At 35.0% G+C, this 57,671-nt stretch carries 50 protein-coding genes (1 of these 50 running past the window's edge); 20 read left to right on the forward strand and 30 right to left on the reverse strand.

Annotated elements, in window-relative coordinates; genetic code table 11:
• Positions 1–147 precede the first annotated feature (147 nt).
• The 4 genes from HNP25_RS16965 to HNP25_RS16980 all read right to left on the reverse strand — a co-directional run bounded on the left by HNP25_RS16965 (position 148) and on the right by HNP25_RS16980 (position 5,833).
• Positions 148–987 (reverse strand): SDR family NAD(P)-dependent oxidoreductase, encoded by an 840-nt coding sequence (locus HNP25_RS16965; RefSeq protein ID WP_184136072.1) that lies wholly within the window; start codon positions 985–987, stop codon positions 148–150.
• A 102-nt stretch (positions 988–1,089) separates the two neighbouring features.
• Complete coding sequence (locus tag HNP25_RS16970; protein WP_184136074.1) at positions 1,090–2,046, reverse strand: hypothetical protein; 957 nt, start codon at positions 2,044–2,046, stop codon at positions 1,090–1,092.
• 646 nt (positions 2,047–2,692) lie between these two features.
• A complete protein-coding gene (locus HNP25_RS16975; RefSeq protein ID WP_184136076.1) occupies positions 2,693–3,340 on the reverse strand; it encodes a Uma2 family endonuclease in 648 nt (215 codons plus the stop codon).
• Positions 3,341–3,406: 66 nt separating this feature from the next.
• Complete coding sequence (locus HNP25_RS16980) at positions 3,407–5,833, reverse strand: zinc-dependent metalloprotease (RefSeq protein ID WP_184136078.1); 2,427 nt, start codon at positions 5,831–5,833, stop codon at positions 3,407–3,409.
• Between the two features lie 244 nt (positions 5,834–6,077).
• On the opposite strand from HNP25_RS16980, the gene HNP25_RS16985 reads away from it, so the two are divergent.
• Genes HNP25_RS16985 through HNP25_RS16995 form a run of 3 tightly spaced genes read left to right on the forward strand, consistent with a single transcriptional unit; the run spans position 6,078 to position 7,955 of the window.
• Positions 6,078–6,479, forward strand: coding sequence for an EamA family transporter (locus HNP25_RS16985; RefSeq protein WP_184136080.1), 402 nt, complete (start codon positions 6,078–6,080; stop codon positions 6,477–6,479).
• Between the two features lie 21 nt (positions 6,480–6,500).
• Positions 6,501–7,004: an EamA family transporter gene (locus tag HNP25_RS16990; protein WP_184136081.1), complete on the forward strand. Its 504-nt coding sequence runs from the start codon at positions 6,501–6,503 to the stop codon at positions 7,002–7,004.
• Positions 7,005–7,040: 36 nt separating this feature from the next.
• On the forward strand, positions 7,041–7,955 hold the full coding sequence (locus HNP25_RS16995; protein WP_184136083.1) for an alpha/beta hydrolase: 915 nt from the start codon (positions 7,041–7,043) through the stop codon (positions 7,953–7,955).
• A gap of 349 nt (positions 7,956–8,304) precedes the next feature.
• Here HNP25_RS16995 and HNP25_RS17000 read toward each other — a convergent pair whose 3' ends face one another.
• From HNP25_RS17000 to HNP25_RS17015, 4 genes are all read right to left on the reverse strand, one after another.
• Entirely contained in the window at positions 8,305–9,300 is a 996-nt protein-coding gene (locus tag HNP25_RS17000) for a glycosyltransferase family 2 protein (protein ID WP_184136085.1), read from the reverse strand.
• 385 nt (positions 9,301–9,685) lie between these two features.
• Entirely contained in the window at positions 9,686–10,372 is a 687-nt protein-coding gene (gene trmD, locus HNP25_RS17005) for a tRNA (guanosine(37)-N1)-methyltransferase TrmD (RefSeq protein ID WP_184136087.1), read from the reverse strand.
• A 15-nt stretch (positions 10,373–10,387) separates the two neighbouring features.
• Positions 10,388–10,993, reverse strand: a complete 606-nt coding sequence (gene rimM / locus HNP25_RS17010; RefSeq protein WP_310587176.1) for a ribosome maturation factor RimM — start codon at positions 10,991–10,993, stop codon at positions 10,388–10,390.
• Positions 10,994–11,047: 54 nt separating this feature from the next.
• Complete coding sequence (locus HNP25_RS17015; RefSeq protein WP_184136088.1) at positions 11,048–11,584, reverse strand: 30S ribosomal protein S16; 537 nt, start codon at positions 11,582–11,584, stop codon at positions 11,048–11,050.
• A 322-nt stretch (positions 11,585–11,906) separates the two neighbouring features.
• Between HNP25_RS17015 and HNP25_RS17020 the strand changes: the two genes are divergently transcribed.
• The 3 genes from HNP25_RS17020 (at position 11,907) to HNP25_RS17030 (ending at position 15,879) form a co-directional block, all read left to right on the forward strand.
• Positions 11,907–12,455, forward strand: a complete 549-nt coding sequence (locus HNP25_RS17020) for a gluconate 2-dehydrogenase subunit 3 family protein (RefSeq protein WP_184136090.1) — start codon at positions 11,907–11,909, stop codon at positions 12,453–12,455.
• Positions 12,456–12,510: 55 nt separating this feature from the next.
• A complete protein-coding gene (locus tag HNP25_RS17025) occupies positions 12,511–14,235 on the forward strand; it encodes a GMC oxidoreductase (RefSeq protein WP_310587177.1) in 1,725 nt (574 codons plus the stop codon).
• A gap of 321 nt (positions 14,236–14,556) precedes the next feature.
• A complete protein-coding gene (locus HNP25_RS17030; RefSeq protein ID WP_184136091.1) occupies positions 14,557–15,879 on the forward strand; it encodes a DEAD/DEAH box helicase in 1,323 nt (440 codons plus the stop codon).
• Between the two features lie 349 nt (positions 15,880–16,228).
• Here the strand turns inward: HNP25_RS17030 and HNP25_RS17035 are convergent, their stop codons facing one another.
• A complete protein-coding gene (locus HNP25_RS17035) occupies positions 16,229–17,650 on the reverse strand; it encodes a glycoside hydrolase family 125 protein (protein ID WP_184136093.1) in 1,422 nt (473 codons plus the stop codon).
• Positions 17,651–17,791: 141 nt separating this feature from the next.
• Positions 17,792–18,292: a hypothetical protein gene (locus tag HNP25_RS17040; protein ID WP_184136095.1), complete on the reverse strand. Its 501-nt coding sequence runs from the start codon at positions 18,290–18,292 to the stop codon at positions 17,792–17,794.
• A gap of 226 nt (positions 18,293–18,518) precedes the next feature.
• Between HNP25_RS17040 and HNP25_RS17045 the strand changes: the two genes are divergently transcribed.
• Positions 18,519–18,980 (forward strand): hypothetical protein, encoded by a 462-nt coding sequence (locus tag HNP25_RS17045; RefSeq protein ID WP_184136097.1) that lies wholly within the window; start codon positions 18,519–18,521, stop codon positions 18,978–18,980.
• A gap of 145 nt (positions 18,981–19,125) precedes the next feature.
• On the opposite strand, the gene HNP25_RS17050 is transcribed toward HNP25_RS17045, so the two are convergent.
• The 5 genes from HNP25_RS17050 to HNP25_RS17070 all read right to left on the reverse strand — a co-directional run bounded on the left by HNP25_RS17050 (position 19,126) and on the right by HNP25_RS17070 (position 26,217).
• Positions 19,126–20,196 carry a hypothetical protein gene (locus tag HNP25_RS17050; protein WP_184136099.1) on the reverse strand — a complete coding sequence of 357 codons (1,071 nt, stop codon included), beginning with the start codon at positions 20,194–20,196 and terminating at the stop codon, positions 19,126–19,128.
• A gap of 3 nt (positions 20,197–20,199) precedes the next feature.
• Positions 20,200–21,342 (reverse strand): hypothetical protein, encoded by a 1,143-nt coding sequence (locus HNP25_RS17055; protein ID WP_184136101.1) that lies wholly within the window; start codon positions 21,340–21,342, stop codon positions 20,200–20,202.
• Between the two features lie 4 nt (positions 21,343–21,346).
• Entirely contained in the window at positions 21,347–23,569 is a 2,223-nt protein-coding gene (locus HNP25_RS17060; protein ID WP_184136103.1) for a DNA (cytosine-5-)-methyltransferase, read from the reverse strand.
• A 501-nt stretch (positions 23,570–24,070) separates the two neighbouring features.
• Complete coding sequence (locus HNP25_RS17065; RefSeq protein WP_310587178.1) at positions 24,071–25,435, reverse strand: cellulose synthase family protein; 1,365 nt, start codon at positions 25,433–25,435, stop codon at positions 24,071–24,073.
• 95 nt (positions 25,436–25,530) lie between these two features.
• Complete coding sequence (locus HNP25_RS17070) at positions 25,531–26,217, reverse strand: glycosyltransferase family 2 protein (RefSeq protein ID WP_184136107.1); 687 nt, start codon at positions 26,215–26,217, stop codon at positions 25,531–25,533.
• Positions 26,218–26,352: 135 nt separating this feature from the next.
• Between HNP25_RS17070 and HNP25_RS17075 the strand changes: the two genes are divergently transcribed.
• Positions 26,353–27,150 (forward strand): Rossmann-like and DUF2520 domain-containing protein, encoded by a 798-nt coding sequence (locus HNP25_RS17075; protein WP_184136109.1) that lies wholly within the window; start codon positions 26,353–26,355, stop codon positions 27,148–27,150.
• Positions 27,147–27,656 (forward strand): KdsC family phosphatase, encoded by a 510-nt coding sequence (locus HNP25_RS17080; protein ID WP_184136111.1) that lies wholly within the window; start codon positions 27,147–27,149, stop codon positions 27,654–27,656. The genes HNP25_RS17075 and HNP25_RS17080 overlap by 4 nt, the downstream gene beginning before the upstream one ends.
• Positions 27,657–27,734: 78 nt before the next feature.
• On the opposite strand, the gene trpB is transcribed toward HNP25_RS17080, so the two are convergent.
• The 4 genes from trpB to HNP25_RS17100 form a co-directional block, all read right to left on the reverse strand.
• Positions 27,735–28,925 (reverse strand): tryptophan synthase subunit beta, encoded by a 1,191-nt coding sequence (trpB, locus tag HNP25_RS17085; RefSeq protein WP_184136113.1) that lies wholly within the window; start codon positions 28,923–28,925, stop codon positions 27,735–27,737.
• Positions 28,922–29,569: a phosphoribosylanthranilate isomerase gene (locus HNP25_RS17090; protein WP_184136114.1), complete on the reverse strand. Its 648-nt coding sequence runs from the start codon at positions 29,567–29,569 to the stop codon at positions 28,922–28,924. The genes trpB and HNP25_RS17090 overlap by 4 nt, the downstream gene beginning before the upstream one ends.
• A 235-nt stretch (positions 29,570–29,804) precedes the next feature.
• Positions 29,805–30,263, reverse strand: a complete 459-nt coding sequence (locus tag HNP25_RS17095) for a MaoC family dehydratase (RefSeq protein WP_184136116.1) — start codon at positions 30,261–30,263, stop codon at positions 29,805–29,807.
• 319 nt (positions 30,264–30,582) lie between these two features.
• On the reverse strand, positions 30,583–30,966 hold the full coding sequence (locus HNP25_RS17100) for a DUF6249 domain-containing protein (RefSeq protein ID WP_184136118.1): 384 nt from the start codon (positions 30,964–30,966) through the stop codon (positions 30,583–30,585).
• Positions 30,967–31,110: 144 nt separating this feature from the next.
• Between HNP25_RS17100 and HNP25_RS17105 the strand changes: the two genes are divergently transcribed.
• Both HNP25_RS17105 and HNP25_RS17110 read left to right on the forward strand, forming a co-directional pair.
• Positions 31,111–31,680 carry an RNA polymerase sigma factor gene (locus HNP25_RS17105; RefSeq protein ID WP_184136120.1) on the forward strand — a complete coding sequence of 190 codons (570 nt, stop codon included), beginning with the start codon at positions 31,111–31,113 and terminating at the stop codon, positions 31,678–31,680.
• Between the two features lie 26 nt (positions 31,681–31,706).
• On the forward strand, positions 31,707–32,186 hold the full coding sequence (locus tag HNP25_RS17110) for a hypothetical protein (protein WP_184136122.1): 480 nt from the start codon (positions 31,707–31,709) through the stop codon (positions 32,184–32,186).
• 290 nt (positions 32,187–32,476) lie between these two features.
• On the opposite strand, the gene HNP25_RS17115 is transcribed toward HNP25_RS17110, so the two are convergent.
• The gene (locus HNP25_RS17115) at positions 32,477–33,928 is read right to left on the reverse strand and encodes a rubredoxin (RefSeq protein ID WP_184136123.1); all 1,452 of its coding nucleotides are present in this window, start codon (positions 33,926–33,928) and stop codon (positions 32,477–32,479) included.
• A 458-nt stretch (positions 33,929–34,386) separates the two neighbouring features.
• On the opposite strand from HNP25_RS17115, the gene HNP25_RS17120 reads away from it, so the two are divergent.
• Positions 34,387–34,785 carry a hypothetical protein gene (locus tag HNP25_RS17120; RefSeq protein ID WP_184136125.1) on the forward strand — a complete coding sequence of 133 codons (399 nt, stop codon included), beginning with the start codon at positions 34,387–34,389 and terminating at the stop codon, positions 34,783–34,785.
• 112 nt (positions 34,786–34,897) lie between these two features.
• On the opposite strand, the gene HNP25_RS17125 is transcribed toward HNP25_RS17120, so the two are convergent.
• From HNP25_RS17125 to cobA, 6 genes are all read right to left on the reverse strand, one after another.
• Positions 34,898–38,449 (reverse strand): nitrate reductase, encoded by a 3,552-nt coding sequence (locus HNP25_RS17125; protein WP_184136127.1) that lies wholly within the window; start codon positions 38,447–38,449, stop codon positions 34,898–34,900.
• Positions 38,450–38,869: 420 nt separating this feature from the next.
• On the reverse strand, positions 38,870–39,727 hold the full coding sequence (locus tag HNP25_RS17130; RefSeq protein ID WP_184136129.1) for an ABC transporter ATP-binding protein: 858 nt from the start codon (positions 39,725–39,727) through the stop codon (positions 38,870–38,872).
• Positions 39,728–39,750: 23 nt separating this feature from the next.
• Positions 39,751–40,539 (reverse strand): nitrate ABC transporter permease, encoded by a 789-nt coding sequence (ntrB, locus tag HNP25_RS17135; RefSeq protein ID WP_184136131.1) that lies wholly within the window; start codon positions 40,537–40,539, stop codon positions 39,751–39,753.
• A 69-nt stretch (positions 40,540–40,608) separates the two neighbouring features.
• Positions 40,609–41,814: a CmpA/NrtA family ABC transporter substrate-binding protein gene (locus HNP25_RS17140; protein WP_184136133.1), complete on the reverse strand. Its 1,206-nt coding sequence runs from the start codon at positions 41,812–41,814 to the stop codon at positions 40,609–40,611.
• 183 nt (positions 41,815–41,997) lie between these two features.
• Complete coding sequence (locus HNP25_RS17145) at positions 41,998–43,617, reverse strand: alginate export family protein (protein WP_184136135.1); 1,620 nt, start codon at positions 43,615–43,617, stop codon at positions 41,998–42,000.
• Between the two features lie 268 nt (positions 43,618–43,885).
• Complete coding sequence (gene cobA / locus HNP25_RS17150; protein WP_184136137.1) at positions 43,886–44,653, reverse strand: uroporphyrinogen-III C-methyltransferase; 768 nt, start codon at positions 44,651–44,653, stop codon at positions 43,886–43,888.
• Between the two features lie 397 nt (positions 44,654–45,050).
• Here cobA and nirB point away from each other — a divergent pair, with 397 nt between their 5' ends.
• From nirB to HNP25_RS17170, 4 genes are all read left to right on the forward strand, one after another.
• Positions 45,051–47,555, forward strand: coding sequence for a nitrite reductase large subunit NirB (nirB, locus tag HNP25_RS17155; RefSeq protein WP_184136139.1), 2,505 nt, complete (start codon positions 45,051–45,053; stop codon positions 47,553–47,555).
• 23 nt (positions 47,556–47,578) lie between these two features.
• Complete coding sequence (gene nirD, locus HNP25_RS17160; protein WP_184136141.1) at positions 47,579–47,926, forward strand: nitrite reductase small subunit NirD; 348 nt, start codon at positions 47,579–47,581, stop codon at positions 47,924–47,926.
• Positions 47,927–48,088: 162 nt separating this feature from the next.
• The gene (locus tag HNP25_RS17165; protein ID WP_184136143.1) at positions 48,089–49,567 is read left to right on the forward strand and encodes an ATP-binding protein; all 1,479 of its coding nucleotides are present in this window, start codon (positions 48,089–48,091) and stop codon (positions 49,565–49,567) included.
• A 111-nt stretch (positions 49,568–49,678) separates the two neighbouring features.
• Entirely contained in the window at positions 49,679–50,323 is a 645-nt protein-coding gene (locus HNP25_RS17170) for a response regulator transcription factor (RefSeq protein WP_184136145.1), read from the forward strand.
• Here HNP25_RS17170 and HNP25_RS17175 read toward each other — a convergent pair whose 3' ends face one another.
• The 4 genes from HNP25_RS17175 to HNP25_RS17190 form a co-directional block, all read right to left on the reverse strand.
• Positions 50,324–51,025, reverse strand: a complete 702-nt coding sequence (locus HNP25_RS17175) for a DNA alkylation repair protein (protein ID WP_184136146.1) — start codon at positions 51,023–51,025, stop codon at positions 50,324–50,326.
• 105 nt (positions 51,026–51,130) lie between these two features.
• Positions 51,131–52,501 (reverse strand): DEAD/DEAH box helicase, encoded by a 1,371-nt coding sequence (locus tag HNP25_RS17180; RefSeq protein WP_184136148.1) that lies wholly within the window; start codon positions 52,499–52,501, stop codon positions 51,131–51,133.
• Positions 52,502–52,649: 148 nt separating this feature from the next.
• Positions 52,650–53,651 carry a hypothetical protein gene (locus tag HNP25_RS17185; protein ID WP_184136150.1) on the reverse strand — a complete coding sequence of 334 codons (1,002 nt, stop codon included), beginning with the start codon at positions 53,649–53,651 and terminating at the stop codon, positions 52,650–52,652.
• A 43-nt stretch (positions 53,652–53,694) separates the two neighbouring features.
• Positions 53,695–54,369, reverse strand: a complete 675-nt coding sequence (locus HNP25_RS17190; protein ID WP_184136152.1) for a hypothetical protein — start codon at positions 54,367–54,369, stop codon at positions 53,695–53,697.
• Positions 54,370–54,963: 594 nt separating this feature from the next.
• On the opposite strand from HNP25_RS17190, the gene HNP25_RS17195 reads away from it, so the two are divergent.
• The 4 genes from HNP25_RS17195 to HNP25_RS17210 all read left to right on the forward strand — a co-directional run.
• Positions 54,964–55,362, forward strand: a complete 399-nt coding sequence (locus tag HNP25_RS17195; protein WP_184136154.1) for a hypothetical protein — start codon at positions 54,964–54,966, stop codon at positions 55,360–55,362.
• A 247-nt stretch (positions 55,363–55,609) separates the two neighbouring features.
• Positions 55,610–56,206: a hypothetical protein gene (locus tag HNP25_RS17200; RefSeq protein ID WP_184136156.1), complete on the forward strand. Its 597-nt coding sequence runs from the start codon at positions 55,610–55,612 to the stop codon at positions 56,204–56,206.
• A 173-nt stretch (positions 56,207–56,379) separates the two neighbouring features.
• Positions 56,380–57,210 carry a 5-dehydro-4-deoxy-D-glucuronate isomerase gene (gene kduI, locus HNP25_RS17205; RefSeq protein ID WP_184136158.1) on the forward strand — a complete coding sequence of 277 codons (831 nt, stop codon included), beginning with the start codon at positions 56,380–56,382 and terminating at the stop codon, positions 57,208–57,210.
• 378 nt (positions 57,211–57,588) lie between these two features.
• Positions 57,589–57,671, forward strand: the start of a protein-coding gene (locus HNP25_RS17210; RefSeq protein WP_184136160.1) for a ThuA domain-containing protein. It continues 3,307 nt past the right edge of the window; 83 of the gene's 3,390 nt are visible here — the first part of the coding sequence; its start codon is at positions 57,589–57,591; the stop codon falls past the right edge of the window.

Consider the following 57,671-nt stretch of genomic DNA (forward strand, 5'->3'; position numbering starts at 1 on the left):
GATATGACAGATTACTTTTTTATCCCATTTTGAAGTAAATACAAAATTGTACTTTTTTAAGCAAATAAAAATCTTTTGCAAGATATGAGCTATGAATTTTGATAATCGTGCTAACAAAACTAAAGCTCAAAGCTCACGGCTCATAGCTTATAGCTCACTCACAGCTTCCAAACTTTTCTGCCAGCACCATTCTACACTTTCTGGTGTAATACCACTATTCATTGTTGAAGCAGGTTTCGATTTGGTGAAGTAATATCCATTTCTAAATCTTAAATCTTGAATATCAGTCGTTGCCAAATAAATAGAAGTAGCCGCTCCTTTTTCTACAGAAATCATAAACGGACGAGCTAATGCAAAACCAATTTTCAAGAACCCATTCATATCACTTCCAAAATTGGATTTAACAACGCCTGGATGCACACTGTAAGCTGTAATAGAAGAATCCTTATAATATTTCGCCAATCCTTTTGTAAATAGAATATTGGCTAGTTTTCCATCGCCATAAGCTCCCATGTCAGATAGTTTTGTATTATTTTTCTCGAAAAGGCGATTTACTTTTCCTAAAGCATGAGCCGCTGAGGAAAGATTGATTATTCTACTTTCGGGAGATTTCTTGAGTAAATCAATGAGGTTCATCGTTAAAATAAAATGCCCTAAATGATTTGCCGCAAATGATTTCTCGTAGCCATCCTTCGTAAAAGAAATTCCTACAGGCGAATATCCAGCGTTATTAATCAATCGGTCTATTTTACTGTATTTCGATTTTACTTCTTCCGCCGCTTTTTTCATTGAAGAAAAATCCGCCAAATCTGCAATGATAAAATCCATTTTTGCCGTCGGAGCAACTTTCAGAATTTCTGATTCAGTTGCTTTTGCTTTTTCTTCACTTCTAACTAACAAAATCAACTCAAATTTTTCAATTGCCAAAGCCTTTGCTGTAGCCAAACCAATCCCAGAGTTTGCACCTGTAATCAATGCTGTTTGCATAATGAATTTATTTTTAGGTTTCTATGGATAAAAAATAGGCATGACCTCTAAAAAGCCATGCCATAAAATTTTAGTATTTACAAAAATGATAGATTACGCTGTTTAATTGTAAACGAATTCAAGCTGATAAAGTTGCTTTTGTTTTTTCTTTACTGGCGGAATCATGTTGATTTTCAAGGTAATAAAATCGGTATCTGTCGAAGAACTATAGTTGGTGTCGGTATTACTTTGTTCCGTCCAATTTCTGGTAAGTACTTGTAATTGCTTTTTCAATTGCTCGAAATTGGCTTTTACTTCTTCTTCACTTTCGCTTTCAAATAATACGCTTTTGTAATTGGCAGTTTGTCCATTATTATCTTTAAAAATAAGAGCATTTTTACCACTTACTAATTCAAAATTAGTCTTAAAACTCTCTAAACCAGCCGTTTTATCTTTCTTTTCTTCTTTTTTATCCTTCTTGATTTTCTCGCCAGTAATATTTTTAAAGTTCTCTTTTTTCGATTTCTCTAAAGCCTTAAACTGATTCGCAAAAGTTTGGTCAAGCCCAGATTCTATGGCTGTAGCCGTGGTAATGGTTTTTGCAATTTTATATTTTCCTAATTGCCCAGCATCCATAGAAGTCGCCAACAAAGTATAAGTCCCCGTTACTGGAGCAACATAGTGAAATTTATTGATGCTATTGCCTTTGAAAGGCTGAGAATCGTAGCTAAGTTCTTGCTTGTCTTTGGCAGGTGTTTTCAAACTCAACATTACTCTAAAACTAGCAGAAGAATGTTCTAAAAAAAGTTCTTCACCAGCGTGTAAAAGCAATTTATAAGAATCATAATATCGTTTTTCGCCGTTTTGATTAGCCGTTAAATCTTTTGGGCTAAGACTCGCCTCCACAAAATCCTTCGCTTGTTGCACACCAGCTTTCAGCGGATTTTTATTGAGTAATTCAGTAGAATCAATCTTTGAAACTTTAACCGCTGGAGCTTTTTTAGCAGGCTTTTTCTTTTGAGCAAAAGTATTAAAACAGAAAGTAAGAGCAAGTAAAATAAATAACAACTTTGTTTTCATTGTATGGGAAATTTTGGGATTTCACGCAAGAAGGCACAGAAAAATAAAACATGCAAATTTTGAAGTGATTTTGAGCGAATTTAATATCGAATAAATAATGTGAAAGCTAACATTTGTGGATAGCGTTTCAATGTGTCGATTTGCTCCTGCACGATGCAGGAAGGAATTTCAACGTGTCGATTGTCTCCTGCACGTTGCAGGAAAGAATTTCAGCGTGCCGATTGTCTCCTGCACGTTGCAGGAAGGAATTTCAATGTGCCGATTGCCCCCTGCATGATGCAGGAAGGAATTTCAACATGTCGATTTGCTCCTGCACATTGCAGGAAAGAATTTCAGCGTGTCGATTTGTTGCTCCGAGTTGGAGGGAGGGATTTCAATATGTCGATTTGTTGCTCCGAGTTGGAGGGAAGAATTTCAGTATGTCGATTTGTTGCTCCGAGTTGGAGGGAAGGATTTCAGTAAGTCGATTTGTTGCTCCAAGTTGGAGGGAAGAATTTCAGCTTGCCGATTTGTTCCTTCGAGTTGGAGGGAAGAGTTTATATTGGAAAGGAGTATTGTCAACTTTCTGAAAGTTAACAATACTGAAAAACAAAAAGCCCAATTATTCAAAGGAACAACTGGGCTTTTTGTTTAATAAAAAAGATGTTTATTCCTCAAACTTAATTTTATGGTAAATATCTGCTAAAGAAATACTGCTGTTTGCTACGCTAAGTGCATCTTCAAGGCTATAAAAATCTTGATTAATCCAAGTATTGGGGTTTTCGGAACGGATAAAAGTTGAAACACTTACTTTTTCTGGATTAATGTAAATCACTTGTTGAAGGCTACTCATTAATTTGTATTCTGATAGTTTTTCTGATAAATCAAAGGCTTTGGTGGCTGGCGAAAGTACTTCTACGATAATGTATGGATTAATAATGATGGCACGAGACTTTTCTTTAAAAGCTGGATTTCCTTTTACTACCATTACGTCGGGCATATAATAGCCACCTTCAAACTTGGGAATTTGTACACCTGAATTACTGCCCAGAATATCAAAATCCTCTTTTTGTAAATTAAATAATTGGAAAAGTAATCCTATAAAAGTAGCAGTGATTTTTTCATGCCAATATGATGCTAATCCCATAGTAACAATCTCGTTTTGGTGATATTCTATTTTAAAAGGCAATTCCTCAGCCACAGCGAAAAATTCTTCCTCTGAGGCAGGAATGCGTACCAATTGCTGAGTATTTAACTCTGTTAAAATGGTTTCTTTCAAGTTTTTAGCAATCACCATAGCCTTGTTTTTTATCAAATTTAAACAATTTTGTTTTAGCTTTGACAAATGTTGAAATTTGTCAAAGCTAAAACATCAGTCAATTTAAAATTCATCTTCGCAACCAATCGGAGCCCCCGGAGGTAACTCTTTATGAGCCGTTACTTTGGCTGCCGAAGGATTTTTCATTCTTTCTAAAGCATAATCCAAATGTGCTTGGTAGCTGGCATCTTTTACGCTTTTCTTGGTTTCTTCGATATAGGCTTTTAATTCTTTCAAACTTTTGCCCATCAATGCTTTTACTTGGTAATTCGCTTTTTCATTTACGCTCAAAGCCAACAAATGTGTCAGTAAAATTTGTTCAGTTTGATATTGTACTTCTAATGCCAAACCTGTTTTGCGTGGAGTTTTCCAAGTATTTTCAATTAATTGCGTATTGAGTTCGTCTAAAGTAATGCCTTCGCCACGAGCTGCATATTCTATCATTCTTGAAGCACGTTCTGGTTGTAATAAAAATTGTAAAGGAAAATCTGCCGCAGATTCCGCTGCTGAAAGTGCATCAAAGGCTAAACCTGTTCTTTTCTTAAATAATTCTCTTGAAGTATTATAACCAGCAGGACGAGGAGGAATTAATTTAATAATGTTTTCTGGAAGCGTTAAAACTTCGGGACTCAAACATTGAATTGCCGCTTTTAAGGCTTTTTGTTGCGTTTCTTTTGAAACTAAAACCGTTGGAATTTGTCCGTCACCACGCACTGCATAGCGATAATCAACGCTACCCACAATTTTGGCAACGGCTTCAATTTGGTAACGATGTAAATTATACACTGGCACTAAAGCATCTTCCAAAAATGCCATTGGTACGCCTTCACGAATGGTTTTCTCGCCAAAGTTTGCCAATGCTTTTTCTCTTACTTTCAACAAAGCATTTAAGTTTTCGATTGGGTCTTTGCCTTCATCCCAAAGATGAGCATTTGGACTTGCTGAACCAGCAGGACGAGCATCTTGGTCGGTCAAAAATAATAGACCTTTGTTGCGTGCATCTTGTAAAATTTTATTCAAACCAGCTTTTTCATCTGTTCCTTTCGGGAAATCTTGGTAGCCAAAAGTAATAGAAGCTTTGTCCCATTCGCCAATGCCAACAGCATAAGCATCTGATAAATCTACTTCACCTTTTGCATTCAGACTTACTCTTGGATGCGGATAATCCATCACCGAAGCACGGTTATTAGTACTTGCCGAATAGTTGTGCATAATGCCCAAAGTATGACCAACTTCGTGAGCAGCTAATTGTCTTAGACGTGCCAAAGCCATTTTTAACATTGGGTCTTTTTCTGGGTCTAATTTCTTGCCATTTTCAAAAGGAGAAAGTAAACCTTGGGCAATTAGATAATCCTGACGAACACGCAATGAACCTAAAGTAACATGACCTTTCAAGATTTCGCCAGTGCGTGGGTCAATCACCGAAGCACCATAAGACCAACCACGAGTAGAACGATGTACCCAGTTAATCACATTGTAGCGAACATCCATCGGGTCGGCATCGTCGGGCAATAATTTTACTTGGAAAGCATTTTTATAACCAGCAGCCTCAAAAGCCTGATTCCACCAAGCCGTTCCTTCCATTAATGCCGAACGAATAGGTTCTGGCGTACCATTATCTAAATAATAAATGATGGGTTTTACCGCTTCCGAAACTTTAGCATTCGGGTCTTTTTTCTTTAAACGGTGTCTGACAGTATAATACTTCTCAACAGGTTCGCTCACTGGGGTTGAATAATCGAAATAAGAAATCGCATTGAAACTTGAACGTGGGTCAAATTCTCTTTTTTCAAATTGATTATCGGGCAATTGCACAAAACTGTGGTGCATTCTCAATGTAATTGCCTCAGCACTTGGCGTAACAGATTTGACAAATCTACCTGCATCGCTTCCGCCTGTAAAAGTGAGGCTTACTTCAAATTCTGAGTTTAAAGGAAAATTTTTGGTACGTTCAAAATACATGGCTGAACGAGATTTATCCAAAGAGTAAGAACCTTCGCCCATGCCTTTGATACGGTCGGTAACGCCCATCGCATCTTGCATTAATAAATCTGTAATTTCTATCAAGTACTTGCCATTTTCTTCGGCTTCAATTGTGAAACCTGCTAAGGTCGATTGAGCGAAAGATTGCATCACAGCACGCTTTTCGTTGGCATCGTTTGTAATGGCACGGTATTTTAAATTAGGTTGAATCAATAAAATTTTTCTACCAACTTTATTGAAAAATACTACTTTTTCATCGCCCAATAAACCACGGTCGAGACCGATGTCGTTTGAGCCTAAACCAGCAGGTAACGAAGAAATATATAAAAATTCTTGGTTAAGATTTGATACTTCTAGCCAAACTTTTCCATTGTCTTCATCCCACCAATAATTCATAAAGCCTTCATATTTTTTGAAGGAAGCAGTCTTTTCAGTAATACTTGGGAGTTTGTCAGCAAAGGTTTGAAAGCAAAAAAAGAGTAGGATTAATAAAGGTAATTTTTTCATGTTGAATGAATTAATAATTGTTTGTTGAAAATATAGAGGACTGTATAGAGTGCTGAATTTCGAGTGTGGAGTGTTGAGTACAAACTATTGAAAATTAATTTATTGAAATTAAAAATTCTAAGACAAATTTGAATTTAAATAATTCTCTATAAATCAACTACTTAAATTCAAAACTCCGCACTCATAATTCCGTACTCTTATTTAAGCCTTCTTAAATTTCGTGAAAAAATCTCAAATTTGGGGTATGAATCAACAAAATCATCAATTAAAAATCTGGGCGGGCTTAATTACTTTGTATTTAGTTTGGGGTTCAACCTATTTGGCTTTACGTTTTGTCGTAGAAACAGTTCCATCAATGATGGCTTCTGGCTTTAGAAACCTTATCGCAGGAATAATCCTTTTTACATTTTCTATCATCAGTAAAAAGTATCAGAAACCTACTCGTAAAATGTTGGTTACAAGTATTTTTACTGGTTTTTTGATGCTTACTTTTGGCAATGGATTGTTTACTATTGCCGCAAAATGGATGCCTTCAAGTTATTCTGCCTTATTCTCCGCACTAGGGTCAGTGATTTTAGTTTCTTTGCTTTGGATAATCAATCATGAAAAACCAAAACCCAAAGTACTTGCAGGTGCTTTTCTTTGAATTGTTGGCGTAGGTATTTTGATGAGTCTAAAAACATTGGCTTTGAAGGGCTTTGAGCAGTATTATATGCTTGGCGTATTATTCTTGTTTTTAGCTACTTTTGCTTGGAATTTAGGCGTTGTAATTGTTAAAAGAGCGATGATTTTTGATTTTCATGCTTCGCAGATTTCAGGGATGCAAATGATTACTGGAGGCGTTTTTTCGTTGATGATTAGCTTAGGTTTAGGGGAATTCAATCACTTTGATATTTCAACCATTCAGCCTAAAGCATATTTATCTTTTATTTATTTAGTAGTTTTTGGTTCTAGTTTGGCTTTTCTAGTTTTTAACTGGTTATCTAAAGTAACTTCACCAACTTTGGTGGCTACTTATACGTATGTAAATCCATTGGTGGCAATGATTTTGGGTTCGTTATTTGCTGGCGAAAGCCTTCATCCATTAATGCTTTTGGCAGGAGCAATTATCATTACCGCAGTAATTTTAATTACAACAGCAAGAAGTAAACCCAACACGGAAAACATTTAAACAGCATTATTATTTTTACCTTTCAAAACCAATCTTATGAAAAAAATCATTTTAACATTTACTTTTTTATTAAGCATGAAGTACGCACAAGCGCAACAAGAATCACCTTTGTACCCAAATGGCGTTCCAAATGCTAAACAAGTACCTAATACACAAAAATCTGTTACTGATAAAAATGGCGTACTCCGCATTTCAGAAGTGACAGTACCAACATTAACAGTTTATCCAGCTGATGCTGATAAAGCTAATGGAACTGCAGTGATTATTTGTCCGGGTGGGGGATATGCTATTTTGGCAGCTAGTCACGAAGGTTCAGATGTGGCAAGTGTTTTTAATAAAATGGGCGTTACTGCTTTCGTTTTGAAGTATCGTTTGCCGAACGATAATGCCCAAATTGATAAATCAATTGCACCTTTACAAGATGCACAACAGGCATTAAGAACTGTGCGTAAAGATGCGAGTAAGTACGGAATCAATCCGAATAAAATTGGCATTATGGGTTTTTCAGCAGGTGGACATTTGGCTTCAACGGCAGGAACACATTTTGATAAACAAGTAGGAGAGGTAACGAGCGAAGTTTCTGTTCGCCCTGATTTTATGATTTTGGGTTATCCTGTAATTACTTTCAAAGATTTTGGTCATGCGGGATCAAGAATTAATTTAATTGGTAAAACAGCAGACCAAGCCTTAATTGATGAGTATTCAAATGAATTGCATGTTACGAAAGATACTCCACCAACATTTTTAGTTCATGCAGGTGATGATACAGCTGTGCCTGTGAAAAATTCATTGGTTTTTTATGAAGGATTACAAAAAAATGGGGTGTTGGCTGAATTGGTGATTTATCCAAAAGGCGGACATGGTTTTGGTTTAAACAATAAAACTACCAATGAAAAATGGATGGATAACGTGAGGAATTGGATGGATTCTTTGGGATTATTGAGTAAATAGCTTTTTAGTATTGAGCCGTGAGCTTTGAGATTTTTCTTAAAATCACGGCTTTTTGTTTTAGATATGTTTAATTTTTTTAATGACTATTATTCAAAACTTTACACTATTTAAGCGTCAGCATTTAACGAATTTATACTGTTTGAGCGATAGCGAGTTTATAAATTCTTGACTTTCTTTTGCGGCCGCCGCTGCGGTTACTTTTCTTGTGTCAAGACAAGAAAAGTAAGGTCTTGCGAAAGGAGATATTGTATTTTTGGTATCAATAAAATATGGTTTTAAACATATTTTCCAACGTAGGCACGTTTTCGAGTGAAAGCGATAACAGCATTCGATTAACCCATAACTTCAACTAACGAAATCTTACATCAATATTATCATTCGCTTCAATTTTGTAAAAACCTTTTATTTTGAAAACCATTTTCCAAAAGAATTTCAAAAAAACTAATGTTTTCAAGGCAAATATTTTCTGACTTCTTAGCTCAAAAAACGGATTTCTGAGTTTAGAAATATTCACAGAAATTTTCCATAAGTAAAAGAAAATGGCTAGTGAAGTATAATGAAAAATCAATAAAAGGTAAAACGCCAAACCATACTCTTTACGAATCCAGAGTAAGTTGGATACTTGCATTTGCGTACCAAATCGATTGATAGGAGAGATGTTCGTTCTTCTAAATGGAGAATCTTTTTCTAAGTGAATAAATTGGATTTCTTCAAAACAGCAGATTTTGCCTACTTTTCTCAATCTGCCAGCCCATTCAAAGTCTTCGGCATACATAAAAAAGTCTTCGTCCATTTTACCAGCTCTTTCAATGGTATTTCGAGAAACCAACATAAAAGCTCCACAACATAATTCAGATTGATTCGGGTCTTCAAATTGTGGTTCAGGGAAAATCTTTTCTAAATACTTGTTCAAGGAATTTGGTGCAATGATCAAGAATTTCAAAAACTCATTTCTATTTCTGAAGTAAGGCATTTTTACCAAATCAGCCGTTACTTGTATTCCTCCAATGGCAGAAATATCTTGATTATTTTTAAGTTTTTGCCAAGCTTTAAAAATTGAATTCTCGAAAAGTAAGGTATCGGCATTCAGCAATAAAAAATAATCTCCTTTAGCAACTGCCATTCCTTGGTTATTTCCTCTTGAAAAACCTGAATTATAAGTACTTGTCACCCAGACAATATCTGGATGAGACGCTTTGATTATTTTTTCAGAATCATCCTTAGAATCGTTGTCAACCACAATTATTTCATAAGTAACATCTTGCGTAAATTTTTTGATAGAACTAACACAATTAACTGTTAACGTTGCTGATTTATAATTGATAATAATAATCGAAACATCCATGCGAAAATGAGTATTTGAAGATTTTAAGGGCAAATTTTCTGTAAAATTACAATTAATTCGGTTGGTGCTTTGTTTTTTTGAAGGAGTAATTTGATATATTGCGTTGTTTTTATGAAAAGGTAGTAGGTATTGAATACAAAAAAGCCCGATGCCACAGACATCAGGCTTTCTAAATATAATCCTTACTTTATTTAATGTTATTGTCTTTAAATCGCTATTAAATTGTATCTCTCTCACATATTCTCTTCGTTACAAAAATAATAAAAAATCCAAATAAATAAACATATAGTGCAATTATTTGTAAGAATTATTTATTTTTTTTGATTTAGCCTTTATTTTTCATGAAAAATGGCTTCATCAATATCTTAAATCATACAAAATATAGCTACAAACCACTTTTTTGGTACAAATCTGGTCTTCTAGTTTTAGTGCGTTCGATTGATTGTTCGAATCTCCATTCATTAATTTTGGCTTCGTGTCCTGATAAAAGTACTGGCGGTATGCCAACTCCCTCAAATTCGGCAGGACGAGTATAAACTGGTGGTGCCAAAAGATTATCTTGAAAAGAATCTGTCAATGCCGAAGTTTCATCATTTAATACGCCTGGAATCAATCTAATAATGGCATCCGCACAAACTGCCGCTGCCAATTCTCCACCAGAAAGTACATAATCGCCAATGGATATTTCTTTGGTGATAAACATATCTCGTACTCTTTGGTCAACGCCTTTATAATGTCCACAAAGAAATAAAAGATTCCCTTGTAATGACAATTGATTGGCTGTTTGTTGATTAAAAGTTTCACCGTCGGGCGTCATATAAATGATTTCGTCGTAATGTCTTTCACTCTGTAAATGACGAATACAACGAGCAATTGGCTCTACACTCATCACCATGCCTGCACCACCGCCAAAAGCATAATCATCTACTTGGCGTTGTTTAGAAAGAGAATAATCTCTTAAATCATGCAGCACTACTTCTACATGACCAGCCTCTTGCCCACGTTTTAAAATTGAATGAGCAAAAAAGCTTTCCATCAATTTAGGTACTACAGAAATAATATCTATTCGCATGGTCGGAATCTGGAATTAGTCTTCTAAATACACTTCTAACAAACCTTCTGGTAAATTTACATGAAGTATTTTCTGTTCTTTTTCTGCTTGTAATACAATTTCATCAATCACAGGAATTAATACTTCTTTGCCTTTATAATCCATTACCAATAAATCTTGGGCTTGCATAGAATGCACAGTTTGTACAGTTCCTAAATTGCCTAAATTTTTATCAACTATTTGATAACCAATAATTTCGTGATAATAGAATTGGTCATTTTCAAGTTCAGGAAGTTCGTCTAATGGTAAAAAAGCTTGAAGATTAATCATTCCTTCTGCTTTTTCAAAAGTATCAATATCTTCAAAATGTACAATCGCACGATTGCCCGAAAGGCGATAGCTTTCAATAAAATAAGGAACTAATTCTCCTTTTACTTCCAAGAAAAGGCTTTCTAAATCTTCATAATCTTCAGGAAAATCTACATCTAACCAAAGGATTACTTCGCCTTTTAGTCCATGTGTTTTGGTGATTTTTCCTAGTTCAAAACAATCTTCTTTAGTCATTGCTATATTTTTAGTATCGTCGGATACTTGCTGTCTTTGTTGGAATGAACGAATGTGTACAAATAAAAAATGATACAAAACAGCTTATTGAAAGAGTTTTGTATCATTTTAAATGAAATTTCTTTGAGAAAATTACTCAGCAGATTCTGTAGTAGCTTCTTCACCTTCAGCTGCTGGAGCTTCAGTTTCTTCTGCAACAACTTCTTCTTCTACAGTGTTTTTCTTAGCAATTGCAGCAGCACGAGCAGCATTGATTTCTACTTCTCTTGCTAAACGAGCAGCTTTATCAGCAGCTTTGCTTGCATCAAGACCATCAGCTTTACCAGTGATTTTTAAATCTTTGCTAGTTTTCCAGTCATTGAATTTTGAATCAGCAATATCTTGAGAAATAGCACCTTTGTTAACACCCACTTGCAAGTGTTTTTTCAACAATATACCTTTATATGACAAAATTGCACGAGTAGTATCTGTTGGTTGAGCACCGTTTAAAACCCATTTCAAAGCACTTTCTTCATTCAAGTTGATTGAAGCAGGGTTTGTATTTGGATTGTACGTTCCGATTTTCTCAATGAATTTACCGTCACGTGGAGCTCTTGCGTCAGCAATAACGATGTCGTACATCGCTAATTTTTTACGTCCACGACGTGCTAATCTAATTTTAACAGCCATTTTTTATTTACGTTTTAGTGAAGGAACCCGTCCTTCGGTTATGGTATTTGTAAATTGGAGTGCAAAGATAGTTAAAATTAAGGATTTAACAATGACAGATTGATAAAATATTTTATAATAAAAAAAAGGGTGCTATTTAACGTTGATTGTTGCGATTAACATTCAATCAGACAAAACATTTTTACTTAACATTTACTTAAAATTATTCCTGCACTGACTTACATGGTTAGTAAAAAGTACTTTAGCGAAAAATAATGCAAGTTTTTGCAATATAAATGTAATTTTACGTTCGGATGATTATAAACAAAACTTAAATAAATACATGAAAAGAAGAGACGTAATTGCCAGAATGGCCTTAACGATGGGAGGAATTCTATCGGCTGGCACTTTGGCAACAGTTTTAGAAGGCTGTAAATCAGGCAGTTCATCGGTGGCTACAGGTGTTAGTTTTTCACCTGAACAGAGTGCAATGATTGCTGAAATTGCTGATATTATTTTACCTCGCACGCAAACGCCTGGTGCAATAGATGCAAAAGTACCTGAGTTTATCCAGATGATGTTGAAGGACTGCTATAAAGAAGATCAGCAAAAAGCTTTCTTTGATGGTTTAACTAAATTGGATGAAGACGCTAAAAAAGCTAACAATACAGAATTTTCTAAATCGACACCAGCTCAAAAACTGGCTTTGATTAAAGTAGAAGATTCGGCGAAGGAACGCTCTGAATTCTGGAAAACAATGAAAGATTTGACGATTTTGGGATACTTTACCTCTGAACCTGGAGCAACAAAAGCTTTAGAGTTTTTAGAAGTACCTGGTAAGTATGAACCAATTAAATTACAAAAAGGACAAAAAGCTTGGGCAATGAGCTAATTGTTTTTAGAAAGAAGTCAAATTTTAATTCATTCAATTTCAAATCAATACGAAAGTGGAAATTACAGGAACAGGAAATAAAGCAAATACCTACGATGCCATTGTTGTTGGCTCAGGAATATCAGGCGGTTGGGCTGCCAAAGAATTGTGTGAAAAAGGTTTAAAAGTAATCATGCTTGAAAGAGGGCGTGATATTAAACATATTCAAGATTACCCGAATGCTACGAAAGCTCCTTGGGAATTTGAACATCGTGGTCGTGTAGATAACAAATCTGCTGAGGAACATTATATCGGAATTCGTACTGGTTATACCGTGAATGAACCGTGGAGAGATATGTTTGAAAACGATAAAGCAAACCCAATTATCGAGAAAAAACCAATCGACTGGATTCGTGGATACCATGTTGGTGGTCGCTCTTTGATGTGGGGTCGTCAGTCTTATCGTTTGAATGAAACTGATTTTGAGGCAAATGCTAAAGAAGGTATTGGTACTGACTGGCCAATTCGTTACAAAGATTTAGCTCCTTGGTATGACCACGTTGAGAAATTTGCAGGTATCAGTGGTAACAAAGATGGCATTGATGTTTTACCGCATGGCGACCATTATTTACCAGCGATGAACATGAATGCTTTGGAAAAAGAGTTGAAGAAAAGAATTGAAAAAGAGTTTTCTTCACGTCATTTCATCATGGGGCGTACTGCTCACTTAACAGGCGAATCTAAAATTGCTTATGATTTAGGACGTTCGCAATGTCAGTTCCGTAACCGTTGTATGATGGGCTGTCCTTACGGCGGATACTTCTCAACACAATCTTCAACTTTACCAGCAGCAGTAAAAACTGGAAATTTAACACTTCGTCCTGATGCTATTGTGCAAGAAGTAATTTATGATGATAAATTAGGTAAAGCTGTCGGTGTAAGAATTGTTGATCAAAATACTTTACAATCAATTGAATATTTTGCAAAAATCATTTTCTTGAATGCTTCTGCATTTGGAAGTACAGGAATTATGTTGAATTCAAAATCTCAACGTCATCCAAATGGTTTAGGTAATGAATCAGATCAATTAGGTCGTAATATCATGGATCACCATTTAGCGGTTGGTGCAAGAGGTGAATTTGAAGGTATGGAAGATGATTATTACTATGGTCGTCGTGCAAATGGTATTTATATTCCAAGATACCGTAACTGGGGAACTGATAAACGTGATTATTTACGAGGATTTGGTTATCAAGGTGGTGGTTCTCGTGAAGACTTTGGTCGTGGTGCTGGACAAGAAGGCGTTGGTGCTGACTTTAAAGATGCTTTAAGTTATCCAGGTAAATGGACATTCAATATTGGAGGTTTTGGTGAAGTATTAGCAAACCCAGAAAACAGAATGACATTAGACCCAACCCAAAAAGATAAGTGGGGAATGCCATTATTTGTGTTTGATGCAGCTTATGGCGACAACGAACTGAAAATGCGTGTTGATATGAAAAATGATGCAGCAGAAATGTTAGAAAAAGCAGGTTTGAAAAACATTGTTGCTTATGATGACCAATCTAAACATTTAGGAATTGGTATTCACGAAATGGGAACTGCTCGTATGGGTACAGATGCTAAAAATTCTGTGTTGAACAAAAATAACCAAGTTTGGGGTGCAGACAATGTATTCGTAACAGACGGAGCTGCAATGACTTCTGCTTCATGTGTAAACCCTTCACTTACTTATATGGCTTTAACAGCAAGAGCTGCCGATTATGCCGTTAATGCTTTGAAAAAAGGTGATTTGAAATAGATTTCGGATTGCTGATGTCTGATTTCAGTAAAGTAAATATCATTAAACATAAAGTCCTCAATTTTAATTAATTGGGGATTTTTTGTTTAATGAGGAATAGTTGTGAGTGATGAGTTGTGAATTGAAAATTTTAATTCATACAAAACACCCTTTGTTTCATGAATATTTCTTAGAATACTTAAAATTGTTTATATAAATTATTTAGTATAAAAAGCCTAAAGCTTACCGCCTAATGCCTAAAGCAATTCAACGATAATTGTCCATTAATTTATCTTTCAGGAAGTTTAAGCCTACCTTTGTGATAATAATCAATTTACGGTCATGACTTTCGAAGAATTAAATCTTAATAAACAATTACTTAACGCCCTCAACGATTTGGGCTTTACTTCCCCAACAGCTATCCAAGAAAAAGTTTTTTCGGTAGTGATGTCTGGTAAAGATGTCTGTGGAATTGCACAAACTGGAACAGGGAAAACTTACGCTTATCTATTGCCTTGCCTTCGTCAGTTGAAGTTTTCAAAAGAAAAAGACCCACAATTAGTTATTATCGTTCCAACTCGTGAATTGGTAGTACAAATTGTAGAAGAAGCCCAGAAACTCCTTACTTATATGAGTTTCAAAGTTTTGGGAGTATATGGTGGCGTAAATACAAAAATACAAGTTGCAGAATTATTGGAAGGTGCTGATATTTTAGTAGCAACGCCTGGAAGATTGGTCGATTTAATATCAGTAGGTGCATTTACTGGAAAATCTGTCAAAAAATTAGTCATTGATGAATTTGACGAAATGTTAAACCTTGGTTTCAGAGCGCAATTGAAAGTTGTTTTTGGAAGGTTACCTCAAAGAAGACAAAATTTACTTTTCTCTGCTACGCTTAATGAAGAAGTAGAACAATTAATTGAAGATTATTTCAATAGTCCAGTAAGAGTAGAAGCAACGCCCGTTGGCACGCCTTTGGAAAACATCAGTCAGTCTTATTATGAAGTACCCAACTTTTATTCAAAGGTTAATTTCTTAAACTTATTATTAGAGAAAGATGAAACTATGAGTAAAGTACTGGTTTTTGTTTCTACCAAACATTTAGCAGATGTGTTGTACGAACAAATGAATCCAGAACAAAGTGAATCAATCGGGGTGATTCACTCGAATAAAGCACAAAGACATCGTTTTGACAGTGTGATTAAATTCCAATCTGGCGAATGTAGAGTATTAATTGCTACTGATATTATTGCGAGAGGATTGGACGTAGCCGAAGTAACGCATGTTATCAATTTTGATTTACCTGAAATCCCACAAAACTATATTCATAGAATTGGTAGAACGGGTAGAAAAGAAAGAAAAGGAATTGCAATTTCATTTGTGGTAGAAAAAGAGAAAGAATATCTTTCTGAAATCGAAAATTTGATGAATTACCAAATTCCAAAGCTTGATTTACCAGAAGATTTAACACTTTCAACCAAGATTTTACCTGAGGAAATTGAAAGAGTAGCCATGAAAACAATTCAAGTGAAAGCACCGAAAAGAGAAGAAGGAGGAGCGGCGTTTCACGAGAAATCTGAAAAGAACAGTAAGGTAAATGTAAGAAGAAATCATGCTGATGAAATGAAAAAGAAATACGGAAGAGCTTATAAAAAGAGAGAGTAAGTAAGAGGGTTGAATTGTGAACGATGAATTATGAGCTGTCTATCTGATATAGTTTAATGGATTGATTATAAACATAAACATGAGTCATCCCGAATTTTAAAATCACAAAAAAGCGGTCAAAAACTAATTTTGACCGCTTTTTTGTGATTGATGAGCAATGAATTCCTACTGTTTGAGCGAAGCGAGTTTAGGAATTCTTGAATTTCTTTTGCGGCCGCCGCTGCGGTTACTTTTCTTGTTTCAAGACAAGAAAAGTAAGGATTGTACAATAATAAAGATAAAAACCTCTCAAATCGTCCTAAACCTCACTATTCTAAGAAAAAATTCAGGATGACTCATGTTTATTTTTCTACAATTTCACATTCAACAAATGTGGTCTTTCCTTCTCTATCTTCAGCATTAATTCACCAAATAAAGTATTTGCCCAAGCAAACCATTTACGAGTAAATTTAGTAGCATCATCTTTATCGAAAGACTCGTGCATAAAACCTGTATTGGCATGTGTCTTTTTCAAGAAACGTAATTGTGCTAAAATCTCTTGGTCATTCGTAGAAGTCATCGCACGCATGATGATACTCATAGGCCAAATCTGGTCAATTAAAGTATGCGGACTACCAACACCTTCGGCTGCTTTCCCTTTGAAGAAATAAGGGTTGTTTTCACTAAAGATAAACTTGCGAGTATTCTGATAGATTGGGTCTGATAATTTCAAGGCTCCTAAATAAGGCAAAGCCATTAAATTCGGTACATTGGCATCATCTTGCAACAAACGGTTACCATATCCATCTACTTCCAAAGCATACATTTGTCCATAAACAGGATGCGTAATAATGGCGTGTTTCTTTACAGCTTGTTCTACTTGACTAGCAAAATCTGTACATTCTTTGGCAAAAGCAGTATCCTTATAAACCTTCGTAGCAATCTCCGCAATCTGACGGAAAGAAACGACTGCGAATAAGTTAGAAGGAATTAAATAAGGAAACGTTGTGGCATCATCTGAAGGACGGAAAATACTATTAATCAAACCATTTGGTTTGGTTGGGTTTCCGTAGCCATTTCCCGGAACGGTATCGGTTGACCAAGAAGTAGTTCTTCCAAAATGATATGGGCCTTTGCCCTGAAAACGTTGTTGTTCTCTACAAGTAGCAATAATCAATTTGGCAGCTTTCAACCATTTCTCATCAAAAATACTGGTATCATTTGCCGTTTTCCAATAATGAAAAGCTAAACGAACGGTATAACACAATGAATCTAATTCCCATTTTCTTTCATGCAATTCAGGTTTCATGTCGGTATGGTCAGAAAGCCATTCAGATTTCCCCGGCCCATCATTGAAAGCATTCGCATAAGGGTCAATCAAAATACATTCCGTTTGGCGGTTTACTACGCCTGCAATTAATGCTTTTAATTGTTCATCTTCCTTGATTAAAGGCATATAAGGCCAAACTTGAGCCGTACTATCACGCAACCACATCGCATGAATATCGCCCGTGATGACAAAAGTATCAGGACGATTGTTTTTAATTTGATAATTGACCGTCGTATCTAACGTATTCGGGAAACAATTTTCAAACATCCAAGCCACCTCCGCATCTTTGATGCTGGTTTTCATTCTTTTGATGGTTGCTTCAATGATTGGACTGCTGAATTTTCTTTGGCTCAGTGCCACACGAACGGTAGGATATTCATTGGCAAAAACGGGAGAATTTGCCAGTAAACCAGCACTTGCAATGGACGAAGCCTTGATAAATGTTCTTCGATTAATGTTCATAAACGTATTGTTTTATAATTGTATTGAATTGGATAAGCCTTCAATATCGATGTTTTTTTAAGTCTATCTGACCTTTTTTGTAAAGATAGAATTTTAGATTAGTACTCAATAATAATGATGGTTTTAGTGACAACTATCAACTCATCCATCCTGTAAGGATTCTATATCGGTAGTATCGATAAAACAGCGATTTAAGCCTGCTGTTCCGTAGGAACGAAATATTATGTTCTTACGGAATGTAGTTAGGATTTTATCATTAATTTCTACCGATATTTCACTACTGACGGAGTTGTTTTTGTAAAAAAGCAAAAAGTCTAAAAAACCCGCCAACTCATCTTTTTCATAGCCCAACCTATCAAAAAGAAACAACAAGCTATCTCGAAGATAGGTTATCCCATCTTTTTCATAGCCTAACCCATCAAAAAGAACTAACAAGCTATCTCGGAGATAGGTCATCCCATCTTTTTCATAGGTCAAGCTATCTCGGAGATAGCTTGACCCATCTTTTTTGCGGTTTTTTGCGTGAAAAAGATGGAACATCCTATCTCGGAGATAGCTTCGCCTATCTTTTTCACGCAATTTCCCGTATAAAAGTGAAGAAAACCGTAAAAATAGAATATCGATTTTTCTACCTAATAGCAATATAATTATTGGACTATAAATAGCCTAAACAAGCGAAAATATCACTTATCTAATAAAATCGACCGTAAACTAAATTATCGACAATAATATCAGTTAAAGTACTTATTTTCAATTGTTAAATAGCCTCTACCCTTATCTGATAATAAACCGTCTATAAGGCTTATTATACTTCTTGTGGTGATGTTATTTGGCTTCATAAAACATCCATTTAAACCCCTCTAAAATCATGGAAAACCGTATCGCTTTCTCCTTGACCGAAGCTGAAGAAACTCAGCTTACCCAACATCTTTTAGCCATTGTGCAAATCATTCAACCCAAAAGCATAGTATTAAGTGCTAATGATATAAGTGGTTTGGCAAAGATGGCAGATGGCAATTTACCCTTTACCGAAAAAGCCATAGGCTATATGGCTACAGCGCCTCAGTTTAAACCCCCTTTTGTAGATGCTTCCGATGCAGAAATCGACTTAGAAGCTTACAAAATCAGCAAGCATTTTTTAATCTATGCGCTACAAATTTCTAAAAGCATCGGAGATATTTCCTTGCTTTCAGGCTCAGAAGCCTATGAGGCTGCTTTGGCATATTACAAGAATGTAAAATTTCATGCAGATGCCAAACAACCCGGAGCCAAAGAAATCTATGACGATTTATCCAAACGTTTTGTAGGTTTTAGAGGCAAGAAGGCTTAAAACAACAACGGTCAGGCAATACACCTGACCGTTATTATTTTAAAAAGATTCTTTACTGAAGATTTTGTATTTAATAAACTTTGCTTAGTGAAAATGATAGGTCTTTTAATATATCTCTAAATCGTAAATTCTATTTAAAATAGTTTCATTCTTTAAAATATTGTATGAGTACTTCTTTTAGTAAGGGCTCCCCAAACTCTACAATAAAGTTTTCATCATTCCAAGATAAAAGATATTCACCTATTTTATTGTGTGCTATACTACATCTAATTCTATAAATCCAATATGCTGTAAGTTTACAGATAAATTTTGGATAATCAGATGTCACTTTGAGTAACCTAAGGTTTTCTTCTGTGAAATTCCCAGAATTAACAACACTCCTAAATTTGTTAATATCAGTAGTAAGGTGATTTGGTGAATTGGATTTACCAAAATGAATAAAAATATCTTCTGCTATTTGTTGAAATGATGAAACTAAAGACAACTTTTGTCCCAAAGAATTAATATCTATACAATTTGTTTCTATTAAATCACTAAGTCGTTCAATTTCTTTGTTAGAATATTCATTTAATATTTTTCCAATATTATTGGAATCGTGAGGGATAGTAAGATTCTTTATTTTATTAATCACAAAGTAGTCAAACTGTAACTCTAATAAATGATATAGTTTCAAAAATCTTTCAAAAGCATATGGTTGTTCTATAGCTCTTACGCAACTTTCATAAGAATAACTATCTAACTCTTTTAGTTTATTTCCAATTTCTATACTATTTAAATTAATTCTATATCTCGAAGATGGAGAATCAGAACTTAGTTTATGAACAAATCCACCCCACAACATTGATGTTTTCTGATAAAAAGATATATAATCAAGAAAAAAGTTAGCCTCTATTAATAAAAAATCAGCCTCAAATTTATAGGATTGTTGTGAATAATCAGAATAGTTTGAAACTGTCAGAAATGAAATGAACTCAAATTCACTCATTAATGATATTTCTATACTTTCTCTCTCTTTAGTAAAAATCAAATATCCATTGACAATACCATTTAAACTTATTGGTATTGGATTATCTTTTTCATATGAATTGGAAACCCTATCTACTTTTAGGCACACATAATTGTTGATGACAATAAACTCCTCTAATTCAAATACATCAGTAATTTGGACTGGAGAATGAACATCAGATTTAATAAGTTCAATTTCAGATAGTAACATAGATTAGCTCGCACTTGATTTCCAACATTCTAAAAATGATTCTTCGCCTTCATTCATGAAGAACTCTCTAAAACCTTCCATTATCAACTTTCTTGTTCCATATCCTACATTTACTTTTTTGGAATCTATACCGCCTTTTATCTCCTTAAAGTGTTTTAAAAAAAAAGGATCATGATTACCCCCTTCTCTAGACTCTTTTAATTCTGAATATAATTTTTCTAATGAAGTATCAACTCTTTTAATTTTTCGGTCTTCAGTTGCATACTTACCCAAAGCTGCAAAAAAAGCATTTATTGTATTTTCTTCAGCTAACCAATTTTTAAAAGAACTTAAATCTCCATTGTTATTACTATATATTCTATAAAATTCTATGTCTATACTAGTATAAAACTTTAGGTATTTAATGAATAAACTATAAGAACCATTCAACTCTTCTTCCTTAGATGAAAGAATATCATCTTCATTCATCTTTTTTACGACTAAATTATCTCTCTCTATTTCTGGACTCTTTGTAATATAACTATAGTACCCATTTACTATTCTATCAAAGGGAAACTTGTTAGAATGGTTTCTAATTGTTGCCTCTTTCTCTAAATATATCTCTAACCCCGGAATTTCTTTTTCTATATCTCTTTTTAATGTCATGAATAAAAGCTCAACTTGGTGTCTCATAGACATCGGTTTTTGACCAGAATTAAGAACTATTAATCTATAAATTAGGTGTTCTATCTTTTCTTCAAACCAAATTTCAAGGAGAATTTTTTGTTCTTTTTGAAAAACAATGCCTTCATCCACTAAATCTTTGATTATGTAGCTTCGTTGTAAACCATCTAAAATATAAATATCTTCAGATTTATTCAAAGTCATTTGCAAAGTTTCAGAATCTTGGCTTTCAACAGAATCCAAAAACATGTTTACTTTTAAATAATCAATGGCGAGTGTAATTCCTGGCAACAGTGCCCCTTTTGATATATCATCTTTCAATCTAGCATATTTTTTGGGTTCAACCCGCTTCCTTTGAATTTCAAATTTATCAAAATCTGTTCCTACTAAACTTAAATAATCGTTCATTAAGATTTCTGCATAAACAACAGAAGTATTTGTCCTACAATCCTTAGTATATCCTAAAATTTTCAGTGAGCTCATTTTCTTATTTGATATGTTTTAAAATTTCTAATGCTATTGCTTTTGCCATTAAGGGTGGTACTGCGTTTCCAACCAAAGTGTACTGAGGTACTGTGTGTTTTCTATCTTTCCCGCCTGTTGTGCGTTTTCCTTGAAAAACAAATGAATCATCAAAGGATTGTAGCCTTGCCATTTCTCTAACCGTTAAAGGTCTCGGACTTGAAAAATGTATATAATCGTCTGGTATTGTCATTACTGTTGGACTCTGACTATCGGGCTTTAACACATTATAGTTTCTTTTTTCAGAATCAAGTCCAATTGCTTTTAATTCTTTTTTGGCCTGTTCATAATCTCCAGTATTCAAAATAACGCCAAGCCTTTTAATAACATCATCATTTTGTTTACTCGTTTTATGATTATGTAATGGTGCTACAAGAGACAAATTATCATTTAGCTCTTCAAAATTCCTTACATAAAAAGGCTTTTTGGCATTAGCAAAACGTTTACTCAATCTTCCTTTTCTTGACCATTCTGCATAAGACAAACCAGATTTCTCATTAACCTTACCATCTATTGTTCTCTTCTTCAATAAAGCTTTCATTTTTTGAGTAGAACCATTATACTTTGCTTTTAAATCAATCTCAGCATATTGAAATTTTTCATCATCATTTCCTACGAAATCTAAATCATATAATGCCTCAAATACTGTAACTTTTTCATCTTCTGAAACCGTAGGAGGAATATCACTAATCAGTTTTTGGTCTTTTCTACATCCTATAAATAAAACTCTTTCTCTGTTTTGTGGTACACCATAATTAGATGCCAATGCAACAAAAGGTTTTTCGATTTTATACAAACGAATATGTGATAGTATATCTTCAAACTCTTGTTCTTTATTACTATTGATGGCAAACTCTTTCAATCTCTTTACACATTCATCAAAAGAGTAATTATAAATTTCAAGGGCTTCTGTAATCTCTTTTACTTCATCTGAATATGTTTCAGATGGCTTTAAATTGCCAAATGCCATTTTGATATTTTCTAAAATAGAATCTGGGTCAATAGCTATTAAAAAATCATCAAACTTCTCGGCAAAAAAATCATTATCCAAATCAGAAAAAGCTTTCTCTGCTATTACTTTTTTACGAATATAGGCAAGTTCATTACTTCGTTTTAAGAGATTAAAACCATGACGAATTGTAGCAATGTTTTTGTCTGTCTTACTTGTTTTGTAATCAACAATTTTGGGTGTTAATACTCTAAATTTATTCTCAATATTTTGTATGTAACTGTCTCTTAATTTTTCAAGAGGTTTATCAATGACGGTCTCGAATTGTAAACGAAGATTATAACAATCTAATAAAAAGGGTTGCTTTTTTTCTACTTTCTTCAAATGGCTCACAAAAGTCAAAAGTTGCTCAAATTCTTGTAAATCAACAATAGATTTTATTTCTTGTAAAATCATATCGCAAATTTTCCCTTCTTCTTTTGTTAAAATTCCTTTTACATTTTCCATCACAAAATACTTAGGTCTTAGCTGTCTAATTACTTTGAGATAATGAGAAAACAAATCATCTTTTTTATCAAATTTTTTTCTTTTACCTGCCAAACTAAAACTTTGGCAAGGCGGACCTCCACACACTACATCTACCGTTTTACCATTTAACTTTTTTAGCAAATTATCCAAAAAATCTACTTCTGTAATATCTTGACGTAGAAATTCAGCATCAAGTTCTAATTGAAAATTATATCTTGCGAGATGTGTTAATTCGCAGTTTTCATTAATATCACTTCCTAATAAAAAGTCATAAATCCGATTCCCATTTTCAGCTTGTAAAAAACCTTCACTAAAACCTCCTGCCCCTGCAAACAAATCGACAAATGTTACTTTTTCTTTCTTTTCAAATTCAATTATATCTTCACAAATCATTATTTTTTCTGTATTTGCTTTTCGACTATTAACAAGTTCCGAAATCATTTCTTTAATTTTTTTATCCGTATGGTGAGAATGTGGAGCATTATCAAAATACTTTTCTACTTCCTGTTTTAGAAAGAGTAAGAATTTATTAATTGATTTATGTCTATAATCTGAGCCCTTCACTAATTGGTTTTTCCCATCCCAATCTTTTTTCATTATTTTTTCCCCTGTTGAGACTTTCACTTGAGCCTCTTTTTGTCTTAAAACAAGATGAATTGGAAAGTTCTTGCTCTTGTCTTCTTTATCAAGGTAAAATTTTACATTTATCATCTTAGTATTATATTTCAAAGCGGACAAATTTACGGACAAACTTCACATTTACAATAATTTAGTTTTAGCAAAAGAAATTATCTCCTTAATGTCTTTGCAACAACTCCTTGCCATCGGTTTTTATATTTTGACACATACCCCACAAAAACCAATTAAATGGGCTAAAAGCATCTTAAACTCAACCTTAATCATCTAAAAGGTATATCAATCCATCAAAAAGAACCAACAAGCTATCTCGAAGATAGGTCATCCCGTCTTTTTGATAGGTCGAGCTATCTCAGAGATAGCTTGACCTATCTTTTTTGCGGTTTTTTGCGTAAAAAAGATGGAACATCCTATCTCGGAGATAGCTTCACCTATCTTTTTCACGCAATTTCCCGTATAAAAATGAAGAAAACCGCAAAATGAAATAAGAGAATATTGGTGTTAATTACATTCTTGCAAAAAGCCATGAGTTTGGCTAAGGTTTGTAGGAATGGCAGGCTTGGGTTTTAAGCTTTTTTACTTTCGGATGAGTTGATGGAAAATAGAAAGCAGACTTACGGAAGCAAAACCGAAGGTAAACATGGTGTGGAAAAACATTAATTGGTAGTCCTGAAATTGCCAGTCTCGCCAAGTTGCCCAGCCGAAAAATATCATCAAAAACAATTCTATAATGGTTAAACTACTGATGGTGCCTGATAAATATTTGTTAGTTGTCCACGATGTACTTTGGTTGACAATATTAAACTTAGGAGTACGTACAAATGGTGTTTTTCTACCAAAATAGCCTTCTAATACTGCTAAAGAATTATGTAGCGAAAGTCCCATCATAAAAGATAGGAACAAAGGAAATTTTATCAAAAAGACAGTAAAATGGACAAACTTTCGGTTTCCAAACCAATAAAAAATGGCTAAAAACACTAAGCTTATCTGGAAAAAGCCAATCAACTGAAAGTAAAAATGGTATTGATTTGAACTTTTAACGATGCTTTGAATGACTACACTCAGCACCGATAAGGTCAACATACAAATAAAAGCGGCTGAGTTCAAGAGGTGAAAAAAAGCGTGAATTTTAGTAGTAAATGAAATATTGGTAGCCTTCAAGACATTCCATAAATGTTTGCGAGCGCATTCTGCCGCACCCTTCGACCAACGTCTTTGTTGGGTTTTCAAGGCATTCATTTCAATGGGTAATTCTGCGGGAGAGGCTAATGCTTCTAAATAATGAAATTTCCAACCTTTCAATTGTGCTCTATAACTTAAATCTAGGTCTTCTGTAAGGGTATCTGCCGACCAACCGCCTGCATCATTAATGGTATTTTTTCTCCAAATACCCGCAGTTCCGTTAAAATTGATAAAATGCCCCCCAAAATTCCTTCCCACTTGTTCTATACTGAAATGTGCATCTAAACCAAAAGCTTGCAAATCAGTAATCATCGAAAAGTTTCGATTGAGGTGCGTCCAATGTGTTTGTACCATTCCAATCTTTTCATCTTGAAAGTATGGGATTGTCTTTTCTAAAAAGGTTTTATCAGGCAGAAAATCGGCATCAAAAATGGCAATAAATTCGCCTTTGGCAATCAACAATCCTTCTGCCAAAGCACCTGCTTTAAATCCAACACGATTATTCCGCCTGATATGCACAAGGTCAAAACCCAAATTTTGATAGTATTTTATCCTTCCTGAGATTATTTCTGTGGTTTCGTCGGTAGAATCGTCTAAAATCTGAATTTCTAAGCATTCTTTTGGATAATTGATTGCACAAACTGCATCAATCAAACGTTCTACGACATAAAGCTCATTAAAAATGGGTAATTGAATCGTTATAAAGGGTTGGAAAGATTGATTGTTTGCTGAAATACTTTGTGTTTTCCGATGTGCCAAAAGATATAAGCGTACTAAATCGAGCTGTATGAGACTATAACAGAAAACAAATAAGAGGGGAATTGTATAGAAAATGATGATGAGTTTGTCCAAAATTATAGATACTTAAAAATCCAACTTAAAATTTTATAACCCGCCATGATTGTCCCTTTCAGCGTTCCAGAAACTTTAGAAATCCCAATCCTTGAGCGGTAATTAACGGGTACTTCAGCTACTTTTAGTTTCATTTTAGCGGCTTTCAATTGCATTTCTACCGTCCATCCATAAGTAGTGTCTTGCATTTTCATGGCAATAAGCTTTTCAAAAGTAATCGCTCTGAAAGGACCTAAATCTGTATAAGTAACCCCGTAAAATATTTTTATCAGATTGGTAGCAAGCCAATTACCAAAAATTTGTTGGGGAGTCATTGAGCCTCTTTCTCTTTTTCCTAAAGCTCTCGAACCAATGACCATATCGAAATTTTGTTCGATAATGGGTTTAATTAATCTGGACATTTCTTCTGGATAGTCAGAATGGTCGGCATCCATAAAAACCGCAATATCTGGCAAGATGTTTTGCTGTTTACAATAGTCAATTCCTTTTAAACAAGCCCATCCGTAACCTTGTCGGTTTTCGTTTAACACTGTTGCTCCAGCTTCTTTGGCGATTTGGGCTGTTTGGTCATTAGAATTATTATTTACGACAATGATTTCAGCGACCAAGTGCTTAGGAATTTCCCGAATTACAATGCCAACCGCATTTTCTTCATTAAAAGCAGGAATAATGACAACTATTTTTTTCATGGTTTTACAAAGATAAACCTTGAAAATTGAGTTTTTTTAGGATTTCCTTGATTAATATTGTGTTAAATTATGAGTTGTCTATCTAAATGACTGTAGTATATCCGCCAAATACTACACTAATCACAATAACATATCTTGAAAATTTCATTTATTGGTTCTGGAAACGTAGCTTGGCATCTATCTCAAGCACTTGAAAACATAGGTCATAGTATTGAGGAAGTATATAGCCGTAACCCTAAACATACAGAAGCACTTACAAAAGTACTTTATAATGCTAGCGTACATAATTCGCTAGACTTTAGAAATTCTGAAGCTCAATTATTTTTCTTATGTGTTTCTGATGATGCCATTGCCGAAGTTATCAAACATTTGATGCTTCCATTGGATGCAATACTTATCCACACTTCTGGGAGTAAGTCACTCCACGACATGGATGAATTACTCCGTGTTTATAGCGACATCCCTATCAAAACTGGAGTATTTTACCCCGTTCAGACCTTCTCTAAAACGTTTCACGTGGATTTTAATACAATCCCAATCTGTATTGAATCAGAAAATGAGGCTGTGGAAAACATGTTGATAACTCTTGGACAAGAACTTTCAGACATCACTTATGCTGTTAATTCAGAAGAAAGAAGGATACTCCATGTCTCAGCAGTATTTGCTTGCAACTTCACCAATCACCTCTTAGGAATTGCCCAAGAACTACTAGAAGAAAACGATTTAGAGTTTGAATTATTAAAACCGCTGATTCAGGAAACTTTCAAAAAAGCCATAGATGCTAAGAGCATTTTTAAAGTACAAACTGGGCCAGCCGTTCGGGGCGATCAAAAAATTCTTAATCAACATTTACTTTTCTTGAAACAACAGCCCGACTATCAACATATTTATCGAGCTTTATCCGAAGGGATTGCTCATCAAAGAGACAAATGAATTTAGAAGCTTTTAAAAAAATTACCTCTTTCGTCTTTGATATTGATGGCGTTATGACTGACGGTTCAGTGCATGTACTTGAAACTGGCGAACATTATCGTACTTTTCATATCAGAGATGGTTATGCCATAGAACGTGCCGTACAAGCGGGTTATCGTTTCTGTGTGATTACTGGTGGAAAACATGAAGGCGTTAGAAAAAGACTCCAAAACCTAAAAATTCATGATGTTTTTATGGGTTCTGGTGGAAAAAGTAAATTACAGATTTATCAAGATTGGTTAGCTAGTGTAGATATTCCAGAAGATAATATTTTATACATGGGCGACGATTTACCCGATTATGAAGTAATGCTTCGTCCAGATATTTTTGCTACTTGTCCTGCTGATGCTTGTGAAGAGATTCTATCCATCGCCAATTATGTTTCTCCACAAAATGGAGGGAAAGGAGCAGTAAGAGATGTTATTGAACAAGTAATGAGAGCAAAGGGAGAGTGGTTGAAGTTTTAAGCGATGAGAATTATAATTAAAAAGGCTTTCTCTGAAAACAGAGAAAGCCTTTTTAATTACTAACAAATTATGAATCAATTACTTGATATACTTCTGATAAGTTTCCAAATCCTTATCGCCACGTCCCGAAAGATTGATTACTACTACTTCGTCTGGTTTCGCTCCTAATTTTGGTAAAACAGCTAAAGCGTGTGACGATTCAAGGGCTGGAATGATTCCTTCTAACAAAGAAAGTTCCATTGCTGATTCTATTGCCTCGTCGTCGGTTACATCAAAGAAAGTTGCTCTTTTACTTTCGAATAAATGTGCGTGCATTGGACCAATTCCTGGGTAATCCAAACCTGCTGAAATAGAATGTGGTTCTACTACTTGCCCGTCTTCTGTTTGCATCAAAATACTTCTACTTCCATGCAAAACTCCTGGTTTTCCTAAGAAAGTAGTCGCTGCCGACAGCCCAGAACTGATTCCATGTCCTGCTGCTTCTGCGGCAATTAATTTTGTTTCTTCGTCGTGCAAGAAATGATAAAACGCCCCCGCTGCATTCGAACCTCCGCCTACGCAAGCAATTACATAATCTGGATTTGTTTTACCTGTTTTCTCTTTTAACTGCCATTTAATTTCTTCAGAAATTACCGACTGAAAACGAGCAACCATGTCTGGATAGGGGTGAGGTCCCACTACCGAACCAATGATATAATGCGTATCAACAGGATTATTAATCCAGTGACGCATCGCTTCGTTGGTGGCATCCTTCAAAGTTTTTGAGCCACTTGTTGCTGGCACTACTTTCGCTCCTAGCATTTTCATACGTGCCACGTTTGGTGCCTGACGCTGAATATCTATTTCGCCCATGTAAACGATACATTCTAAGCCCATTAAAGCACAAACCGTAGCAGTAGCCACACCATGCTGACCAGCACCTGTTTCAGCAACAATTTTGTGTTTGCCCAAACGCTTTGCCATTAATATTTGACCAATAGTATTATTTACTTTGTGTGCACCAGTGTGGCAAAGGTCTTCTCTTTTTAAATAAATCGTTGTATTATATTTTTCAGAAAGACGTTTTGCCAAAAATAAGGGAGTAGGACGACCTACATAATCTTTCAAAAGTGCTTCAAATTCTTCTTTAAAAGAAGGTTCAGCCATGATGCTGAGGTAAGAAACTCTTAATTCTTCTACGTTGGGATACAACATTTCTGGAATAAATGCTCCACCAAATTGTCCGTAATATCCTTTTTCGTTTACGTTATATATTTCTGGTGCTATCATATTGATGTTAAGATTGCCTCTGTTGGTTTTAATATTTTAATTAATTCACTTAATTTCTCTATGTCTTTCAATGCTGGTGATATTTCAAACTTACTGTTTACATCCAGCGAATGAATCTTTAAGCCTGCTAACTCCCTAGCTTGGGCGGCGTTGTCTAAATCTATGCCCCCGGCCAAAAAAAATGGTTTATCGTTATCATATCGGCGTAAAACCGACCAATCGAACGTAATTCCGTTGCCTCCTTTTAAATCACCTTTGGTATCAAATAAAAAGTAATCACAATAGGGTTTAAAATTGAGCAGTTTACCAAAATTGAATTGATTATCGACCGAGAAAGCTTTGATGATATTTACTCCTTTGAATTTAAGGTTTCTACAAAAATCGGGCATTTCTTCACCATGCAACTGTACATAATCTAAAGCGTACTTTTTTACTTTATCCAAAATATATGCCTGTGTTGCATTCACAAAAACTCCAACCTTTTTAACCGTATTAGGAAATGATTTCAATAAATCTTCATCTAATTCTTCCCCCACAAAACGGCTTGATTTTTCGTAAAAAATAAAACCCATATAGTCGGGGCCAAGTTCTAATAACTCTTTGATATTATCAGAGTTACGCATTCCACAAACTTTTAATCTCATCTCTTTAAGTGGTCGATTAATTATTATTCTATTTATGCTTGATTAATAACAAAGTTAGTGAAAATCAGGGATTTTTGTTACTCAAAAATCAATAGAAACTCAGAACATTCATCTATTTTATCGCATAAACATGAATTATAATACCGAAACCCTTTGTTTATCAAGAAGGTTTTTCTTTTTAAAGGTATATTTTTGATGATTTTGTGTTCGCTTCAAAAGTACACTCTTTTGTATTTTACTCATAAAACACCGAAATTAATTCTGCTATACAAACGGGTTTTGGTTGTCCTTCTATTTCAAAAATACAATTCATCGTTACTTTCAAACCTTTGGGTTGTACTTCTTCAGCTTCCAAAATGCTTGCCTTCATACTTACTTTACTTCCGGCTGGAACAGCTGCCGTGAAACGAATTTTATTAGCACCATAATTCAAACCCATTTTTACAGATTCTACTTTTAATAATTCTGCTAAAAATTTAGGTGCTAAAGCCAAAGTAAGAAATCCATGAGCAACTGTTTGTTGAAATGGAGAGTATTGCTTTGCCATTACTTCATCTACATGAATCCACTGAAAATCATGCGTTGCTTTTGCAAAATCATTAATCATTTCTTGTGTAATAGTCATGAATTCAGTTGTACCAATTTCAGTACCGATGCTATTTTTTAGTGCTTGAAGGTCTTTGAAAATTACCATTGTAAATATTTGAGTTGAACATGATGTTCACAATTTACGGCTTTTGAATGAACAATAAAAAAGCCTCCGTTCCCGTAGGTTGGAGGCTCGATATTGCTAGAGGTTAAAAAATCTTATCTGATTGATGCTCTTAAAATGTACTTGTATCCGTAATCAAAGTATTATTGCTGATTTGTAGTGTCAAAATAACGACAAAAACTTGAAGGTATTTCTCAATGAAATGTTAAAACTTGTTAACGAAATGTTAAAATGTTTTTGATAAAAATAAAAGTCCCCAAAATTGATTTTTGGGGACTTTAGGGAAGAAATGCTTTAGATTTTACTCTTTATTATCGGGTAAATTTTTCTGATTGAGTTTCATTTGATAGAAGTAAGAAACCAACAAACCTAAACCACCAAAAATGAAAATCATTGAAAAGTGAGCTACATCATCATCAATATTCAAAATACTTTCTAAAAGGCTACCCATCAATAAGCCTACGCCAAAGCCTATCAACACAAAGCCCCAACGCAAAGAGTGACTCGGATTGACATTATAACTTCTTGAGCTTTTATCGGGCGGAGTAATGCCTTTAGCAATCATTGCCATTTTTTCATCGTTTTCGTACTTTCTTAAAAATACAATCATTGTAAAAGTGCTGATAATTGCTACAATTGGCACCATAATTCCTACTATTGGAACTAAGCTATCTAAATTTTCCATGTTATAAAAAGTTTTTTGTTTTCGTGAATTTTTAAAATCTTGCCGATATGATGTGAGAAACTTGTTTGAGGTTACAGGTATTTTTAAAAATAAAAAATGTTTATCTTGTTGTAACCTTTCGAACGATTGTTGCATCTCATCCGTGTGAAAACCAAAGAAACAGATAATCAAATCATCCAACGCATATTAACGGGCGACCAGTCGGGCTACAGAGAGCTTGCTAATCGCCATAAAGATTATGCCTTTACGGTTGCCTATAAAATTGTAGGCACACGTGAGGATGCCGAAGAGGTTTCTCAAGATGCTTTTATGCAAGCTTTTAATGCTTTACCGAGTTTTAATCAAGAAGCAAAATTTACTACTTGGTTCTACAGAATTGTATTTAATGCTGCTTTGATGTTTAAACGGAAGAAAAATATTGTGGCAGAAGACATCAGTATTTCACAAGCTGCACAACAAGCTCCTGCTGATACAAGCGATAATTTAAAAGTAAACGAACAAAAAAAGTACATTCAAAAAGCCTTGAACCAGCTTTCTGCCGACGATGTTACGATGATAACACTCTTTTATTTGAAAGAACAATCGTTAGAAGAGATTGCTCAAATCGTTGGAATTTCTGCCGAAACAGCCAAAGTTAAACTTTGCAGAGCCAGAAAACGATTAGCAGAAGAAATGAAAAGGATTTTAGGAAATGAAGTAAGAACATTAATCTAAGTTTGATTTTTCAAACGCACAATAATATGAAAGACGAAGAGATTTTTGACATTCTTGATGGCATTGCTTCTGAGGAAACAATTATCCGTCATCAAAATCTATTGCTAAGCGACGAAGTTTATCGTTCTCTTTTTCAAGAGTATGCAGCAACGCACGCTATGTTGGATGTAATGCCTGTTGAAAAAACTGCCGTTAATTTTACCGATAAATTAATGGATAAATGGGAATTGGCACAAGCAGAAGTATTTGAAAGAAAGACCAGTAAATTACCTTTTTACTTTTTAATTGGTGCAGGTATCGTACTTATCCTTTCATTAATGATGGTGTTTTCAATAAGCAGTCCTTCAACGATGAAAGTTGATTTGAATCCTATTTTGAATATTCTTCAAAATAAATTCTTTATCAATGGATTATTGACGATTAACACATTGGTTTTACTGAAGTTTATCGACAAAAAATTCTTGAAACCTTATTTTGAGAAACATTATCATGTTGGAAGCTTTTAAGTTTTATATTCTCAATAAAAAACATGAGTCATCCCAAATTTTAAAATCACAAAAAAGCGGTCAAAAAACTAATTTCGACCGCTTTTTTATGATTGATGGGCAACGAATTCCTACTGTTTGAGCGAAGCGAGTTTAGGAATTCTTGAATTTCTTTTGTTACTTTTCTTGTTTCAAGACAAGAAAAGTAAGGATTGTACAATAATAAATAAAAAAACCTCTCAAATCGTCCTAAACCTCACTATTCTAAGAAAAAATTCGGGATGACTCATGTTATTTTATACTAAAACACTTTATACCAATAATTTATCTGCTTTCACTGCTTCAAATTCGCTTTTTTCGCTTTCACACATTGGGCAACAATAATCAGCTGGTAATTCCGAGAATTTTACTCCTACAGCAATACCATTTTCAGCATCTCCGAATCGACTATCGTAAATGGTAAAACACGTTTTGCATTGATGTAATTCTGCTTCGGTTTCTTCTTTATTAAAAGTCGCCTTTTTCACTACTGCTGTATCTACTTTCTTAACTGCATAAAAGCGTTTTGATAAACGTTGCAAAATTTCTGGAACGTGCGCTCTGTTTACACCTTTCTCAAATAAAGTTAAAGTACGATTGTTCGGATTAAAGTCATCTGTATGATAAATATCAAATACATGAGAAATTCCTGCAAAAATCTTTCTTTTCTTAATGACAACAGAACCAAATACTTCCGATTTTGAACGTGTTTGAATGGCAAAACTTAGTCCAAAAGTACGAACGTCTTCATCATCAAATTCACGAATGATGGCTTTTTTCAATGATAAACCTTCTGGTGATAAATCTTCTACTTGCCAGTTCAATTCGTTAGCAGCATGACGAACGTTGATGCCGTACCTGCCTAATAATTTATCCCAAAGGTTTCTATGTTTGTTTTCAATTCCTTTGATAATCAATGATTTCCAAGGTGTTGTACAAATCTGACCAACTTTGGTTTCAAGGCATAAATCGCAAATTTCAGATAAAAATGCTATCGGGAACGTTTCATTTCTTCTATAAATTCCTAACCAAGTTTTTTCGCCATAACGATTAAAGCCTTCATAATATGGCAATGAAAATTTGGGTAAGACTAAATCTTCATGGATAACTTGCGAGATTATTTCACCTTTTGAAATTACTTTTTCATAGACTTCATGCTCGCTCATTTCACCAGCATTCAAAATTACGTCTTCTATGCGTTTGCTTACTTTTGGGATTTCTAAAGAATAAATCAATATCGGAAAACGGAAAATTTTGTTGGATTGCTTGAAACGTACGTACAAGTGCCAAAAGTTTTGAATATTGGAAGCAATAAAATTTAGATTCCCCGTAAAAAAAGGCGTAAAAGACTGTTGAGAATCTGAAATATTTATTTTCAACTGTGGTTCATAATCGAAACCATCAAAAATATCTTTATAAATCCCTTCCGAAATCCATTGACCCGTTGGGAATACTTCTTCTGCACAATACGAAGAAATAATATTAGGTTTTGAATCGCTATCCTCCTCAAAAGAAATATTAGTTTCGTACAATTTTTTCTTAAATTCTAAAATACTACTTCCACGAACAATTTCAGACTTAACATACATCAACAATTGTTGCCTTGCTCCGAAGCTTACTTCTCTTACGCCTGCTAATTTTGCTCCTAAAAGAATACTTTGCAAAGTACCCGGAGAAACAATTCCACCAATTAGATTTATTTTAAGTAATGTGTAATCTTTCATGTTGAATATCATTTTAATAATTTATCAAATATATAAATAATTAGCGTAACATCGTAGTCATTTATACTTAATATACTGAAAATCAAATATGTATTATAAGTAAAAACTTCATATAACTATTTTAATATTTTATATAAATAGCATTTTTTAAATTGCACTATTCCTATAAATATGATTTTTTTTAGAGGAACTTTCTTGAAAAAGTGAAAATAATTACTTCTTCATGATTGACATATCAAAATCCTTTTCTAAGTTTACATCGTCAAACGAATGACACGGATAAAATTCTAAGCGCTGAGTTGAAAATTAAAATCAATTTCATTTTCCAAACGAAAGCATCTTTTATTAAGTGACGTCCAAATAGAAAATACTTTTAATACAGAAAAATAAATTCTTAGAAAAATACAAATTATCCTTTTAATAAATTTTATCATTAATAACAATTAAATAATAAAGTCATGAAAAAGAACACAGTTAAAGCATTTATCGTAGCAGTTACTATGGTTTGTTTATCAAACGTAAATACATTCGCTTCAAATTTTGACGAATCTGCTGGCTTAGTAAAAAGCAAAATCGCTCAAGTAAATAACTCTTTAAGTTTCAATGTTTGGGTTGATAATGTTGCTAGTAAAAAAGTTGTAGTTGTAGTTACAGATGCTGACAAAAACGAAATTCACCGTGAATATGTTGATACTAAAGGTGGTAAATTCGCTAAAACTTTCGATTTCTCTAGCTTAGCAGATGGAAAATATACTATCGAAGTTATCAGCCAAAATGTGAATGTTGTTGAATCAAAAACTTTTGAAATCAAAACTAATCTTATCACAAACCGTGACGTTGTTGTAGCTATCCGTTAATCTTTAAACATTAACGAATATGACAAAACAGTTTTTTAACCTCCGTACAATGAATTTAGGGAAGTCTGTCTAACGATAACTTCCCTATTTTTATGTCCATATTAAGCTTCTACTAAAGTATCTTTATTAAATTCTCTAAAATTACTCTTACTTCAGGTCGGCAACTTCCACAACCCATTCCAGCTCCTGTTTGTGAACACAAAGCCGTAAAATCTTTACAGCCATTTACAATGGCATTTTTCAAATTCCCTTCGCCTACATTATTGCACGAACACACCAATTTTCCCATTACGGGGTCAGCTTTTTTGCCACTTCTCAATAATTCCAAACGCTTATCGGATAATTCTATGCCCTTGCCGATTAAGTCTTTGAACTCCAAGAACTCAGATTTATCGCCAATCAAAATTGCACCAACCAATTTATCGTTGTGAATGATACATTTTTTATAATAGCGTTTGGCTTTGTCGATAAAAATAATCTCTTCATAATCAGGCGATTTAGGCGTATCAATCATGCCAAGCGAGCATAATTGTACTCCTTGAATCTTCATAATATTCATTGAAAGCGAGCCTTTGTAATAATTGGCAAAATCTCCAGCAATATATTTGGCTATAATATCGGCTTGTTGCTCGGCAGCGGCGGTAATTCCCCACATTTGACCACGCCATTGAGCGATTTCTCCAGCGGCAAAAATACTTTCATCAGAAGTTTGTAGGTAATCGTTCACGACTACTCCTCGGTTTACTCCAATGCCTGCGGCACGAGCAATTTCTACATTGGGCGAAGTACCGATAGCAAAAACGGCTACTTGTGCCTCTATTTTTCTTCCAGATTTCAAGCGAACACCTTGAAATTTTTCTGTTCCGTAAAAGGCTGATACTTCGTCGTTGAAAAATATTTCTATGCCCAAGTTTAAAATTTCTTCTGCCAACAATTCAGAACCTAATTGGTCTAATTGTCTGTCCATAAAACGGCTTGTACGCTGTACAATCGTTACTTTGATATTCATTTCACGCAAAGAAGCCGCCAATTCAAGTCCCAATAAACCTCCGCCAACAATCAAAGCGTGCGGATTTTCTTGTTTCAAAAATGGCATTAAACTATCGGCATCTATCCGAGAACGCATATTAAAAATTCCTGCAATTTTAGGAATTGAAGGTGGCATAAAAGCCCTTGAACCCATTCCCAGAATTAGCCTGTCGTAAGTATGCTCCTTGCCTTCTGAATCAACAATTGTTTTATTTTTTCGGTCGATATTTAATACTTCTATGCCTTTGTGTACTTGAATGTTGGCTTCTTTGAATTGGTCTTCACGCAATTTTACTAATTGCGACCAGTCCTGAGCGCCAGAAATATAATCTGGCAACATTACTCTATTATAAAAAGGATAGATTTCTTTTGAAAAAACATGAATCTCGTCAGTCTTATTTAGTTCTCGATAAGACTTTATAAAGCCTAAACCCGCAGAACCCGCCCCGATGATGATAATTTTTTCCTGTGATTTGATGTATGCTCGTACTTCTACGGCTGTAAACTTAAAATCTGGTTCTTTTGAACGTGGGTCGTAAAGGCTATTGGTTAAATTATTGGCTCTTCCGAAATCGCTTCCTAAAATTTTACCGAAGTGCATCGGCATAAAACAAAGTCCTTGTTTTACGTCGGTAGTGACTTTGGCTTTTACTTGTGTTTTTCCTCTGCGACCAATTACTTCTACAATTTGATTATCGACAATATTTCTTTGCGAAGCATCTTCTGGATGAATCTCAAGATAAGGTTGGTCAATATGTTGATTCAATTTATTGACTTTCCCCGTTTTGGTCATCGTATGCCATTGGTCACGGATGCGACCTGTGGTCATTACCAAAGGGAAGTTTTCATCTGTACTTTCCGAACGGTTTTCGTCTGGAACAGCATGAATTTTTGCTTTTTGATTGTAGGTGTAGAACCTGCCGTCTGTAAACAAGCGTTTTGTTCCTTGCTCATTTTTTAATTTTTCAAAAACTTCAGTTTCAATTTTTCCCGATTGATTATCAGCAGGATAAGGCCATTGAACACTTCTTTTTTCTTTTAAAATTTCATAATTAAGCCCAGAAATATCAATATTTGTTCCTTTGGTAGAACGACAATGTTCGTCGTAAACCTCCGAAAGTGAAGCGTAATTAAAGGCTTCTGCAAAGCCCATTTTTTGTGCGAAAAGGTTAATAATTTCTGTATCTGATTTTGCTTCTCCTGGAGCATCCAGCATTTTTGGTAAATGAGTAATTCTTCTTTCAGAGTTGGTCATCGTTCCTTCTTTCTCCAACCAAGCCGCCGCAGGTAATACTACGTCTGCGTATTTTAAAGTATCTGAACGATTTGAAATATCTTGAACCACAACGAATTTGGCTTTTTCTAAGGCTTTTTCAACCAAAGTGACATCGGGCATACTTACTAAAGGATTGGTACAAACTACCCAAATCGCTTTCATTCTGCCGTCTGACAAGGCTTCAAACATTTCGGTTGCGGAAAAACCTGCTTTATCCGAAATTTTTGTGCCTCCCCAAAATGCTTGTACCTCTTCACGGTGAGCGGGATTCAATAAATCTCTGTGGGCAGGCAACATATTTGCCAAACCGCCTACTTCTCGTCCGCCCATGGCATTGGGCTGACCTGTTAAAGAAAACGGACCATTGCCTTCACGACCAATTTTTCCTGTAATTAAATGTAAGTCAATCAAGGAAAGATTTTTATTTACGCCAATAACAGACTGGTTCAAACCCATTGTCCACATTGATAAAAAACCTTTTGCTTCGTGAATGTACTTGGCTGCCAATTCAATTTTTTCAACAGAAATTCCGCAAATGTCTGCGGATTCTGCCACGGTTTTTTGAAATACTTGTATTTGATAGGCTTCAAAACCTTCGGTGTTGTTAGTGATAAAATTTGTGTCAATCCACTGATTTTCAATCAATACTCTACCAATGGCATTGGTCAGTGTAATGTCTGTACCGGGATGAATCTGTAAATGTAAATCTGCTTGCGATGCCGTTTGAGTACGTCGTGGGTCAACTACAATGATTTTTACATTCGGATTAGCTTGTTTATGAGCTTCTACCCTTCGCCAAATAATCGGATGACACCAAGCTGGGTTTGCTCCAGTCACAAAAAAACAATCTGCTAATTCAATGTCATCATAACAAACTGGCACAGAATCTTCGCCCAGCGTAAGTTTGTAACCAACCACTGCCGATGACATACAAAGGCGTGAATTGGTATCAATATTATTAGAACCAATAAACCCTTTGATGAGCTTATTGATTACGTAGTATTCTTCGGTAAGGCATTGCCCAGAAACATAAAAACCGACAGAGTCGGGGCCGTACTTCTGGATAAATGTTTTAAAAATGGCAGCGGTGCGGTCGAGGGCAGTATCCCACGAAACACGCTGTAAAGGCATACTTCGGTTGAATCTCATTTCTGGATAGAGTAATCTATCCGATTTATCCATTGCAGTATAATGCAAATTCATTCCTTTTGAGCAAAGCATTCCTTTGCTTGAAGGATGTTCTATATCGCCTTCAAGCTGTAATTTGCCATTTCCCAAATCTGTTATTTCCACTCCACAACCAACTCCACAATACGAGCAGGTGGACTTATATTTTTTATGATTTGATTTACTGCTCATTTTTTATGGTTTAAAATAAATTATCATTTATTTCAGAAATAGGCCTGTGATTTTGTTTAAAATTTATTGGAAAAAAGCAAGTAGCTTATATATCATTTTCCGAGTATATATTCTGAAAAATAAGTAGTTAGACGGACAATAATTTGTTTTATTAAATTATTTCAAAAAAAAATTATATTTTTTTAAATAAAACACTTGTAAAACTGTATGATATTTCTTAGATTTGTTTAGGTCTCAACTAAGAATATTTCATCATATCATACTTGTGACATATAGTTAAGCTCATTACCCATTATGAGATACCGCTATATCTCGACTCCTTAAACTCTTGTCAACAATTTTACTCAAATTCCAACCGCCAATGGAAAGAGTCTCAAATCCCGAAGTTAAATACTTCGGGATTTTTGTTTATTGGCTTTGCTAATCTTCAATTGAGAATTTATCGAATAATAAACTCAATAATTCATCATGTACGCTGATATATTCTGGGTCGTGGGTAATATCTTTTTTGTTTCTTGGGCGTGGCAATTTAATATCCACAATTTTCTTGATGGTTGCCGCTGGGCCGTTGTTCATCACGACTACTTTATCCGCTAAGAAAATGGCTTCTTCAATATCGTGTGTTACCATTACGATGGTTTTGTTACGATTATCCAAATTCCAAAGTTTCAATAATTCAATGTGCATCGAACCTTTTGTCAGTGCATCCAAAGCCCCGAAAGGCTCATCTAATAAAAGAATACTTGGATTGATAGCAAAAGCACGAGCAATAGCCACACGTTGTTTCATTCCTCCAGATAATTGCCCTGGCAATTTATCTTTATGCGGTGTTAGGTTCACCATTTGAATATAATGGTCAACAACGGCGTGTTTTTCAGCTGAAGTTTTGTCTTTCAAAACAGAATCTACGGCTTCGTAAATATTCTTATAGACTGACATCCAAGGTAGTAAAGAATAATTTTGAAAAACGATACCTCTGTCTGGCCCAGGGCCTTTTACGATATTTCCGTTGGCAATTACTTCACCCGACGAAGGTGTTACCATGCCTGAAATTGTATTCATCAGCGTTGACTTTCCACAACCTGAGTGACCAATCAAGGCTACAATTTCTCCTTTTTTTACTTCTAAACTAATGTCTTTTACCGCCGTAAAAGTACCTTTTGAACCATTGAAAGAAACCGTTACATTTTTAATGTCAATGGCATTTTCTCGGCTATTTATTTTGTGGAAATCACTTGCAGAATCAACAAGTTGATTTGGATTTACGATGTTTGTCATTTTGAAATAATTTTTTGAAGCGTTTACTTTTTCTCCCAAGTGAAAGCGTTTTGTAAAGCATTGAATGCTTTGTCGAACAACAAACCAACTGTTCCGATAATCAGAATAGCGACTAAAATTCTTTCCAAAGAAAGACCGTTCCAGCTATCCCACACAAAAAAACCGATACCTACACCACCCGAAAGCATCTCGCCTGCAACAATTACCACCCAAGCAATACCGATTGACAAACGTAAACCTGTAATAATATGCGGAAGTGCGAAAGGCAACATGATTTTGGTTAAATACTTCCATTTAGAAAAACCGAAAGCTTTGCCCACATTTTTATGGTCGTCGGGAATACTTGATACGCCAAAGGCTGTGTTAATAACGGTTGGCCATAAAGAAGTAATGGCGATGATAAAAATGGTTGCTCCGTCAGAAGCTTTGAAAGCCAACAAACCTAATGGAAACCAAGCCAAAGGCGAAACTGGACGAAGGATTTGTACGATTGGATTTAATAAGTTCATCCCAATTTTGGTTGAACCCATCAATAATCCCATCGGAATAGCGATTAAACTTCCTAAAGCAAAACCCGTTGATACTCTTCCTAATGAACTGAATAATTGAATACCGATTCCTTTGTCGTTGGGGCCATAATCATAAAATGGATCTGCAATAAGTTCTTTAAAAACAATCCAAGTAGAAGCTGGATTAGGAATTTCGGCTTTTGTGATGACTGAAATTAGCTGCCACAAACCAAGCAGGATTGCCATGCTGGCTAAAAAATAAGCAACATTGGTGGCGATTTCTTTGATTGAAATAGATTTCATAATCTTGGTGTTTGTTATCAATTTTCGGTTAATACTTAGAAAATATTAACCGAAAATCGCTGACAAACTTTATTTTTTAGTTGCCTTTAAGTAATCGTCAATATTAGCTGGGTCGAAAACAACGTCATAAGTAGTTTTGAAAGGCTTCATATCCGCTTGAACTGGAACGCTCATTTCTTTGGCTACTTCTGCAAACAAATCATCAAGAATCAATTTTTCAGTAATGGCTTTATAGTTTGGTTCGGCTTTCAAGTATCCAAAACGAACATACTGAGCCAAAAACCACATAGCGTGAACTTTACGAGGAGTATTCACCACACCGTTATTATAGAAAGTCATGTAATCACCTTTGTATTTCTGAACGCCCAAATCACAACCTAAATCACTTGAACCCAACAAACGAGCTTCAATTACTTGTAAAGGTGCATTTACATAATAGGGTTTTGTAAGCCAGCTTGCCGCTTTTTTACGATTACTCATATTATCCAACCATTTACAAGCTTCGATAATAGCTTTCATTACATTTTTCAAATTTTCTCTTTCCTCTGCCGCAAATTTTGAATTTACTACCAAAGCTTTTTCTGGGTGATGCTGCCAAATATCTTGTGAAGCAATTTGTGTAAAACCAACATTCTGAGTAGCCGCTACGCCATTCCAAGGTTCGCCTACGCTGAAACCTTCCATGTTATCCACACGCATATTGGCTACCATTTGTGGCGGTGGAATCGTGATAATACCTACAGATTTTTGATTTACACCTGCGGCTGCTAACCAGTTTCTCAACCAAATGTCATGCGTTCCGCCGGGGAAAGTCATGGCAAAAGTTACTTCTTTTCTAGTTTTTACGTCTTTGATAGCGGCTGCTACTTTACCCATTTCTTTGTAACCAACCAAGCCACAGAAATCTTTTGAAAGCGTAATGGCTTGACCGTTATTGTTCAGAACCATCGCAATTTTCATTTCTGAACCTGCTTTTCCACCAATGCCTGTATAAACAGAAAGTGGCATCGAAAACAAACAATGAGCTCCGTCTAATTCACCATTTAATACTTTATCACGAATATTTGCCCAAGAGGCTTCTTTTGAAAGTTCTACATCAACACCATATTTGGCAAAAAGACCTAATTCTTTTGCAGCCACCAATGGAGCACAGTCGGTAAGTGGAATGAATCCTAATTTAATTTTTCTTGGCGGATTATTTCTAAAAGCTGATACAGCCGTAAAGAGTACCAATAAACACAGTACAGTAAATGATTTTTTTAACAGAGTTTGCATAATATTTTTGTTTAAGTATTTAGAAACACTCCCGTTTCGACCCCCATCGAAACGAATCTTTATTTAGTGAGTTGTGATTGAGTGAATTAGTGATTGTTTTAGTAGTACCTACTAATTAGGTCAAAGGATCTAAACCTTCACACACTACAAATCACTCATTCACTAAATCACTCAATCACTAAATTATTTTATCGCTACTGGTTTTGTATAAAAGAAATCTGGACGAATATTAATCATTGCATAAAACCAAGTTCCTGTTTTATTAAAATTGGCGGCTGCAACATCGGTAGTGGCTTGTCCTTTTGCAAAAGGCATATTGGCGGTTGCCATCATTACAGAATAACCCAGTTCCAGATTGGTGAATTTGTTCATATTATAATTTAATGTGAAATCAATTTCATTGCCCAAATCTTTACCTACCAATGTTCCATCGCCTCTCGTTGTTGCTTTATTTAAAGCAAATGTGTGGAAATCAGCACCGAGCGTTAATACGTTTGTGGTATATTTTGCTTTGAAGTAACCATTATTCAATCCGCCCGCTGGTGAATTTGTTCCTACATAAAAGTAGTCCATATATCCCCAGTGTTTGTGTGGTGTTCCATAAAGTGGGTCAAAACGATTATTTTTTCCCGAAGAACCTTTATAATTATTAGTAGCACTCGAACCGTCATTGCCAGAAAGTACATCATAACCTAAAGTAAATGCCCATCTACTTTTTTGGTAAGTTGCCGCCAAAGTATAGTGATAAGCATCCATATCGTTGCCTTCACGGTCTTTACCAGTTTGTCCGTAATACGCTCCTTGTAAAGCGATTTTTCCAAAACCTGAAGCATTACCTATCGTATGATTTATCATTAATCCATACGTTGTACGACTGCGAGATTGGTTATAATCGAAAGCATCTGCTGCACTTGAAGCTACGAACCTTCTACCATACACGTAACCTGTTGAAGCATTACCGACAGAGTCTAAACGATAAGCACTGAAATCATCTTGAAAGAACAATCCCGAGAATTTTGTCTGGTTGAATTTTCTACTGATATAAACACTTTTGAATGATTTATAATCTTGAGAAGCACCATTGGTCGATGGAGGATTTATCCATGCCAAAGCACCGCCTGTTTTTACTGAGTTCGCTCCGATTCCTCCGCCAACTGTTAAAGGAATTATTCCTGCTGGTGTTGGCACTAAAACACCTGTTGAAGTTCTTGTCGTTGGACTTAAATTGGCAGGTACATAACTTGTATTTGTGATTCCGAAAGCATCTGAGTTTTGGTTATAAGCCAAACCAATATCAAACTGCCAACCATGATGCACACCTTTTAAAAGCACCATATCATGACGGCGAGCTTGTTGTAACCAATCAAGATTACCGATTAAACGAACATCATCATAAATCAATTCTTGACGACCAATTTTGATACTTAATAAATCAATCGCCTTGAATTTAATTGTTGTATCAGCTTTATTAGCCAAAGTTACTTCTGCCCAACCCTCGTGAAGCATCAATTTCGCTCCGTCGGCATTTGAAATAGAAGAAGCATCTTGTCCCCAAACACGCACATCTTGAATAGCCGCACCAAAAGTTACTCTATCCCATTTATAACCAAAATTTAATCTTGTTCTTTGAGAAGTAAAAGCCGCTGATTTAGCATCATTTGGCACTAAATTCCCCAAACCGTTTCGTACCTCAGTACGAGTTCTCATTTGTCCTTGTAATGTGAATTGGGCATTTCCTGAAAATTGGGTAGAAATACCCAACAATAAGCCCAGAGCAAGTTTAGAAATGTAATTTTTTTTCATACTTTTGTGATTGATTGTGAAATTTTTAACAGAGTTTACGCAATTTCGCCCGAACCGAGACCCCCATCTCGTTCGGGTTTTTCTTTTGTGATGAGATAGAAACCTCAAAACAGCATAATAGCCACATCGTAATTATTAGCTCATTATTTCAAAAAACTTTTTCCAAGAAAAAAATCTAAACGCTGATTATAGAATTTTCAATGGATATTGCAGGAAAAACAATTACTTTCCTATCAGACGAATACACTCCCAAATAAGTGCCTAAAGCTTATAGCCTACCGCCTAAAGCCATTTCATCACTAAACTTTTCAATGAATGAAGGATGTAAACTCACTACTTCACCGATAACGATAACAGCAGGATTTGAAATTTGCTGTGCTTTTACTGTTTGAGTCATCGTAGAAACTGTTCCAATTGCAAAGTTTACATTTTTGCGAGTGCCGTTTTGAATCACCGCCATTGGCGTTTCGCTCTTTCCATGCGAAGAAAATACTTCACAAATTTGAGCCAACTTACTCATGCCCATCAAAATCACGACTGTTGCTGAAGACTGAGCCGCCAAAGCTATATCATTTGATAGCGTTCCTGCTTTGGTTGTTCCCGTAATCACCCAAAAACTTTCTGCAAAACCTCTGGTCGTTACTGGAATGCCTATCGAAGCTGGTGCTGCAATCGCAGAAGTTACACCCGACACTACTTCACATTCAATATTAAAATTTCGAGCGTATTCGATTTCTTCAAAACCTCTTCCAAATACAAATGGGTCGCCTCCTTTCAATCTTACCACATGACCATACTCTAAAGCTAAGGCTACTATTTTCTGATTAATTTCTTCTTGTGTATAAACATATTTCCCCAAGCGTTTTCCTACATAAATGCGTAAAGCATTGGGTTTGGCAAACGCTAATAATTCTTCATTAGCAAGTGCATCATATAAAACTACATCCGCCGACTTTATAGCACGTATTCCTTTCATCGTCACCAAGTCTATGTCACCTGGGCCAGCACCAATTAAAGTTAATCTTGGAATATTCATGTTTTAGTGTTTTATACTTTGTGATACTTGGTAATAAATACTTAGTTTTAATTCCGATACAAACATGGGGCATAATTGTTAAAAATCAAAATATTTGATTGAAAATTTATTTATTTTGATTAAAAAATTGCAAAATCATAAAAAATAGGTTTAAATTTGAATGCAAAGTAAGTGTTTTTACGTTTTTTATACAAAAATAGGTTTATAATTATAGTACAATATCTGATAGTTATATTTTTTATAAAAATAGTTACAAATACTCAATTTTAGCATTCAATACAGAATCATCTTATCATATTTTATAATAAATACTTAATACCAATTAAGTCAATAAAAACTAAGACATTCTGTATAAGTATTAATCATCAAAAATGTTAATCGTAATCTTGTATCATTTATGAAAAAGAAAATTGTCGTAGTGGGGAACGGCATGGTCGGTTATAAGTTTTGTGAAAAACTTATCTCAAAAGATGTGTCTAAAAGTTTTGATTTGGTCGTATTTGGCGAAGAATCTCGCCCTGCTTACGACCGAGTACATTTGTCGGAGTACTTCGCAGGAAAAACCGCAGAAGACCTGACGATGGCACCAAGTAGTTGGTACAAAGAAAATGGCATTACTCTTTATCTTTCCGACCCAGTGGTTGACATCAACAGAGAGGAAAAAATGGTGCGTTCGCACCATGGAATCGTAGAAAATTACGATTATTTGGTATTAGCCACAGGTTCAGCCGCTTTTGTTCCGCCGATTCCGGGTGTTGAAAAAGATGGAGTATTTGTATATAGAACCATCGAAGATTTAGATTTGATGCAGTCGCACGCCAAAAAAGCTAAAAAAGGAGCCGTAATTGGTGGTGGTTTATTGGGCTTAGAAGCGGCAAAAGCTTTATTAGATTTAGGATTAGAAGAAACGCACGTTATCGAATTTGCTCCGAGATTAATGCCCAGACAAATTGATGAAGCAGGTTCAAAAACACTTCAATCGAAATTAGAAGGCTTAGGATTACAAATTCATTTAAGTAAAAATACTCAAGAAATCACTGGAAATGGCGTAATCGAAAGTATGAAATTTGCTGATGGCTCAGTCCTTGAGGTTGATATGTTGGTGATTTCGGCAGGTATTAAACCACGTGACGAAGTAGCTAAAATTGCAGGCTTGGAAGTGGGTACTCGTGGCGGAATTATTGTAAACGATAAACTTCAAACTTCTGACCCCAACATTTTTGCGATTGGTGAATGTGCTTTGGCTCATCAGATGATTTATGGTTTGGTAGCTCCTGGCTATGAAATGGCAGAAGTAGTTGCTACTTCAATCGTTGGTGGAGAAAAGGAATTCAAGCCTTTTGATATGTCCACTAAATTAAAATTAATCGGTATCGACGTAGCCAGTTTCGGGGATGCTTTTATTCAAGAACCCAATGCTCAAACGATTGTATTTGAAAATACGGCAAAAGGAATTTATAAACGCATTAATATTTCAAACGATGGCAAGTATTTATTAGGTGGTGTTTTGGTAGGCGATGCAGAGCAATATAATATGCTTTTGCAGAACACAAAAAACAAAACGCTTTTACCTGCCGACCCAGAAGATTTGATGTTGGGTTCAAGAGGAGGTGCAGAACAGGCAAGTTCGGGCGTAATGGCTTTGCCAGATGAAGCTTTAATTTGTTCATGCGAAGCAGTAACCAAAGGAAATATTTGCCATGAAATCATCGAAAATAAAGTAACTACGCTTGATGGCATCAAAAAATGCACAAAAGCGGGTACAGGTTGTGGCGGTTGTGTGCCAATGGTGAAAGATTTGATTAATGAAACGATGAAATCGCAAGGCGTTTTTGTAAGAAATATTCTTTGCGAGCACTTCGATTATACTCGTCAGGAATTATTTGATTTGGTGAAAATCAAAGGCTTCAAAACTTATGACGACGTTCTGGACAATTTAGGAAAGGGAGATGGTTGCGAAGTTTGTAAACCTGCGGTAGCGTCTATCATTGCCAGTTTATGGAATGAAATGATTTTGGAAAAAAATGCTACCGTTCAAGATTCTAACGACCGTTTTTTGGCAAATATCCAAAAAAATGGTACTTATTCGGTTGTTCCAAGAATTCCTGGCGGAGAAATTACGCCTGAAAAACTCATTGTTATCGGACAGGTTGCTCTAAAATATAATCTCTATACAAAAATCACAGGCGGACAAAGAATTGATTTATTCGGGGCTCACGTTAGCGACTTACCAGATATTTGGGAAGAATTAGTTAACGCAGGTTTCGAGTCTGGTCATGCTTACGGAAAATCTTTAAGAACCGTAAAATCTTGCGTAGGCTCTACTTGGTGCCGTTTTGGAGTACAAGATGCCGTTTCGTTTTCTATCGAAGTTGAAGAACGTTACCGTGGTTTGCGTTCTCCGCACAAATTAAAATCTGCGGTTTCGGGCTGTACTCGTGAATGTGCCGAAGCTCAATCAAAAGATTTCGGAATTATTGCTACTGAAAAAGGCTGGAATTTGTACGTCTGCGGAAATGGAGGCGTAAAACCTCGTCATGCTGAATTATTAGCGACAGATATTGATTCAGCAACTTGCTTGAAGTACATCGACCGTTTCTTGATGTTTTATATCAAAACTGCCGAACCGCTTACTCGTACAGCTCCATGGTTAGATAAAATGGAAGGTGGCATCAATTATTTAAAATCAGTCATTATCGACGATGCACTTGGCATGAATGCCCAGTTCGAGCAGGAAATGCAGTTTTTGGTAGAAACCTACAAATGCGAATGGAAAGAAGTAGTGACCAATCCAGCACTCCGCAAGCGTTTCACGCACTTTGTGAATGCTCCGAAAATGAAAGACCCTTATGCCAAGTTTGAACCCATGCGTGAGCAAGTCAAAGCAGCAGAATGGAAGTAAATCACTCAATCACAATTACGACAATGATAGCAGAACAAACCATCACTTGGCACGTAGCGTGCAGTGTTGAAGATATTCCAGAAAACGGCGGAGCTTGTGCCTTAATCGAAAACGAGCAAATTGCCATCTATAATTTTACTCGCAGAGGCGAATGGTACGCCACTCAAAATTTATGTCCGCATCGCCAACAAATGGCTTTGTCAAGAGGCATGATTGGCTCGACTGGTGCAGATAATGAACCAAAAGTTGCTTGTCCTTTCCATAAAAAAACGTTCTCATTGAAATCTGGCGAATGTTTAACTGGCGATGAATACAGCATCAAAACCTATCCTGTAAAGGTTGAAAATGGACAAGTATTTGTTGGAGTCTAGCAAAAAGATTTTACAAATTGATATTCACAAACTTTACTAATTATCAATTTGTAAAATCTCATTACATAATTTTTTAAAGATTTTTTTTCAACAATCTCATAATCAGCAAATTACTTGAAAACTATAAATGATTTTTTCCGAAAGTTTGGTATATTTCAAGTTATGAAGCCACTTGATAGTCAAATTTTCAACAGACTTACTCGCCTCTATGTGATTGCCCTCACGATGGTGGCGTTGCTTTCTATGTCTGGACAAATTATTATTCAAGTATTTCTGAATTCGTTGATTGATGATTCTCATGTGGTGAATATTGCCGGGCGACAAAGAATGCTGAGCCAAAGGCTTTCAAAAACGGCAATTCTGTTATGTCATCCAGATATTTTTCAGGCAGATGCGGAGTATTATTCAGGAGATCTAAAAGAAATTATTGCTTTATGGAAGCAGAGCCACGAAGGATTAAAAAATAAAAATTTAACCACAGAAGGTAAGGTTTATACCGTAAGAAATAGTCCTAAAATTGATAGCATGTTCAAAGAAATAGACCCTATTTTCAGAACTATTCTATCAAACGCTAAATTAATCAGTGAACGCATCAATAAACCTCTGGCAAATCAGGACGAAACGATGCAGGCTGCATTACATCAAGTATTGGTCAACGAAAGGCTTTTTCTGAAAATGATGAACAAAATTGTTTTCCAGTATGATTTAGAATCAAGATCAAGGGTTAATTTGACCAAAAATATTGAGCTGTTTTTATTCCTTGTTTTATTCAGCATTCTTATTTTGGAAGGAATAGTTATCTTCCGCCCGATTGCTAATTATATTCGACTTGTCATCAAAAAATTGACAGATTCGGAAAGTGTATTACTCCAAACCAATGAAACGCTTCTCAAAACGCAACAAGCTTTGGTACAAGCTACAGAAGAGAAGTTTAAATTACAATTAGCCGAAGAAAAAGTACGTTCTGCTTCCTTGATGGAAGGACAAGAAATGGAACGCAAAAGATTAGCCAGAGAATTACACGATGGAATCGGACAAATGTTGACGGGTTTACGATTGCATGGCGAAAAAGTAAAAAGCTTTTCATTCATCAATCCTAAACAAGATAAATCGTTTGATGAATTACAAAAGCTGATTCAAGAAACCATTGAAGCAACTAGAACTGTGGCATTTAATTTAGCCCCATCTGTGCTGAGCGATTTTGGCGTAATGCCAGCCATCAGAATCTTGACGGAACAAGTAACCAAAATGTCGGGTATTAGTATTGAATTTCAAGAAAAGAAAATTCAACGATTACCAGAAGGAGTAGAAGTTTGTCTTTATAGAATCACGCAAGAAGCGATTCATAATGCAGTAAAATATTCAAAGTCGGAAAAAATAAAAGTAGAAATGGCAGAGAATGAGGGTTCCATTCGATTAACCATTGCTGATAATGGAATTGGTTTCGACTTACCAACTATCCGAAAATCTTTGGGTGGTAGTGGTTTAAAAAATATGCAAACAAGAGCCGAATTATTAAATGGTACTTGCAAAATTCAATCAAAAATAGGAAAAGGAACTAGCATTATAGTGACGATTCCAATAACCACCAACAACAAACTAATTACTAAGCGGAGAAAAAATACTGAGCGAGTATCCTAGCGTTTAAGTTGAATATCTTAAAAAAAAATGATAAATTCAACATTAAAAGCATTATAAAACGCTGGTAATAAGTATTTTAAAATTACTCTCTGTATATAATCAACAAAAATTATGAACCCAATTACAGTATTATTAGCAGATGATCACGACGTTGTCAGAAAAGGGATGAAAATGCTCTTGGAAGACGAAGAAGGCGTGAAAGTAATCGGAGAAGCGTCTGATGGTTTAGACGCCATCGAGAAAGTAAAAGCGTTGTCGCCCAATGTTGTTATTTTGGATTTAACAATGCCTAAAATGACTGGCATAGAAGCAGCCAAAATTATTTCAGAAGAATATCCTGATGTACGCATTCTTATTTTTTCAATGCACAACAACCGTGAATACATCATCAATTCCGTTGAAAATGGTGCAAGTGGTTACTTGCTAAAAGATACTGGTAAAGAAGAACTCATGCGTGCCATTAATGTGGTTTCGGAAGGAAGAAAGTATTTTCCACCAGAAATTTCAGAAGTAATTATTGACGAACTTCTTTCAAAAAACTCTGGAAATCAGCCTGATACGAGCAGACCGATTTTCCAAAAAATCACGCCAAAAGAAAAACAAATCCTTGAACATATCGTGCAAGGCTACAACAGCCGAGAAATCGCTGATAAATTATTCTTGAGTATTCGTACTGTTGATAACCACCGTGCGAACATGATGAAGAAAACAAAAGCAAAAAATACCGCAGATTTAGTAAAAATGGCAATTGGATAATTAGCGTTTCAAATACGACAAACGTTTCTTTTCATCCATTTTTTCAATCGCATAACGAATCATCGTTCTGGGCATTTTTGAAAGATTTTCTTCTAAAAATTCTTCTAACGCTAACTCATCTCGTTTACCAATTTCTCTTAACATCCATCCGCACGCTTTGTGCATCAAATCGTGCGGATGATTAAGGAAATACTCCGAAAGTTTGAAGCAGTCTAAAAACTGACCTTTCCGAATAAAAGCTATCGTAGAAACTACGGCAATTCGTTCAGACCACAAGTGTTTACTTGCTGCTAAATCATACAATACTTGTCTGTCTTTATTCAATAAAAACTCGCCCAAAATTTTGTAGCAAGAACAATCTACTAAATCCCAATTGTTGATTTTTGAGACATTGCTCAAATAAAAATCCACAATTTCGCTTCTTTCTTCTTCGGATTTAGTTTTTTGGAATTTTTCTACTAAAATCATCAAACCCGTAAAACGAAATTCATGTATTTTATCGTCTAATAAAATCTGAATATCCGCAAGTGTAATTACTTTCCAGAACTCTTTTACCAAAGTTCTTACTTCAGGATTGGTAATGCCGATAAAAATATCGCCTTCGCCGTATTGCCCTTCGCCTGTTTTGAAAAAACGAGCCGTTTGTATCGCTCTTTCAGGATTAGCGAGGTTTAGGAGTACTTGTTTGAGATTGGCTAACATTATAGTAAAATGCGGAGCTTGGAGTTTGGAATTTTGAGTGAGGATTTGTCTTTGTTTTTCAAATTTAAAAAAACCTCATTCAACATTCTAAACGCTAAATTCAATTTATCTTCTTCCTCTTCTAGGGTCTTCACGTTTTGTTTTGCCAAAGGTTTTTTTACGAGCATCCTTACCAGCAGTAATATGCAATTTTTTGTTTTTTACTTCTTTTTCTTTGGCTTTTACTTTATGGTCTTTTTTCTCGTGGAAAGCTCCTTTGAAATCTGGGTCTTCACGTTTTTTCTGTTCATCAATTTCACGCAACATGATTTGCTTTTCAACAAATGGGGTTTGCAGTACTTCCAATTCTTCTGGAAGTGGCTCACGTGGAATAGGCATTTTGATGATTTTTTCAATCTTCCCGATGTGATATTCCTCCGCTTCAGTCATAAAAGTAATGGCTTCGCCTTTGTTGTTGGCACGACCAGTACGACCAATTCTATGAACATAATCTTCGTAAATCAAAGGTACGTCAAAATTAATTACGTGACTTACCATTTGAATGTCAATCCCACGAGCGGCAACATCAGTCGCTACTAATACTTGAATATTTCCTTCTTTGAAATCTTCCATCGAATTAATTCTGGTATTTTGCCCCTTATTGGCGTGAATAACCCGAATCTTGTTTTCGCCTACTACTTTTCTTCCTAAAAATTTAAAAATATTGTCGGCGATTTCTTTACTTCTACAAAAAATAATCGTTCTGTTAAAAGTCTCGTGGTCACGCATCAACATTCCCAAAAGGTTAATTTTGGTCATGAAATTGGGTACTTCAAACAAACGTTGCTTTACCATATCCGCCGTAGTAGCTTGCGGACTTACTTCTACTTTATGCGGAAACTCCAGAAATTCATGCGAAAGGTTTTCTACTCTTGGCGGGAAAGTTGCCGAAAACAATAAGTTTTGTCTTTTCTTTGAAGGAATTACTTCTAAAATCTTACGAATCTGTGGCATAAAGCCCATATCCATCATTTTATCGGCTTCGTCGAGTACTAATGTTTTTAATTCTTTTACGCCAATTTCTCCTTTTAAGTACAAATCTAAAAACCTTCCAGGTGTAGCAATCACAATATCAACACCTGCTTGCAAGGCTTCTATTTGTGTTTTAGGGCCTAAACCACCAAATAAAGCAATATGACGAAGGTCTGTATATTTTGCTAATTGTTTTACGGTTTCATCTATTTGCATCACCAATTCACGAGTAGGGGCGAGGATGAGAACACGCATCATTTTGCCTTGTGCGTACTTTACTTTCATCAAAATTGGTAATAAATAAGCGGCGGTTTTTCCTGTACCTGTTTGTGCAATTCCTAGTACATCATGTCCGCCCATTACTAATGGAATGGCTTGCTCTTGAATTGGCGTAGGTACTTGATAGCCAGCTTCTTCGATGGCATTATATAATTGGCGATTGAGTTGAAAATCTTCGAAAGTCATAATTTATAAATGTTATTTATCTTCGGATTGCGGTAAATCGCTTTTCCTGAAAACATTTACAAAGGTACGAAAATAAAGTTTATCACTTGTGAGATGTGAAATTGTAACCCAAAGATTTACTTTGAGTTACAATTTGGAGAAGGAATTTTTAATCTAATAATCCTTTATAAGAAGAGTCTTTTGAAGGATTTATTGCTTTTTTACTTGAATCTGACGGCTCATCTAAAGTAATCAAACTGAATTCGCCTTTGTTATAAGCATCCAACATTGATTGCCCTTTGTCGGTCAAAATACCATTTTGAATATCTACTGAATTGATAAAATCCATTGAATAATCCATCGCACGTTTCATTTCGCCTAATTTCTTACTCATATCATCTTGAATATATTCCATTGATTCATCGAAATAGAATTTTTTATCAGGATTTCCTTTGAAAATACTGATTGCCGTTTTCAAAGCATTCGAGCTACTTTTTACAATTTCGTATTCAGCTTCTTTCAATTTTACTTTAATTTCGGTTTCCTTGATGATATAATCGGCTGAAGACTGTACTTTTTCCATAAAACCCAGAATGGTTGTCATGTTGCGTTGTAATGGTAAAAGTTTCTCGTTCATTTCTTGCAAACCTGCGGCTTCGATACTTGCCAAAGCAGCAGCTTCTTTCATGCCAGGTTTATCAGTCATGCTGTTTGCTTTGTTGGCTTCGCCGAATTTAGCTTTGATATTCTCGTTGTTTTCGCCAATTTTCTTATTCAGTTTCACTAATTGTCCTGCTAAAATGTCAATCTGTTTCGACATCTGTTCACGCTTTTCACGTAAATCAGAAATGTAGATTTTCATAATCGCAATTGGGTCGAGCTGAACGACGATACCTGTAATATTTCGCATCAGCATTTTAAACAAAAAGAAAACCGCTGTACGAACATCTTTACTGGTAATTAGGAAAATAAACAAACCCAATATTGCCAAAAGCCCCCCAAGGTAAAGCGTATTTGACGTTACTTTTATCAAAAATTCAAGAATGATATTAAAGTAATACAAGCCGAAAGCGCCAATTGCAGCCAAGAAGAATAATGAAGTAATGCCTTCGGGCTTACTCCAAAATGATTTTGTCGGTTGATTTCCTCCGATTTGTGATAAATCTGTCATTGTTTTGGTTGTTTAAATTTTAAATGTTTGATTTAGAATAATGTTATTTCAAATAAGCAACAATCTTTGCGATATCGCCTTTTATTTGTTCAACGAAATAACGATGTGTCACTTCGTAATTACTTTTATTAATAGTAATTTTTCCACTTTGTTCTTCTATATCTCCAGTCAACTTTTTTACTTTCGATTGATTTTCTTCCATTTTTCGTTGCAATTCTACGATTTGTTTGGCGATATTTTCGTTTTCGTCTTCGGTCTTTTTCAGTTCACTTTTCAAACCACCAACTTTTTGGCTGATTGCCACTTCTACATCTTTCAAAAAAGCTTGTCGGTCGGCATCCAATATTCCAATGTATTGGTTTGCAGTATTTGTCAGTACTTGTACATCTGTAATACCGCCCATTGCTTTAAAACTTGCCCAAGCTGCCTGAAATTGTTTTTCCTCTGAAAGTCCCAAACCCGACAAACCTTTCAAGGCTTGCATGTATTCAAAATAGTCTGGTCCTTTTAGATTAGAATTTTCAAGCAATTGTACAAAATGGTCGATAAACTTTTTATCCATTACGCCATTTTCTACAGATTTCGGTATTACAACAGCCTCTTCTTTTACTATTTGAGGAGCTGGAACGGCATTAACTGTATTTGTTGGATGAGCAGTTTCTTCAGTAATAAAGAAACTCAATAATTTTCTTCCGATACTTTTTTCTTCTGCTGCCATTTGAATAATTTATTTTGAATTAAAATATTACTGTACTTCATATTTGAGCCTATTACAATATTAATACGCTTTTATGGGGAATATCTATGTAGAAGTAAGAGTGGTTGCGTAGCTTGATAATCACATAAAAATTTATGATAATTTTTTTTCTTACGTGCAACATTATAATTGTTGCTTGCATCTTATGTCTGAGATTCAGAAAAACAGTTCTTTTCTAAGTCAAAATACTCATAAACTTTAAAGCATCCGCTTAAACCAAAAATCTGTTGAATATCAAGAGCATTTACCATTCACAAAGATAAACGACCGATTATGGTATTTTGTATTGCAAGGTACTGGCTTTTACCCATAACTTTGACTCATCAAAACAAGGAAACAAAAAATACGCTAAAAATTGAAAACGTACTAAAACGAACAACAACTGTAATAAAAACGAACACCTCTAAATCTAAAAAAACTTTTAACTAATTGTAAATTAAACACTTATAGCTTATGGCACAAAAATGCTAATAGTATCAGTAAAAATCAACCATTGTAATTTCTAAACTTTTATTTCTAATAAAAATTAATTTAAAATCTAAACAACTTAAAAAAATGAAAACTTTCATTAAATCTTTCGCAATTGCAGTATTATCAGTAATGTCATTTGTAGCAAGTGCTACTAACAAAAATGAGCCAGCAAGTAACAAAAAATCATTTGCTGTAGGCATGTATCAAACTATCAATACCATGAAAATGAACGTATTGATTGAGAAAACAACGAGTAAGAACTTATTTATTTCATTGAAAAATGAAAAAGGGGAAGTGTTACACAAAGAAAGAGTAGGTAAAAATAGCCAGAAATATCATGGAAAATTTGACTTGAGCGAGTTGGAAGATGGTGCATATAGCTTTGAAATCACTGATGGCGAAAGCAAAATTGTGAAAAACGTAAACATTGGTACTAAAAACCCTGAACCTGTTAATCAAGACCGTTTTATTTCTTTAAATTAATTTTGTTTAACCTCAAATTTGTTTAAACCTTTTTAATATCTAAATCTTAAATTAAAATTTATCTCTCAAGCCGTGATGCGAGCAAATATCGCATCACGGCTTTTTTGCATTTAAGGGCGAAAAAACATTAACATATCATTAACACGATAGCCTAAAATAGCCAATCAAATAATTGCGTTTTATCAATATATCATCAAAATGGTAAAATAAAACTAAGCTGGTGTAATCACAATAAACCGTAAAGAACATGACTATCAAATTATTTAGCTTGCTAATTTTCACTGTTGGATTGGCAAATACTACAATGGCTCAAGATCGTAATTATTCTAACAGAGGTAGAGATTCTCAAAACCGTGATAGGGATTATCAGCAACAACAGAACTATCCCGACAGAGATAGAGATAACAGAGACTATAGAGATAATAGAAACGATGATAGATATGATAATCGTAATGATAATAATTACGATGTTTATGCAAGATGTGATAACAATCGTTATGGAAATTATGATTTTGACAGACGTAATCCATTCGATACTCGTAGCCCGAATTACGACCCAAGAAATCCATTTGACCCACGTCCAGTTTATGACCCATACCGCCATAGTCGTTGGAACGAATTTGATTTCCGCAGCAATGTTGACCCTTTTGATTTTTGTGATAGCAGAAGAGTTTGGGCAAGTAGATATTATCCTTTAGACCCACGCAATCCTTATGATATTCGTAATCGCTATCAAGAAAGAGTAGTTTATAGAGGAGCAAGAAGACCTTCTCGCCCAGTGATTGTTGTTACTGTTCCGATTTTTGGACGTGGACACGCTCATCATCGTGGAAGAGATTGGTAATCAAGACCAATAATATTTCAGATACCCCCCCAAGGATAAGGAAATCAACTACTTATTCTTGGGGGTTTTATTTTATATTATTTTGAAATATAATGCTTATTAAACAGTATAAATCTAAAAAGTTCGACTCTTTAGGTTTACATAATATTCAACATTGAGTCTATTTTATTTTTATGAAAATCTATCAAGCAATTAGTGAAAAAGAGGCTCAGACCTTTACCACTGCACAATTAAGAGAAAACTTCTTGATTGAAAGTATTTTTAAATCGAATGAGATACATTTTGTATATACTCATTACGACAGAGTAGTGTTAGGCGGAGCACTGCCAACCATGGATGAACTTACTTTACAGACTTATGATAATCTGAAATCGGATTATTTTTTAGAAAGACGAGAAATCGGTATCATCAACGTGGGTGGAAATGGTTCGATTGAAGCTGATGGAGTAAACTACGAATTATCAAAACTAGATGCTCTTTATATCGGTAAAGGAGTGAAATCGGTCATTTTCAAAAGTAATGATGCTGACAATCCTGCACAGTTTTTCTTGTTATCAGCTCCTGCTCATCAAAAATTTCCTACTCAAAAAATGGGAAAAGAAGAGGCTTCGCCCGTTTCGTTAGGTACAGTAGAAACAGCCAATGAAAGAACTATCTATAAATATATTCATTTAGGAGGTATTCAGAGCTGCCAAGTAGTAATGGGTTTAACCGTTTTGAAAAATGGTAGCGTTTGGAATACAATGCCAGCACACGTTCATGATAGACGAATGGAGGCTTACTTATATTTTGATTTGAATCCAGAACATAGAGTATTCCATTTAATGGGTCAACCACAGGAAACTCGTCATTTAGTTGTTGCAAATCATCAAGCTATTTTATCGCCACCTTGGTCTATTCACTCTGGTGCTGGTACTTCAAATTACTCTTTTATTTGGGCAATGGCTGGCGAAAATTTAGATTTCACAGACATGGATTTTGTTCAAATTGCTGAATTGCGATAAATAATACACTTTGAAGGACAAAATCTCTAACATCAGCAATTAATGTGTCTTTGATTTATGTGGATTATTATTATTTGGAAGCATTTTCAAGATACTAATCGCTTTCAAAAAGAAAATTAAGCTTTACAATTAGCACATAAATCTTTCCCAAGAAAGAAAGAATTAACTTAACGCCATAAATTATCCCTGAGTAGGAATAATTTATGGCGTTATTTTTTCAACTGTTCTATACTTGTCTATATAAACCCTTACAGAGTGTGATAATATAATTCCAATAAAAACTTATCTTTATCAACTAATTTAAATGCATTAGCGTAGTATCTACGCTAAATCAATCTCAATTGTATATAATTCATCCAGTACTAATTTATTTTACTCATGAAACTTAAATTTCAGGCATTTATACTGTTTTTGTGCTTCTGTACAGTTACTTTATTTGCCCAAAACACCAATCCTCTAAA

It is taken from the genome of Arcicella rosea (assembly GCF_014204325.1).
GTDB lineage: Bacteria > Bacteroidota > Bacteroidia > Cytophagales > Spirosomataceae > Arcicella > Arcicella rosea_A.

Bases quoted from the DNA above. Each gene is read 5' to 3' on its own strand.
- HNP25_RS17020 (WP_184136090.1), top strand. From the start codon at position 11,907: ATGAAAAGAAGAGACGTAATTGCCAGAATGGCCTTAACGATGGGAGGA.
- nirD (WP_184136141.1), top strand. From the start codon at position 47,579: ATGATAGCAGAACAAACCATCACTTGGCACGTAGCGTGCAGTGTTGAA.
- HNP25_RS17170 (WP_184136145.1), top strand. From the start codon at position 49,679: ATGAACCCAATTACAGTATTATTAGCAGATGATCACGACGTTGTCAGA.
- HNP25_RS17110 (WP_184136122.1), top strand. From the start codon at position 31,707: ATGAAAGACGAAGAGATTTTTGACATTCTTGATGGCATTGCTTCTGAG.
- HNP25_RS17140 (WP_184136133.1), bottom strand. From the start codon at position 41,814: ATGCAAACTCTGTTAAAAAAATCATTTACTGTACTGTGTTTATTGGTA.
- HNP25_RS17185 (WP_184136150.1), bottom strand. From the start codon at position 53,651: ATGACAGATTTATCACAAATCGGAGGAAATCAACCGACAAAATCATTT.
- HNP25_RS17120 (WP_184136125.1), top strand. From the start codon at position 34,387: ATGAAAAAGAACACAGTTAAAGCATTTATCGTAGCAGTTACTATGGTT.
- HNP25_RS17165 (WP_184136143.1), top strand. From the start codon at position 48,089: ATGAAGCCACTTGATAGTCAAATTTTCAACAGACTTACTCGCCTCTAT.
- HNP25_RS17060 (WP_184136103.1), bottom strand. From the start codon at position 23,569: ATGATAAATGTAAAATTTTACCTTGATAAAGAAGACAAGAGCAAGAAC.
- HNP25_RS17200 (WP_184136156.1), top strand. From the start codon at position 55,610: ATGACTATCAAATTATTTAGCTTGCTAATTTTCACTGTTGGATTGGCA.
- HNP25_RS17115 (WP_184136123.1), bottom strand. From the start codon at position 33,928: ATGAAAGATTACACATTACTTAAAATAAATCTAATTGGTGGAATTGTT.
- HNP25_RS17095 (WP_184136116.1), bottom strand. From the start codon at position 30,263: ATGGTAATTTTCAAAGACCTTCAAGCACTAAAAAATAGCATCGGTACT.
- HNP25_RS17145 (WP_184136135.1), bottom strand. From the start codon at position 43,617: ATGAAAAAAAATTACATTTCTAAACTTGCTCTGGGCTTATTGTTGGGT.
- HNP25_RS16995 (WP_184136083.1), top strand. From the start codon at position 7,041: ATGAAAAAAATCATTTTAACATTTACTTTTTTATTAAGCATGAAGTAC.
- HNP25_RS17015 (WP_184136088.1), bottom strand. From the start codon at position 11,584: ATGGCTGTTAAAATTAGATTAGCACGTCGTGGACGTAAAAAATTAGCG.
- HNP25_RS16985 (WP_184136080.1), top strand. From the start codon at position 6,078: ATGAATCAACAAAATCATCAATTAAAAATCTGGGCGGGCTTAATTACT.
- HNP25_RS17125 (WP_184136127.1), bottom strand. From the start codon at position 38,449: ATGAGCAGTAAATCAAATCATAAAAAATATAAGTCCACCTGCTCGTAT.
- HNP25_RS17070 (WP_184136107.1), bottom strand. From the start codon at position 26,217: ATGAAAAAAATAGTTGTCATTATTCCTGCTTTTAATGAAGAAAATGCG.
- HNP25_RS16965 (WP_184136072.1), bottom strand. From the start codon at position 987: ATGCAAACAGCATTGATTACAGGTGCAAACTCTGGGATTGGTTTGGCT.
- HNP25_RS17180 (WP_184136148.1), bottom strand. From the start codon at position 52,501: ATGACTTTCGAAGATTTTCAACTCAATCGCCAATTATATAATGCCATC.
- HNP25_RS17050 (WP_184136099.1), bottom strand. From the start codon at position 20,196: ATGTTACTATCTGAAATTGAACTTATTAAATCTGATGTTCATTCTCCA.
- HNP25_RS17175 (WP_184136146.1), bottom strand. From the start codon at position 51,025: ATGTTAGCCAATCTCAAACAAGTACTCCTAAACCTCGCTAATCCTGAA.
- HNP25_RS17195 (WP_184136154.1), top strand. From the start codon at position 54,964: ATGAAAACTTTCATTAAATCTTTCGCAATTGCAGTATTATCAGTAATG.
- HNP25_RS16990 (WP_184136081.1), top strand. From the start codon at position 6,501: ATGAGTCTAAAAACATTGGCTTTGAAGGGCTTTGAGCAGTATTATATG.
- ntrB (WP_184136131.1), bottom strand. From the start codon at position 40,539: ATGAAATCTATTTCAATCAAAGAAATCGCCACCAATGTTGCTTATTTT.
- HNP25_RS17030 (WP_184136091.1), top strand. From the start codon at position 14,557: ATGACTTTCGAAGAATTAAATCTTAATAAACAATTACTTAACGCCCTC.
- cobA (WP_184136137.1), bottom strand. From the start codon at position 44,653: ATGAATATTCCAAGATTAACTTTAATTGGTGCTGGCCCAGGTGACATA.
- nirB (WP_184136139.1), top strand. From the start codon at position 45,051: ATGAAAAAGAAAATTGTCGTAGTGGGGAACGGCATGGTCGGTTATAAG.
- trmD (WP_184136087.1), bottom strand. From the start codon at position 10,372: ATGCGAATAGATATTATTTCTGTAGTACCTAAATTGATGGAAAGCTTT.
- HNP25_RS17080 (WP_184136111.1), top strand. From the start codon at position 27,147: ATGAATTTAGAAGCTTTTAAAAAAATTACCTCTTTCGTCTTTGATATT.
- HNP25_RS17035 (WP_184136093.1), bottom strand. From the start codon at position 17,650: ATGAACATTAATCGAAGAACATTTATCAAGGCTTCGTCCATTGCAAGT.
- HNP25_RS17090 (WP_184136114.1), bottom strand. From the start codon at position 29,569: ATGAGATTAAAAGTTTGTGGAATGCGTAACTCTGATAATATCAAAGAG.
- trpB (WP_184136113.1), bottom strand. From the start codon at position 28,925: ATGATAGCACCAGAAATATATAACGTAAACGAAAAAGGATATTACGGA.
- HNP25_RS17055 (WP_184136101.1), bottom strand. From the start codon at position 21,342: ATGAGCTCACTGAAAATTTTAGGATATACTAAGGATTGTAGGACAAAT.
- HNP25_RS17000 (WP_184136085.1), bottom strand. From the start codon at position 9,300: ATGGATGTTTCGATTATTATTATCAATTATAAATCAGCAACGTTAACA.
- HNP25_RS17045 (WP_184136097.1), top strand. From the start codon at position 18,519: ATGGAAAACCGTATCGCTTTCTCCTTGACCGAAGCTGAAGAAACTCAG.
- HNP25_RS17130 (WP_184136129.1), bottom strand. From the start codon at position 39,727: ATGACAAACATCGTAAATCCAAATCAACTTGTTGATTCTGCAAGTGAT.
- HNP25_RS16970 (WP_184136074.1), bottom strand. From the start codon at position 2,046: ATGAAAACAAAGTTGTTATTTATTTTACTTGCTCTTACTTTCTGTTTT.
- kduI (WP_184136158.1), top strand. From the start codon at position 56,380: ATGAAAATCTATCAAGCAATTAGTGAAAAAGAGGCTCAGACCTTTACC.
- HNP25_RS17190 (WP_184136152.1), bottom strand. From the start codon at position 54,369: ATGGCAGCAGAAGAAAAAAGTATCGGAAGAAAATTATTGAGTTTCTTT.
- HNP25_RS16980 (WP_184136078.1), bottom strand. From the start codon at position 5,833: ATGAAAAAATTACCTTTATTAATCCTACTCTTTTTTTGCTTTCAAACC.
- HNP25_RS17100 (WP_184136118.1), bottom strand. From the start codon at position 30,966: ATGGAAAATTTAGATAGCTTAGTTCCAATAGTAGGAATTATGGTGCCA.